Consider the following 56,833-nt stretch of genomic DNA (forward strand, 5'->3'; position numbering starts at 1 on the left):
GGCGGCGCAGACAACGGATGCGGCAGCGATCGACGTCGGGGGAAGAAGCCGGTGCAGGGGTGGTGAATGGCGGTGACGTCCACGTGGCATGGCCAGAAACTTACCGTGCGTGCGGTCTGTATGGGGACCCGCCCGCCCATCTGTTTTCGGCCGGATACCTCCCCGGCAACCCGTTCCGCTTAGTTCCCCCGAATCCCGGCGTCACTCCTGCTACTTCCCCAGCAGCCCTTTCCGTTCCAGGTACTCGGCGGCGACATCCTTCGGCTTCTGCCGCTCCGCGTCGACCTTCCGGTTGAGTTCGATCAGATCGGCGGTCGTCAGCGTCCGGGTGAGCTTTCCGAGCGCGGCCTCGATGCCCTTGCCCCCGGCCTGTTCGGCGTTGACCACAGGCAGCACGTTCTCGGCGTTCTGCAGCCGCTTGTCGTCCTTCAGCAGCATCAGGCCGAAGTCGTCCAGGGTGGCGTCGGTGGTCGTGGTCAGCATCATCTGATGCGTGCCGTCCTTGACCGCCTGCTTCGAGGCCGGGCTGCTGACGCCCTTGGGGTCCACCCCGGTGATGTCGATGCCGTAGGTCTTCTCCAGACCCGGCCGGCAGAACGGCCGCTCGTCGCACTCGTCACCGGCGGCGAGTTTGACCTCCAGCTTTGATTTCCCCAGGTCGGAGAGGGTTTTGAGGTGGTGCTTCCGGGCGAATTCCGCAGCCACCGCGAAGGCGTTCTGATCGGTGGCCGCGCCGTGCGGCAGAACCTTCAGTCCGCGCTCGGCGGCGACCTTCTTCAGCGCCGCGACGGTCCGGTCCGCGTCGCTGGACGCGATCGGCTTCGCCTTCGGGCCGTTCTCCTTGGCGTTGAGGAATTCGGCGAGCGTGGCCGCGTACTCCGGCACCACGTCGATGTCGCCCTTCTCCAGGGCCGGTTCGTACAGTTCGCGGTTCTTCAGCGTGGTGACCGACGCGTGGTAGCCGGCGTCGTCGAGCAGCCGGACGTAGAGCTCGGCCAGGATCGTGGACTCGGTGAAGCCGGCCGAGCCGACGACCACGGACCCCTTGCCGCCCTCGGAGCCGCCCTGGCTCTCCAGGCTCTTGCCGCCGCACCCGGCCAGCCCGGCCGTCAGCGCCGCGGCGGCCAGCACCGCGCCCGCCGCTCGTGCGCCGCGCACCGCTCCCGGGGCGGTGCTCTCGGAGTTCTCGGGGCTCATGCGTCCACCCTCCAACGGGTCGTCGTGTCCACGGCCTTGGCCGGGGCGGCGGCGCGCCGCCGCCGCATCGGGTCGAAGAGCCACTGCCCCAGCGCCAGCAGCGCCTCGACGAGCAGGGCCAGCGCGGCGACCAGGATCGCCCCGGCCACCACCTGGGGGGTGTCGTAGGTGTTGAAGCCGGCGGTGATGATGCGGCCGAGCCCGCCGCCGCCCGGCAGCGCCGCCAGCGTCGCCGTGGCGACCACCTGCACCGCCGCGGAGCGCACCCCGGTCATGATCAGGGCGAAGGCCAGCGGGAGTTCGACCCGGACCAGCAGCTGCACGCCGGACATCCCCATGCCGCGCGCCGCCTCCACCACGTCGCGGTCCGCCTCCCGCATGCCGACGTAGGCGTTGGTCAGCAGCGGCGGTACGGCGAACAGCACCAGCGCGATGATCGTCGGCACATCGCCGTACCGGCCGAGCGGGGTGAGCGTCAGCAGCACCAGCACGGCGAACGTCGGGACGGCACGGCCCGCGTTGGAGAGGTTGACCGCCAGCGCCCCGCCCCGTCCGATGTGGCCGAGCCAGAGCCCGAGCGGCAGCGCCACCGCGCAGGCCAGCCCCAGGCAGACCGCCGTCAGGAAGAGGTGCTCGGACAGCCGGTGCCCCGCGCCGTTCTCCCCCGCCCAGTGCGCGGCCGTCGTCAGCCAGCTCCAGGCCTCCGCCATCGCCCCCATGCGCTCAGCCTGCCTTCGCCGGGCGGGCGGTGGAGGGGCCGGTGCCGGTGGCAGTGGCGGTGCGTATCCGGCCGCGTATGCGCCCGCGGCCGGACGTCCACGGTGTGAGCAGCCGCTGCAGGCCGAGCAGCAGAACGTCCGCCAGCACCGCCAGCGCCACGCACAGGGCGGACGCGGTCAGCACCTGGGCCCGGAAGTTGCTGCCCATGCCCTCGTAGATGAGATTGCCCAGGCCGCCGTACCCGACGATCGCGCCGACCGTGGTCAGCGACACCGCGGAGACGGTGGCGATGCGCACCCCCGCCATCAGCGCGGGCAGCGCGAGCGGCAGCTCCACGCCGAACAGCAGGCGGCCCGGCCCGTAGCCCATCCCCCGGGCGGCCTCCCGCGTCTCGGCCGGTACCGCCGCCAGCCCCGCCAGGATGTTCCGCACCAGAACGGTCAGGGAGTAGAGGACCAGACCCGTCACCACGACCGAGGCCGAGACTCCGAACACCGGCATCAGCAGGGCGAACATCGCCAGCGACGGCACGGTGTACAGCACGGTCGTCAGCGCCAGCACCGGCCCGGCGAAGGCCCGGCGACGGGCGAGCAGCGCCAGCGGGAAGGCGATCAGCAGACCGAGGGCGACCGACGCGAGGGCGATTCCGACGTGCTGGAGCGTGGCGTCGACCAGCTCCTCGCTCCGCGAACGGAGGTATTCGCCGCATATCCAGTCATTGGCCGCCAGACAGCTCCGCGCACCCATGCGCGCCCCCTTTCCCTCGCTCGGCGTGACAGCGCCTGGCGACCCTATCCCCAAGGGCTGACAATCGGTGAGAACACCCACACCGCCGCAATGTGTTCTTCACAAGAACCGGGCCCTGACCGGCCACAATGGGGAGCCATGATCCGCTTCGAGCACGTCACCAAGCGCTACGACGACGGCACCACCGCCGTCGACGACCTGTCCTTCGAGGTCGCCGAGGGGGAGTTGGTCACGCTCGTCGGACCGTCCGGCTGCGGCAAGACCACCACCATGAAGATGGTGAACCGGCTGATCGAGCCCACCGCGGGCCGCATCCTGCTGGACGGCGAGGACATCGCGACCGTCGACCCGGTGCGGCTGCGCCGCCGGATCGGCTACGTCATCCAGCAGGTCGGGCTGTTCCCGCACAAGACGGTGCTGGACAACACCGCCACCGTGCCGCACCTGCTCGGCCGGCCCCGCAAGGAGGGCCGCCAGCGCGCGGCCGAACTGCTCGACCTGGTCGGCCTCGACCCGTCCGTCTACGGCGACCGCTACCCGGACCAGCTCTCCGGCGGCCAGCGCCAACGCGTCGGCGTGGCCCGCGCCCTCGCCGCGGACCCGCCCGTCCTCCTGATGGACGAACCGTTCGGCGCGGTCGACCCGGTGGTGCGCGAGCACCTGCAGAACGAGTTCCTGAAGCTCCAGGCGACCGTCCGCAAGACCGTCCTCTTCGTGACGCACGACATCGAGGAGGCCGTACGGCTGGGCGACCGCATCGCCGTCTACGGCCAGGGCCGGATCGAACAGTTCGCCCCGCCGGCGGCCGTACTGGGTGCCCCCGCCACGCCGTACGTGGCCGACTTCGTCGGCGCCGACCGGGGCCTGAAGCGGCTGTCGGTCACCACCATCGAGCCGGGGGACCTCGAACAGCCGCCGGTCGTCCACCTCGACGACCCGCTGTCCGCGGCCGCCGCCCGGCTGACGGCGGACGGCGCGCGCTGGGCCGTGGTCCTGGACGACTCCGACGGCCTGCACGGCTGGCTCTCCCGGGAGGCGGCGGCCTCGGGAGCGACGGGCACGGTCCGCGAGCACGCCCGCCGGATGGACGCCTGGCTGCCCGTCGGCGCCTCCCTGAAGCAGGCGTTCAGCACCATGCTCCAGCACGACGCGGGCTGGATCGCCGTCCTGGAGGGCGACCGCTTCCTCGGTGTCCTCACCCCGGCCCGCCTCCACGAGGCGCTCCGCCGCTCGATCGACGCGGACGCGAACGCCATCCCCCGGGCCGAGGTGGACCTGGAGACGGTGGGCGGCGCCTGACCCGGCCGCCGCGGAGCACCGGGCGGCCGCTCGGGGCGTCCTGCCCCGGAGCACCGACGGACGACAGCCCCCGCGGGACCCGGCCGGCCCCTTCCCTTCCCTGGCCGGCCACCGCTCCCGGTCGGTCCCCGGGCCTGCTCAGTCCCCGGGCCCCGGCACCCGGAGACGGCGCGTCAGCCAGTCGAGCGCCGGAGGCACCTCACGGCTCCAGGTGCTGAAGTTGTGCCCGCCGGATTCCAGGACGATCGACGACACCCGCAGCGGCCGCTTCGCCCGCGCGATGAACGCCCGGGCGTCGGCGTAGTTGTCCTCCCCGCTCCGGCTGGTGCCCAGCAGCACCGAGACCGGCGGCATCGGCCGGTGCGCCAGCCGCCACAGCAGGTCGTTCTCCCGCTCCAGCTTCCTGCTGCCGCCGAAGAGATCCCCGGTGGTCGCGTCGGAGGGCGCCCGGTACGCGTTGGAGAGCCCCGCCGCGGCCGAGAAGGCACCGGGGCGGCGCAGCGCCATCTTCAGCGCGCAGTACCCCCCGGTGGAGTTGCCGATGACGCCCCAGTTCCGGGCCCGGCCGCCGACCCGGTAGTGCTCCGCCACCGCCCGGCGCAGGTCCTCGGTGAAGAAGGTCTCGGCCTGCGGCCCGCCGGGCACGTCCATGCACTCGGTGTCCCGGGGCGGCGCGACGGTCGGACGGGCCAGGACCAGCACGGTGGGCCGCATCGTGCCCCGTTCGATCAGCCGGGCGGCCGTCTGCGGATACCGCAGCCGGGTGATGAGATTCTCCGCCGTACCGGGAAAACCGGTCAGCACGAGAGCAGCCGGGAATTTCCGGCCTGCGTGCCGGGACCGGAAATACTGCGGAGGAAGATACACATAGGCGGATGCCGTAATTCCCGTGCTCTCGCCCGTGATCGTCACCCGGTCGACCCGGCCGGCTTTCCCCGGATCGCCGCCGTCCGGCAGCCCCACGCTCCGAGTGCCCCGCACCACCAGGCGTCCCGTGCCCGTCCCGTCGTGATCGACGACGACGCCCATCTCCTGTTCGGTGCCCAGCAGATCCGCCCATGAGCTGTAAAAGCCGAAATACAGGTTGGCCGCCACACCCCCCGCCGCCAGGATCGACAGCTGCGTACCGAGCAGAATGCCGATCCGGCCCAGCACGGCAGGTACGCTGCGCCGCGCGAGCCGTGGCCATAACCAGACGGTCACGGTGAACACCGAAACCGCCACGACGACGGCCAGCATCAGAAGCCTCTTGCTGGTGAGGGCCATATGAAGCTTTCTCGAAGGCGACCCGGCATCCGTGTCGCGGCGGCAGTGCCTCCCCTGAGGTGCAATAAGGACCCCTTTCGGACGGAACGCCCGACAGGGGGAACCCGGGCCCGGATGCCGGCGTCCTACAGGGCGCACCTGGTCCGGGAGGCGCGACCAACGGCCGCAAAAGTTCTCGACGGAGCTAACGGGAAGCGATGTCTGTCAGGATAGATGGCGAAAAGTCCGAAGAGGTTCCGGCGCGGTTCGCAACGGTGCGCCGGGTGCTGCGAGGACCCCGCCCCGAGAAGGTGCCCGGCCTCATCGGCACCGCCTGCACGCTCCTGGGCCTCCTCGACATCGCCGCCGGAGTCTTCCCCCGCTTCCGGCACAGCCGGATGCACGCCGCCGCCGAAGTCCTGCCCGGCACCCTGGGCCCGTTCACCGCGGCCATGGCGATCTGCGCGGGCGTCCTGCTCCTCCTCCTCGCCCACGCCCTCAAACGGCGCAAGCGGCGCGCCTGGGTCGCGGCCGTCGTCCTGCTGCCCGTCGGCGCGGTGGCCCAGTACGTCTACCGCCACTCGCTCTGCGGCACGCTCCTCTCGCTCGCGCTGCTGGCCCTGCTGCTGCGCCACCGGCGGGAGTTCGCCGCGCTCCCGGACCCGAGGAGCCGCTGGAAGGCCCTGGCCAACTTCGCCCTGCTCGGCTCCGGCAGCGTCGGCCTCGGCATGCTGATCGTCAGCTCCCACCCCGGCCGGGTCGTCGGCGAGCCCGGCTTCACCGAACGCCTGGAGCACGTCCTGTACGGCCTGTTCGGCTTCGAGGGCCCGGTCGGCTACACCGGCGGGGTCTCCTGGACGGTCGGCTACTCGCTCGGCGCGCTCGGCCTGCTCACCGCCGTCACCACCAGCTACCTCGCCCTGCGGCCGGAGAACCCGGCCGCCCGGCTCACCGACGACGACGAGACCCGCCTGCGGGACCTGCTGGAACGGCACGGCGGCCGGGACTCCCTGGGCCACTTCGCCCTCCGCCGGGACAAGGGCGTGGTCTTCTCCCCCAGCGGCAAGGCGGCCGTCTGCTACCGGGTGGTCTCCGGCGTGATGCTGGCCAGCGGCGACCCGATCGGCGACGTCGAGGCCTGGCCCGGGGCCATCGAACGCTTCATGGAGCACGCCCGGGTGCACTCCTGGACCCCGGCCGTCATGGGGTGCAGCGAGACCGGCGGCGAGGTCTGGACCCGGGAGACCGGCCTGGACGCCCTGGAGCTCGGCGACGAAGCCGTGGTCGAGGTCGCCGACTTCACCCTGTCCGGACGGGCCATGCGCAACGTCCGGCAGATGGTCAAGCGGATCGAGCGCAACGGCTACGAGACCCGCGTGCGGCGGATAGCCGACCTCCGCCCGGAGGAACTGGAGCGCATCCAGCGGGCCGCCGCCGACTGGCGCGGCACCGACACCGAGCGCGGCTTCTCCATGGCGCTCGGCCGGATCGGCGACCCGGCCGACGGCGACTGCGTCATCGCCACCGCCCACAAGACCGGCGAGGACGGCGGGAACGGCCCGTACGGCGACCTGAAGGCCGTCCTCCACTTCGTCCCGTGGGGTGACCACGGAATGTCCCTGGACCTGATGCGCCGCGACCGCTCGGCCGACCCCGGGATGAACGAGCTGCTGATCGTGGCCGCCCTGCAGGCCGCCTCCGGCCTCGGGGTGCAGCGGGTGTCGCTGAACTTCGCCATGTTCCGCTCGGCGCTCGCCCGGGGCGAGCGGCTGGGGGCCGGGCCGGTGCTGCGCGGCTGGCGCGGACTGCTGGTGTTCCTCTCCCGCTGGTTCCAGATCGAGTCGCTGTACAAGTTCAACGCGAAGTTCCGGCCGTCCTGGGAGCCCCGCTTCCTGGTCTTCCGCAACACCCGCGACCTGCCGCGGATCGGCTTCGCCGCGATGCAGGCCGAGGGCTTCGTCACCCTGGCCCTGCCGCGGCCCTTCACCCGCCGCCCCGGCTCCCGCCGGGCGCGCCCCTGCGCCCACCTGTCCACGGCGCCGACCGCGGAGCGCGAGCCGCAGGCGGCATAGGCAAAGTCCGCGGGGCGGAAGGCCCCGCCCCCGACGGGTACCGGAGCAGGCCATGCGCTCTACGCTGGGGGCATGAGTACGTTGCGGGGCCGCGTGGCCGGTCTTCCGGAGTGGGACCGCTGTGCGGTCATGGGCGTGGTGAACGTCACGCCCGACTCGTTCTCCGACGGCGGTCGCTGGTTCGACACCGCCGCCGCGGTCAAGCGCGGCCTCGGCCTGGCGGCCGAAGGCGCCGACCTGGTCGACGTCGGCGGCGAGTCGACCCGTCCGGGGGCCAGCCGGGTCGACGAGGACGAGGAACTGCGCCGGGTGATCCCGGTGGTCCGGGACCTGTCCGCCGAGGGCGTCGTGGTCTCCGTGGACACCATGCGCGCCTCGGTCGCCGAACAGGCCGTCGCCGCCGGAGCGGTGCTGGTCAACGATGTGAGCGGCGGTCTCGCGGACCCCGCGATGGTGCCGGCCGTCGCGGCGGCCGGGGTGCCGTTCGTGGTGATGCACTGGCGCGGGTTCAGCGCCGGCATGAACAGCCGCGCCGTCTACCGGGACGTCGTCGGAGAGGTCCTGGCCGAGCTGCGCGAGCGGCTGGACGCCGTCGTCGCCGGCGGGGTCGCCGCCGAGCGCGTGGTGATCGACCCGGGACTGGGCTTCGCCAAGAACGCCGAGCACGACCTGGCCCTGGTCGCCCGGCTGCGCGAGCTGCGCGGCCTGGGCCGTCCGCTGCTGGTGGCCGCCTCGCGCAAACGGTTCCTCGGACAGGTGCTCTCCGGGGGTGAGGGCAGCCCGCCGCCCGCCCGGGAGCGGGACGCGGCCACCGCCGCCGTCTCGGCGATAGCGGCCCGCGAGGGCGCCTGGGCCGTCCGGGTGCACGAGGTACGGGCCACCGCGGACGCGGTGCGGGTGGCCCGCGCCGTCGAGGGCGCGGAGCGCACCGGGGCGACCGGGTGAGCGCGGCCCGGACGGACCGCGAACAGGTCGAGCTGGCCAACACCGCCCTCTACGAGGCCATGGAGCAGGGAGATTTCGAAGCCCTGTCCGGTCTGTGGCTGGAGGGCGACGTGAGCTGTGTGCACCCCGGCTGGCCGGTGCTGCGCGGCCACAGCGAGGTGCTCCGCTCCTATGCGGTGATCATGGCGAACACCGAGTACATCCAGTTCTTCCTCACCGACGTCGAGGTGGCGGTCGAGGACGACACCGCCCTGGTGACCTGCACCGAGAACATCCTCAGCGGCGGCCCCGCGGAGGAGGACGGCGAGCTCGGCCCGCTGGTCGGGCAGCTGGTGGTCGCCACGAATGTGTTCCGACGCACAGTGGACGGCTGGAAGATCTGGTCGCACCACGGCTCGCCGGTACTGGCCGACACCCAGGGCGACGAGGACGGCGACGGCGAGGAGCCCACGGCCGGACGCTGAACGTCAGCGTCCGGTGACACGCCACTCGTTCGAGCCACGCGGTGGACGGGTAGGGGTGGGCAAGAGGCCCTGGGCAGACGCGCGGGCCCAGCCCCTGCTACCAGCCGGACGGGCCGAAGTCCATAGCCCCCATGGGCGAGCGCACCCCTGGTTCGCAGGTAGATTCGGGGGCGAGTGGCGTGCCGGGGGCCGCCGCCGACCCGTACATCCGTTGACCGGCAGGAGTGATCCGTGTGGACCGTGTCGCACTGCGCGGCCTGAAAGGCCTCGGCCACCACGGGGTGTTCCCCGAGGAGCGCGAGAAGGGCCAGATCTTCGTCGTGGACGTGGTGCTGGGCCTGGACACCCGCCCGGCGGCCGCCGACGACGACCTGACCCGCACCGTGCACTACGGGGTGGTGGCGGAGGACGTCGTGGGCGTCGTGACGGGCGAGCCGGTCGACCTGATCGAGACACTGGCGGAACGGATCGCCCAGACGTGTCTCCAGCACGAGACGGTGCAGGAGGTCGAGGTGTGCGTCCACAAGCCGGACGCCCCGATCGCTGTCCCGTTCGACGACGTGACCATCACGATCACACGGAGCCGAGTATGAGCATGAGCACCAGCGACCCGACCGTGCAGCCCGTGCCCGCCTCGGTCGTCCAGCAGGTGGACGCCGCCGACACGACGCTCAGCAACCCGAAACGCGCGGTGATCTCGCTCGGGAGCAATCTGGGCAACCGGCTGGAGACCCTGCAGGGTGCGGTCGACGCGCTGGAGGACACCCCGGGCATCCGGGTCAAGGCCGTCTCCCCCGTCTACGAGACCGAGCCGTGGGGCGTCGAGCCGCAGTCCCAGCCCTCGTACTTCAACGCCGTGGTGCTGATCAAGACCACTCTGCCGCCGTCCTCCCTGCTGGAGCGCGGACACGCCATCGAGGAGGCCTTCGAGCGGGTCCGCGACGAGCGCTGGGGCCCGCGGACCATCGACGTCGACATCGTGGCGTACCAGGACGTCGTCTCCGACGATCCGGTGCTCACCCTGCCGCACCCGCGGGTGCACGAGCGCGCCTTCGTCCTCGTCCCCTGGCACGACGTGGACCCGGAGGCCGAGGTGCCCGGCCGCGGCGCGGTCACGGAGCTGCTGGACGGCGTCGGCCGTACCGGCGTGGACGCCCGCGCCGACCTGGAACTCCGCCTCCCCGAGTAGTCGTTGCAGTCGTTAGGCTCCTCGGGTACGGGCAGGGACGCCATCACGAGGGAAGGCCAGGCCAAGTGAAGCAGCTGCGGGTCCGGGTGCTGTTCGGACTGTTCGCCGTGGCCGGAGTGCTGTCGTGGGCCGGATCGCGGCTCTGGGACACCTTCGGCACGCTGCCGAGAGTGCCCGTCGCGGCCCCGATCGTGCTGGGGGTGATCGCCGCGGTGCTCGCGGCGACCGCCCTGGCGCTGCGGGCCCGGCTCAAGGCCCAGCGGGAGCGGCGGCCCGACGCCAAGGGCGTGGACCCGATGGTGGCCGCCCGCGCCGTGGTCTTCGGCCAGGCGAGCGCGCTGGTGGCGTCGCTGGTGGCCGGGGTCTACGCCGGGGCGTTCGTCTTTCTGCTGATCGACGGCCTGGACGCCGGTCCGCGCCGCGACCAGGCGATCTACGCGGGGCTCTCCGTCGTCACCGGGGTCGCCGTGGTCGTGGCGGCGCTCTTCCTGGAGCGGGTGTGCCGGCTGCCGGAGGACGAGGACAACGGCCCCCCGAAGGCCCCTGCCGCCTGACCCGCCCGGCTGACCCCGGCACCGGACCGGTGCACGCCGGCACGGGCACCGGCCCGCAGAAGGCCGTCTAGGCCATGATCAGGCTCATCGCCTCGGAGCGGGTGGCCGGGTCGCGGAGCTGGCCGCGGACCGCGGAGGTGGTGGTCTTCGCGCCGGGCTTGCGGATGCCGCGCATCGACATGCACATGTGCTCGCACTCGATCACCACGATCACGCCGCGCGGCTCCAGGATCTGCATCAGGGAGTCGGCGATCTGCGTGGTCAGCCGCTCCTGCACCTGCGGCCGGCGGGCGTAGACGTCCACCAGCCGGGCCAGCTTGGACAGCCCGGTGATCTTCCCGTCGGTGGACGGGATGTAGCCGACGTGCGCGACCCCGTGGAACGGCACCAGATGGTGCTCGCAGGTGCTGTACACCTCGATGTCCTTCACCAGGACCAGCTCGTCGTGGCCTATGTCGAACGTGGTCGTCAGCACGTCCTCGGCCACCTGCCAGAGGCCGCCGAAGATCTCCCGGTAGGCGCGCGCCACCCGGGCCGGGGTCTCCAGCAGGCCCTCGCGGTCCGGGTTCTCGCCGACCGCGATGAGCAGCTCCCGGACGGCGTTCTCGGCGCGCTTCTCGTCGAACTCGCCGATGGGGCCCTGGCCGTCCAGCGTCACCGGGTCGGTCATGTGTGCCTCGATCCTTCACGTATCCGCAGCGCGCAGCAGAAAGCCGCGCTCCCTCAGGTTAGAACCTGAGGGAGCGCGGCATGCATTCCGGGCCCGGAGGCCGCCCGTCAGCTCTCGGAGCCGGGCTCCTCCGGGAGGTCCACCTTGTCCGTGGAGACCTTGGACGGGGTGGCACCGGGCTGGGCGCCGTTGGCCATGGTCAGCTCCTTGGGGGAGAGGACCGGCGGCCGGGTGGACGGGGTGCGGCGGGAGGAGCCGGTCCACGCCGGACGGGCCGGGCGCTTCACGATCGTGGAGAAGACCTCCGCGAGCTCCTCCTTGCCGAGCGTCTCCTTCTCCAGCAGCCGCAGAACGAGGTTGTCCAGGACGTCGCGGTTCTCGACCAGGATCTCCCAGGCCTCGTTGTGCGCCGTCTCGATGAGCTTCTTGACCTCCTCGTCCACCAGCGCGGCGACCTCCTCGGAGTAGTCGCGCTGGTGCGACATCTCGCGGCCCAGGAAGGGCTCGGAGTTGTCGGAGCCGAACTTGATCGCACCGAGCCGCTCGGTCATGCCGTACTGCGTGACCATCGCGCGGGCCGTGGTGGTGGCCTTCTCGATGTCGTTCGCGGCGCCCGTGGTCGGGTCGTGGAAGACGAGCTCCTCCGCCGCGCGGCCGCCCAGCATGTACGCGAGCTGGTCGAGCATCTCGTTGCGCGTGGTGGAGTACTTGTCCTCGTCCGGCAGGACCATCGTGTAGCCGAGCGCACGGCCGCGGGACAAGATCGTGATCTTGTGCACCGGGTCGCTGTTCGGAGAAGCCGCCGCGACCAGGGCGTGACCGCCCTCGTGGTACGCGGTGATCTTCTTCTCCTTGTCGCTCATGATCCGGGTCCGCTTCTGCGGTCCGGCCACGACACGGTCGATCGCCTCGTCGAGGAAGTGGTTGTCGACCAGCTTCTTGTCGCTGCGCGCGGTGAGCAGCGCGGCCTCGTTGAGGACGTTCGACAGGTCCGCACCGGTGAAGCCGGGGGTGCGGCGGGCGACGGCGCCGAGGTCGACGTCCGGCGCGACCGGCTTGCCCTTCTGGTGAACCTTGAGGATCTCCAGCCGGCCCTGCATGTCCGGGCGGTCGACGGCGATCTGCCGGTCGAAGCGGCCCGGGCGCAGCAGCGCCGGGTCGAGGATGTCGGGCCGGTTCGTGGCGGCGATCAGGATGACGCCGCCCTTCACGTCGAAGCCGTCCATCTCGACGAGGAGCTGGTTCAGCGTCTGCTCACGCTCGTCGTGCCCGCCGCCGAGGCCCGCGCCGCGGTGCCGGCCGACGGCGTCGATCTCGTCGACGAAGACGATCGCCGGGGCGTTGGCCTTGGCCTGCTCGAACAGGTCGCGGACCCGGGAGGCACCGACACCGACGAACATCTCGACGAAGTCGGAACCGGAGATCGAGTAGAACGGCACGCCCGCCTCGCCCGCGACGGCGCGCGCGAGAAGCGTCTTGCCGGTACCGGGCGGGCCGTACAGCAGGACACCCTTGGGGATCTTCGCCCCGACGGCCTGGAACTTGGCCGGCTCCTGCAGGAACTCCTTGATCTCGTGGAGCTCCTCGACGGCCTCGTCGGCGCCCGCCACATCGGTGAAGGTCGTCTTCGGGGTGTCCTTGGTGATGAGCTTGGCCTTGGACTTCCCGAAGTTCATGACCCGGGAGCCGCCGCCCTGCATCTGGTTCATCAGGAACAGGAAGACGACGACGATGAGGACGAACGGCAGCAGCGAGAGCAGAACGCCGACGAACGGGTTCTGCTTCGACGGGGACACGGTGTAGCCGTCGGGCAGCGTGTTCTTGTCGCTGTCGTTGGTCTGAGCCTGCAGCGTCTGAGCGAGCTGGGAACCCTGGTCACCGATGTAGCTGGCCTGCAGCTTGGTGCTGCCCTCGACCTTGGTGCCGTCCTTGAGCTCGACCTTGATCTTGTTCTCGTCGCCGGTCGTCAGCTCGGCGGACTGGACCTTGTTGTCGGCGATCGCCTTGACGACCTGGCCGGTGTCCACCGTCTTGTAGCCGCCGGACGAGCCGACGACCTGCATCAACACGACCACGGCGAGGACGGCCAGCACGATCCACATGACCGGCCCACGGAAGTAGCGCTTCACGTCCATCCATACGGGGCGCGGGCGCCCCGTCCCTCCTGCCACAGTGAGGCACGTCAGCCTCAGCCGGGCTGCGCGTGCGTACGGTGTATTACTCGACCTTTAAAGACTGACCTTCGGACCGTACCCCAGCATTGTCCCCCGACGCTGCCCAGGACGGTTAACAAAACGGCCTTCCCCTGCTCCAACGGCGGGAAACCACGACGGGTTCCCCACGGCGCCCCGCCGCCGGAGCCGCCGGTCAGCCGCCGTAGACGTGCGGTGCGAGGGTCCCCACGAAGGGGAGGTTGCGGTACTTCTCCGCGTAGTCGAGGCCGTAGCCCACGACGAATTCGTTGGGGATGTCGAAGCCGACGTACTTGACGTCGATGGCGACCTTGGCCGCGTCCGGCTTGCGGAGCAGCGTGCAGACGTTGAGCGACGCCGGGCCGCGGGAGCTGAGGTTCGACAGCAACCAGGACAGCGTCAGCCCGGAGTCGATGATGTCCTCGACGATCAGGACGTCCCGGCCGGCGAGGTCGGTGTCCAGGTCCTTGAGGATCCGGACCACGCCGGAGGACTTGGTGCCGGCCCCGTAGGAGGACACCGCCATCCAGTCCATCGTGACCGGGGTCGACAGAGCCCGGGCCAGGTCCGCCATCACCATCACCGCGCCCTTGAGGACACCGACGATGAGCAGGTCCTTGCCCGCGTACTCCGCGTCGATCTTCGCGGCCAGCTCGGCGAGCTTCGCGTCGATCTCTTCCTTGGTGATGAGCACCGACTGGAGGTCGGTGCCCATGTCCTTGTCGTCCACCCTGGTCACTCTCGGTTCGTCTCGGTCCGTCAGGGTGCGGGGGCCTGCGGCCCGTACGCCCCGGTGTGCGGCCGAAGGTCGGCTCAGTGGTCGGCGGCGGCCTCGTCGCGTCGCCGAATCACCAGACTGCCACACCGCCGTCGGACCTCGACCCGGCCGGGGAGGTTGATGGCCCCCTGGCCGCGCCAGCCGGTGATCAGCCGGTCCACTTCCTCGATGTGCCGGGCGAAGAGAGAACCGGGCGGCGCGCCCGCGGAGATGGCCGCGCGCCGCAGCACCCGGCGGCGGACGGCGGGCGGCAGCGCGTAGAGCTTGGCGGTGTCCAGGGCGGCGAAGCCGTCCCCGCCCTCCGCGCGCACCGTCTGCTCCACCTCCGCGGCCCAGCCGTCGAGGGCGTCGGCGTCGTCCCGGGAGAGCTGCGCCGTCCGGGCCAGCGCCTCGATCACCCCTTTGCCCAGGGACTTCTCCAGCGCGGGCAGCCCCTCGTGGCGGAGCCGCGAGCGGGTGTAGGCGGGGTCGGTGTTGTGCGGGTCGTCCCAGACCGGCAGCGACTGCACGAGGCAGGCCTTGCGGGCGGTCTGCCGGTCGAGCTGGAGGAAGGGGCGGCGGTAGCGGCCGCCGGTGCCGGAGACGGCCGCCATGCCGGACAGCGACCGGGTGCCGGAGCCCCGGGCCAGGCCCAGGAGGACGGTTTCGGCCTGGTCGTCACGGGTGTGGCCGAGCAGGATCGCGACGGCCCCGTGCCGCACGGCGGCGGCGTCGAGGGCGGCGTAGCGGGCGTCCCGGGCCGCGGCCTCGGGGCCGCCGCCCCGCCCGACGTGCACCGCGACCGACTCGACGGGGTCGAGACGGAGCGCCCGCATCCGGGTGGCGACTTCGGCCGCTCGCAGACCGGAGCCGGGCTGCAGACCGTGGTCGACGGTGACGCCACCGGCCCGGATGCCCAGCTTGGGGGCCTCGAAGGCGAGGGCGGAGGCGAGCGCCATGGAGTCCGCGCCACCGCTGCAGGCGGCGAGGACGAGCGGACCGGGCCGCTGCTCGCCCGGCGGGTGGTCGGTGAGGACGTCGTGGAGTACGCGGCGGACCGCCAGGCGTATCGCTGCGACCGCTGGATGGGGACCCATGTCCGGTTCACTTCCTCGGGGCCGGGGCCGTACGGGGGGTCGTACGGGGTTCAGTCACGGCTTTTCATCACGCTGAGTATGTAGATGGTGACAGAGACGAGCCGATACCCGAGCATCGCACGCCCACCCATCGCTCACGGTCCCTCGGACGGGTGATTACCGGGCGGGGCTCACCCGGCGGGCCGCCCCGCTCTCACGACTCGGCCTTCCGGTGCACCCGCGCGACCCAGTCCGCCGGTTTGGCGATCTCCGACTTGGTCGGGAGGGTGTTCGGCGAGGTCCAGACCCGGTTGAAGCCGTCCATCCCGACCTGGCTCACCACGGCCCGGACGAAGCGCTCCCCGTCACGGTACTGCCGGAGCTTGGCGTCGAGACCGAGCAGCTTGCGCAGCGCCAGGTCGAGCCGGCCGGCCCCGCTCGCCCGCCGCTTCTGGAACTTCTCCCGGATCTCCGCCACCGACGGCACGACCTGCGGCCCCACCCCGTCCATCACGAAGTCCGCGTGCCCCTCCAGCAGGGACATCACGGCGGTGAGACGGGAGAGGATCTCGCGCTGGGCGGGCGTCTGGACCAGTTCGACCAGGCTGTGGGCACCGTCGTCGTCCGCGCCCTCCGGCCGGTTGCCGGTGAGCGACTGCACCGCCTCCCGGAGCCGCTCCAGCAGCGTGTTCGGGTCGATCTCGGTCTCGCCGAGGAACGACTGGATCTCACCCTCTATGTGGTCGCGCAGCCAGGGGACGGCGGTGAACTGGGTGCGGTGGGTCTCCTCGTGGAGGCAGACCCAGAGCCGGAAGTCGTGCGGCGCCACGTCGAGCTCCCGCTCCACATGGACGATGTTGGGCGCGACCAGCAGCAGCCGGCCGGCGCCGTTCTCCGCGCCCGGCAGGTCCCGGCCGACCGGGGCGAACGTCTCGTACTGGCCGAGGACGCGGGAGGCGAGGAACGACAGCAGCATCCCCAGCTCGACGCCGGTCACCTTGCCGCCGACCGCGCCGAGGACCGAACCGCCGGCCGAACCGCCGCGCCGCTCCTGCATCTTCTCCAGCAGCGGCTTGAGGACCTCGCGGAACCCGGCGACGTTGGCCTTCACCCAGCCGGCCCGGTCCACCACGAGGACCGGGGTGTCGTGCGGCGCCGTGTCCGGCTGCGCCAGCCCGGTGAACGCCCGCACGTGTTCCTCGGAGGACTTGGCGTGCCGCCGCAGTTCGGCGACGACGGCCCGCGCCTCGTCCCGGCTCACCTCGGGTCCCGGCCGCACGAGCCGGGTCGCCGTCGCCACCGCGAGGTTCCAGTCGACCATCTCCGCACCACCGATGCTCGTCATGACTTCACGGTACGTGCTGCACAGCGGTTGCGGTGAGGGTTGTGGACGCCCCGGCCCGCCCACGGGGGACAGGGGGCGGGCGGCCCGGTCAGCGGCAGCCGCAGTTGGCGACCGCCGAGGCCAGGCGGTCCAGGGCCGCCTGGGCGCCATGGGGGTCGGCCGCGTCCGTCGTCATGAACGCGAACGCCAGCAGTCGGCCGTCGGCGTCCACCACCGTCCCCGCGAGGGTGTTCACGCCCGTCAGGGTCCCCGTCTTGGCCCGGACCACCCCCGTGCCCGCGGGCGCGTCGGCGTAGCGGCCGCGCAGCGTCCCGGTGAACCCGGCCACCGGGAGCCCGGTGAGGACCGGCCGCAGCTCGGGGCGGGCCGGGTCCGCGGCCCGGACCAGCAGCTGGGCGAGGAGGTCCGCGGTGACCTCGTTCTTGCGGCTCAGCCCGCTGCCGTCGGTGAACTTCGCGTCCTTCGTGGGCAGGCCGAGCTTCTCCAGCCGCCGCGTGACGGCGCGGCCGCCGCCCTCGAAGCTCACCGGCTCCTCGCCCGCGATCGCGGTCTGCCGGGCCAGGGCCTCGGCGATGTCGTTGTCGCTGGTGGTGAGCATCCGCTCGACCAGCGTCGAGAGGGGGAAGGACCGCACGACGGCCAGCCGCTCGGCCTTGTGGCCCGCGGTGACGGAGTGCGGATCGTCCTTGGTGTCGATGCCCCGGTCCCGGAGCAGCCGGGCGAAGGTCCGGGCCGCGTCGTCCGCCGGGTCGGCGCTGCGCGGGGCCGGGCCACTGGCGCTGTCGTCGAGCCGGCCCTCGTCGGCCATCAGCGGGGTGACGGCCGCGATGTTCTCGTTGCCGGGGCCGATCGGGTGCACGTCCGGGCCGGTGTAGCGGGAGGTGTCGTAGCCGACGGCGACCTCGGTGCGGCCGCGGTCCTTCAGCGCGCGGGCGGTGTCCCGGGCCAGGGTGCGCAGGGCCGCGGGCTTGTCCACGCCCAGGGGCTTGCGGGCCGTGAGGGTCGGGTCGCCGCCGCCGACCAGCACGATCTCGTCGTCCGCGGCCCCGGTGACGACGGTCGTCTCGATGCGGTGGTCGGGTCCGAGCGCGTCCAGCGCCGCCACCGCGGTCGCGATCTTGATGGTGGAGGCCGGGAGGGCCGCGGTGCCGGCGTCGGAGCCGTAGAGCTGCTTGCCGGTCGTGGCGTCCACCACGGACGCGCTGCGCAGCGGACCGAGCGCGGGGTCCTTGAGCAACGGGCCGAGGGAGTCCGTGAGGCCGTCACGGGTGGGCGGGGGCACCGGGTCCGGGGACCGGGTGGGGCCGGCGACGGCACCCAGCGGGGCGAGGACGCCCGCGGCCCGCGGGACCGTGCCCGCGGCGCGGCCGGACCGCCCGCCGGACCGCTCGCCGTGATGCTCGCCACGCGTCGGGCTCCGGGCCTCCGCGCGCTGCCGCTCGGCCGTACGCTGACCGGAGTCCCAGGGACCGGCCGCGGTCACGGCAGCGGCCGCCACGGCCACTCCCACCAGCGCGGATACGGCCGGAAGATGCCAGGCCGGATGCGCCCGCCATCGTTCGACCACCCATCTGAACTGCCACGATCCGGCCTCGGGCACCTCGGACCAGCCCCTTTCGCCATCACACACCTGCGTGAGGGACACTTAATCACCCGAAGTATGTGCTGATCATGGAGGAGCCACCCGTGGAGTTCGACGTCACCATCGAGATCCCGAAGGGTTCGCGGAACAAGTACGAGGTGGACCACGAGACCGGTCGCATCCGCCTGGACCGTCGACTCTTCACATCGACCAGCTACCCGGCCGACTACGGCTTCGTGGAGAACACTCTCGGCGAGGACGGCGACCCGCTGGACGCGCTGGTCATTCTCGACGAGCCGACTTTCCCGGGCTGCCTCATCAAGTGCCGTGCCATCGGCATGTTCCGGATGACCGACGAGGCCGGCGGCGACGACAAGCTGCTGTGCGTTCCGGCGTCCGACCCCCGGGTGGAGCACCTCCGCGACATCCACCACGTGTCGGAGTTCGACCGCCTGGAGATCCAGCACTTCTTCGAGGTGTACAAGGACCTGGAGCCCGGCAAGTCCGTCGAGGGCGCCAACTGGGTCGGCCGCGGCGAGGCCGAGGCCGAGGTCGAGGCCTCCATCAAGCGGCTCGAGGCCCAGGGCGGCCAGCACTGAGTCACTGAGCCGGAAGGCTCATCCAGGGGTCCTTGCGGGCGCGGTGCAAGGACCCCTTACCGTACGGCGGCGGGCGGTGCACCCCGAGGGGCGCACCGCCCGCCGCTGCACCGGGACATGGCGGGCAGCACGGCCGGGCATGCGGCATCGTGGCCGGTGAGGCACCGGAAAGAGAGGCGAGGAGGAGCGGAACGACGTGGTCGGGGACCCGAAGCGGAGCGGTGGCACACCTGAGGCGGATGCCCAGGAGGACCGCAAGCCGCACTCGGACGAGGCGCACAGCGCCTTCACACCGCCGGAGGGCGTGCCGCTGCCGCCGCCTCCGGAGGAGGAGCATCCGACTTCCGAGTTCGCGGTGCCCAGCGGGCTGGCGCAGGAGCACCACGCGGAGCCCGAGGGCTCGGCGTTCGCCCCGCCCAGGTCGCAGACGGGCACGCACGCCCGCCCGCCGTCCGCGTACCCGGCGTTCACCCCGCCGCACGGCATCCCGATGGTCCGGCTGACCAAGGAGACGCCCTGGCAGGACCGGATGCGCACGATGCTGCGCATGCCGATCGCCGACCGGCCGGTGCCGGAGCGGGCGGAGAAGGTCGAGGACGAGACCGGCCCGGCCGTTCCGCGCGTCCTCGACCTGACGCTCCGTATCGGCGAGCTGCTGCTCGCGGGCGGTGAGGGCGCGGAGGACGTCGAGGCCGCGATGTTCGGCGTCGCGCACGCCTACGGCCTCGACCGCTGCGAGCCGACCGTCACCTTCACCCTGTTGTCCGTCACCTACCAGCCGTCGCTGGTCGACGACCCGGTGACGGCCAGCCGCACCGTACGGCGGCGGGGCACCGACTACACCCGACTGGCCGCGGTCTTCCGGCTGGTCGACGACATCTGCGCGGACGACGTCGAGATAAGCCTGGAGGAGGCGTACCGGCGGCTGGCCGAGATACGGCGTAACCGGCACCCCTACCCGGGGTGGGCGCTGACCCTGGCCGGCGGGGCGCTGGCCGGTGCGGCGAGCACCCTGGTCGGCGGCACCTGGCTGGTCTTCCTCGCGGCGGCCGCCGGCGCCATGCTCGGCGACCGGCTGGCGTGGCTGGCCTCGGGGCGCGGGCTGCCGGAGTTCTACCAGTTCGTCGCGGCGGCGATGCCGCCCGCCGCGATGGGGATCGCGCTGAGCCTCGCCCACGCCGAAGTACAGGCCTCGGCCGTCATCACCGGTGGGCTCTTCGCGCTGATCCCGGGACGGGCGCTGGTCGCCGGTGTCCAGGACGGGCTGACGGGCTATTACATCACCGCCTCCGCCCGTCTGCTGGAGGTCGCCTACCTGGTGGTCGGCATCGTCTGCGGCGTGCTGACCGTGCTCTACGGCGGTGTCCGGCTGGGGGCGAGGCTCAATCCCGAAGAGGCCCTGGACGTGCCCAACCGGCCCGTGACCCAGATCCTCGCGGCGATGCTGCTGGCCCTCGCCTTCGCGATCCTGCTCCAGCAGGAACGTCACACCGTCCTGATGGCCACGCTCAACGGCGGCGTCGCCTGGCTCATCTACGGGGCGCTGGCCGTCGAGGTCGGGGTGAACCAGGTCGCCTCGACGACGGTGGCGGCGGGGCTGGTCGGCCTCTTCGGCCAGTTGCTGTCGCGGTACCGGTACGCCTCGGCGCTGCCGTACGTGACGGCGGCGATCGGACCGCTGCTCCCCGGTAGCGCCATCTACTTCGGGCTGCTGAACCTCGCCCAGGGCGGCCTCGACGCGGGCCTGGCCTCGCTGACCAAGGCGGCGGCGCTGGCCCTGGCCATCGCGATCGGGGTGAACCTGGGTGGTGAGATCGCCCGGCTCGCCATCAAGATCCCGGGTGCGGCGGACGCCTCGGCGCGCCGGGCCGCGAAGCGGACGCGCGGGTTCTGACGTACGGGGTCCGGCGTGCGGGGTCGACGTACGGGGCCCGGCGCTCGGGGTCCGGCGCGCGGGGTCTGACGTACGGGTTCCGGCGCACGGGGTCCGGGGTGCAGGTTCCGAGGTGCAGGTTCCGGCGTACTACGGGGTCCGGCGCGCGGGTGCGCCGGTCCCGTGGCGCCGCCGGAGCGGCGCCACCGGGTGGGTCAGCGCTTGGCGTGACGGCCGCGCGGGGCCGGGGACTGGCCGGTGTCCGGCTCCTGCGGGGCGGCCGCCGCGGCCTTCTTGGACTGGCCGCGGGCCCGGAGGTACTCGATCACGATCGGGACCACCGAGAGCAGCACGATCCCGACCAGGATCATCTCGATGTGCTGGTGCACGAAGTCGATCTGGCCGAGCGCCGCACCCAGCAGGGTGACGCCGGCGCCCCAGAGGGCGCCGCCGATGATGTTGAAGATGATGAACGAGCGGTAGTTCATCCGGCTCACACCGGCGATGATCGGCGTGAAGGTACGGATGATCGGGACGAAGCGGGCCAGGATCAGCGACTTCGGACCGTGCTTCTCGAAGAACTCATGGGCCTTCTCGACGTTCTCCTGCTTGAAGAGCTTCGAGTCGGGCCGCCGGAAGAGCGCGGGGCCGACCTTCCGCCCGAAGAGATAGCCGACCTGGTCGCCGAGGACCGCGGCGGCGACGATGAGCACGCACACCAGCCAGAGCGGCTTGTCCAGCTTGTCGGTGACCACCAGCAGACCGGTGGTGAAGAGCAGCGAGTCCCCCGGCAGGAAGAAGCCGATGAGCAGGCCGGACTCGGCGAAGACGATCGTCAGCACACCGAGCAGGCCGAACGTCTGGATCAGGAAGTCCGGGTCCAGCCAGCTGGGGCCGAGCGCGAGGGTGGTCACGGTTGACAGGCTCCTGGGTCGAGGGCGCAGGCTCAAGCGGGGCCCGGGCACAGGGATGAGGCGGTGGCCGCCGATGCGGCGGTGTGGCAGCCCCAAGCTATCAACGCGAGCGGCGGCGCTCCGGTTCCAGGACCGGCCACCGCACCCGGCAGCCCCTCGCCCCGGGCCGGACCGGCGCCCCGAGGCGGCCCGGCCGGTACCGCCGGACAGCGCAACGGACCGCCCTCCGGGTGCGCCCTCCGCCTCCGCGTCCGATCCTTTCCGCAGGAGGTGGCTGTGATGGGCATCGAGGAGTTCGGGGGCGGTCAGGGCGCCCAGTCCGACGTTCTGGTGGTGACGACCAACGACGTGCCGGGGTACCACGTATCGCAGGTCATCGGCGAGGTCTTCGGCCTGACGGTGCGCTCGCGCCACCTGGGCAGCCAGATCGGAGCCGGTCTGAAGTCGATGATCGGCGGCGAGCTGCGGGGGCTCACCAAGACCCTGGTCGAGACCCGGAACCAGGCCATGGAACGGCTCGTCGAACAGGCCCGGGCCCGTGGCGGGAACGCGGTGCTGATGATGCGGTTCGATGTGACGGAAGCCGCAGACGTGGGCACCGAGGTCTGCGCCTACGGCACCGCGGTGGTGCTGGCCCCGCAGTCCTGACGCCGCAGATGTTCCTGCGGGTCCACCCCCGGGTCGTCGAGCAGGGCCGCGACCTCGTCGAGCGGGAAGCCGAGCTCCCGTAGAACAGGATCTGCTGCAGTCGGCCGAGGTCGGCGTCGTCGTACCGCCGGTGCCCGGCGTGGCTGCGGGCGCTCGGGGAGAGCAGCCCGATCTCGTCGTCGTGGTGCAGGGTGCGCACCGTGACCCCGGCGAAGCCGGCGACCTGTCCCACGGAATAGCTCATGCCGCCCGCTCCCTTCGCTGTGCGCTCCACAGCCTGCTGCCTCACGTCGGGTGAGGTGCAAGCCCGAGTTTCGTTCCGATCTGTGACGATATGCACGGCTATGGTGTGCCCGTGGTACCGGAAGCCGCCGCCCAGCGCAGTCCCGTCGGCCCACGAGCCCTGCTGCCGCTGACCCTTCCGGCACTCGTGGTCGGGGTGGCCGCCGCCCTGCTGCTGCTGGGCATCAGCGAACTCGCCGAGGCCCTGGAGGACGTGCTCTGGACGACCCTGCCCCGGGCGCTGGGCGTCGGGCGCTGGTCGACGGGGTGGATGGTCGCGGTCCTCACCGCCACGGGGCTGGCCGTGGGCCTGGTGGTCTGGAAGGTGCCGGGGCACGCGGGGCGCGACCCGGCCACCACCGGACTCGTCGACCCCCCGATCCCGCCGCGGGTGGTCCCCGGGCTGCTGCTCGCCGCCGTTCTGGCGCTGGCGGGCGGCGTCAGCCTCGGGCCGGAGAACCCGATCACCGCGGCCAATATCGCGCTGGCGTACTGGCTCGGGACCAAGGCCTTTCCGCACTCGCCCGCCGACCTGTGGGTGGCGCTGGCCGCCGCCGGCACGGTCGGCGCGCTCTTCGGCACGCCGGTCGCGGCGGCGCTGATCGTCACCGAGAGCCTCGTCGGCCGCCCGGCCCCCGGACCGCCGGGGCAGGCACCGGGAGACGGTCCCGGAGTCTCGCTCTGGGACCAGCTGTTCGCGCCGCTGGTCGCCGGCGGGGCGGGCGCCATCACGACCGCGCTGGTGGCCGACCCGACCTTCCGGATGAATCTCCCGGACTACACGGCGACCAGGTACAGCGAGCTGCTGGGCGCCATGGTGATCGCCTCCGCGGGTGCGGTCCTCGCCATGGCGGCCGTGTATGCGTTCCCCTGGGTGCACCGTGCCTTCCGGCGGCTGCGGCACCCGGTGGCGATCACGGCGTCCTGCGGGGTGGTGCTGGGGCTGCTCGGTGCCCTGGGCGGGCAGCTCACGCTGTTCAAGGGACTGGAGCAGGTCAAGGAGCTGACGGCCGATCCGGACGGCTGGTCGGCGGGGAGCTTCGCCCTGATGGCGGTGGTCAAGGTCGTCGCGCTCACCGTCGCCGCCGCCGGCGGCTTCCGCGGCGGACGGATCTTCCCCTCGGTGTTCGCCGGGGTCTCGCTGGGGCTGTGCGCCCACGCCGTCGTCCCGCAGGTGCACGTCGCCCTCGCGGTGGTCTGCGGCGTCCTCGGGATCCTCATGGCGATCACCCGGCAGGGCTGGCTGAGCCTCTTCACGGCTGCCGTCCTGGCGTCGGACGTCGCCGTTCTGCCGGTGCTCTGCCTGGCCTCGCTGCCCGTATGGCTGATCGTCTCCGGCCGCCCGCTGATGCAGCTGCACGACGACGGGACCTCGGTGCGCTGATGGGACCCCGGCGCGTCGGCGGGCCCGGTGCGCCGGCGGGCTCCGGTGCGCGGCCTTGGTGCGCGGCCTTGGTGCGGGGCCTTGGTGCGGGGCCCTTGGTGCGGGACCCCGGTGCGGGGACCTCGGTGCGCCGGCGGGCCCTGGTGCGGGGCCCCGGTGCGCTCATGGCACCCCGGTGCGCCCGCGGGACCGGTGCGCCCGCGGCCCCGGTGCGCCGGCGGGACCGGCCGTGCGGCATCCGGACGGACCGGGCGGGCCGCGCGGCCCGGTCGGCCATGAGGTCGCGACGGCCGGCCATAAGGTCGCGACAGATGGAGGCAACGCCATGCGCACCTCTGCCGACGCGGCGGTCGTCCGATCCCCCGCCGGCAGCGCCCCGCCCGGCCGCTGGAGCCCGGTCGCCCCTCGGACCGGCGTCCGGCCGGCGGCGGGGCACCGTGCGGTCCGCCGGGGACGGCGGCCCGGGCGGGGTGCGTCCGGATGCGGCCCGCCCCGGCCCGTGCGGCCGGGACCGGCGCCGAGAGCTGAAGCCGAGAGCTGAAAGGGCACCCTCGCCATGTCGCTGCACAACGGTCCGGACTCCGCGGAGAGCGAGCGGGGCGCACTGTCGGTCAACCCCTTCTTCGGGCCCGCCGATCCGGCCGGCGGGATGGCCGCCGCGCCACCGCGCCACCGGCTGCCGGACGGTCCGATGTCCGCCGACATCGCCTACCAGCTCGTCCACGACGAGCTGATGCTCGACGGCAACGCACGGCTCAATCTGGCCACCTTCGTGACCACGTGGATGGACCACCAGGCCGGGCTGCTGATGTCCAAGTGCCGCGACAAGAACATGATCGACAAGGACGAGTACCCGCGCACCGCCGAGCTGGAACGGCGCTGTGTCGCCATGCTCGCCGACCTCTGGCACGCCCCCGACCCGAGCACCACCATCGGCTGCTCCACCACCGGGTCGAGCGAGGCATGCATGCTCGCCGGGATGGCCCTCAAACGCCGCTGGGCACGGCGCAACGCCGACCGCTATCCGGGCAGTGCCCGGCCCAACCTGGTGATGGGCATCAACGTCCAGGTGTGCTGGGACAAGTTCTGCAACTTCTGGGAGGTCGAGCCGCGGCAGGTCCCCATGGAGGGCGACCGCTTCCACCTCGATCCGCAGGCAGCGGCGGACCTCTGCGACGAGAACACCATCGGGGTCGTGGCCGTCCTCGGCTCGACCTTCGACGGGTCCTACGAGCCGGTGGCCCAGTTGTGCGCGGCGCTCGACGCACTCCAGGAACGCACCGGTCTGGACGTGCCCGTCCATGTGGACGGGGCCTCGGGCGGGATGATCGCTCCCTTCCTCGACCCGGAGCTGGTCTGGGACTTCCGGCAGCCCCGGGTCTGCTCGATCAACACCTCGGGGCACAAGTACGGGCTGGTCTACCCGGGGGTCGGCTGGGCCCTCTGGCGGACGGCCGACGCCCTGCCGGAGGAGCTGATCTTCCGGGTGAACTACCTGGGCGGCGACATGCCCACCTTCGCGCTCAACTTCTCCCGGCCGGGGGCGCAGGTCGCCGCGCAGTACTACACCTTCATGCGGCTGGGCCGGGAGGGCTTCCGGGTGGTGCAGCAGACGGCGCGGGACGTCGCCCGGTCACTGTCCGAACGGATCGAGGCCATCGGCGACTTCCAGCTGCTGACCCGCGGCGACGAACTGCCGGTCTTCGCCTTCACCACGGCCGCGGACAACCGGAACTTCGACGTCTTCGACGTGTCCCGGCGGATGCGGGAGGCCGGCTGGCTGGTGCCCGCCTACACCTTCCCGCCCCACCGGGAGGACCTGTCCGTGCTCCGGGTCGTGTGCCGCAACGGCTTCACCGCGGACCTCGCCGACCTCTTCCTGGAGGACCTGCTCCAGATCCTCCCCGACCTGCGGAAACAGTCGGGGCCGAGCAAGCGGCCCCAGTCCGTCGCCACGGCGTTCCATCATTAGCGGCTTCCGGGGGTGCCGGGTGCCGGGCTCCCCCGGATCCGCACCCCCGGCATCCCCTCACCCCGCCGCCCTTTCACATGAGGTACACCGCAACGCGCCGCGAGGTTCCCGGCCGGCGGGGACGAGCGGGGCACCGGGGAGTTCCGGATCAGGAAGCCGCGGAAGCCCCCGGACGCTCCCGGAAGCCCCCGGACGCTCCCGGGAGGCCCGGAAAGCACCCGGTACCCCCCCGGCAGCCCGGCAGCCCCCCGGCCTCAGAACGGGAACCCGCTCCGGCCGTGCTGGATGGAGATCCACTTCTGGGTGGTGAACGCCTCCACCATCGACTCGCCGTTCAGCCGCCCGAGGCCGGACCGCTTCTCGCCGCCGAACGCCACGATCGGCTCGTCGTGGACCGTGCTGTCATTGATGTGGATCATGCCGGTCTCGATCCGCTGGGCGAGCCGCACCCCCCGCTCCACATCGCCGGTGTGCACGGCCCCGCTCAGCCCGTACGGGGTGTCGTTGGCGATGCGCACCGCCTCGTCCTCCCCGTCGAACGGCACCACGAGGGCCACCGGGCCGAAGATCTCCTGGCTGAGCACGGGCGCGTCGGCCGCCAGCCCCGTCAGCACGGTCGGCGCCACCAGGTTGCCCTCCGTGGTGCCGCGCACCAGGGCGGTGGCCCCGGCCTCCACCGTCTGCTCGACCAGCGTCGATATCGCCTCCGCCTGCGAGGAATTGATCAGCGGGCCGATGTGGGTCTCCGGGTCGGCCGGGTCGCCGACCTTCAGGGTCCGCACCTTGGCGACGAACTTCTCGGTGAACTCCCGCTCCACGCGGCGGTCCACCAGCACCCGGTTGGCCGCCATGCACACCTGCCCCTGGTGCACGAACCGGCTGAACACCGCGGCGTCCACCGCGTAGTCCAGGTCGGCGTCGTCCAGCACGATCAGCGCGCTGTTCCCGCCCAGCTCCAGCACGGCGTGCTTGAAGTTGGCGGCGCAGACCGACGCGACGTGCCGGCCCACCTTGTCCGAGCCGGTGAAGGAGATGACCTTCGGCACGGGGTGCTCGATCAGCGCGTCGCCGATCTCCGCTATGTCGGTGATCACGACGTTCAGCACGCCGGCCGGCAGGCCCGCCTCCTCGAACACCTTGGCCACCAGCCCGCCGCCGACGACCGGGGTGTTCTGGTGCGGCTTGAGGACCACCGCGTTGCCGAGCGCCAGCGCGGGCGCCACCGACTTGATGGACAGCAGGAAGGGGAAGTTGAACGGGCTGATGACCCCGACCACGCCGACCGGGAGCCGGTAGACCCGGTTCTCCTTGCCGTCGACCGGGGACGGCAGGATCCGGCCCTCGGGGCGCAGGGCCAGCTGGATCGCCTCCCGCAGGAACTCCTGGGCGAGGTGCAGCTCGAAGGCCGCCTTCAGCCGGGTGCCGCCCAGCTCCGCGATGATCGCCTCGGTGATCTCCTGCTCGCGGTCCTGGATGATCCGCAGCGCGCGCTCGAAGACGAGCCGGCGCGCGTAGGGGTTGGTGGCGGCCCAGTCGCGCTGTGCGCGCTCCGCCGCCCGGTAGGCCTGGTCGACCTCGTCCACCGTGGCCACGGTGACGGAGGCCAGTTTCTCCCCGTCGTACGGATTGAAGTCGATGATGTCCCAGGAGCCGCTGCCGGACTTCCACTCGCCGTCTATGTACTGGTGGGCCAACTCTGTGAAGTAGGACATGCCATCCCTGTCTGGAGGCGGAGCGCTGGTCAGGCGCCCCGGGCGTACGCACTCTCCTGATGGCTTGTCATCGTACTGACGAGTCACACCCGATGGACCATGGCCGCCAGCACCTCACGGCTCTCCGCCGGGCTCAGGGCGTCCTTGTGCAGCCGCTCCATCGCCCGCTCGTACTGGGCGACTTCGTCCCGCTTGTCGAGGTAGAGCGCGCTGGTGAGCTGCTCCAGGTAGACGACGTCGGGGAGGTCGGACTCGGGGAAGCGGAGCAGGGTGAAGGCCCCGCTCTCGGCCGCGTGCCCGCCGAAGGCGAACGGCATGACCTGGAGCGTCACGTTCGGCCGCTCGGAGATCTCCGCGAGGTGCCGCAGCTGGCCGCGCATGACCGCGCTGCCGCCGTAGGGGCGGTGCAGGGCGGCCTCGTCGAGCACCACGTGGAACTCCGGACCGCGCTCGGAGACCAGCAGCTTCTGCCGCTCCAGGCGCAGCGCCACGCGCCGTTCGACCTCGCTGCGGGTGGCCTCCGGCTGGCCGCGGGTCACGACCGCGTGGACGTACTCCTCGGTCTGCAGCAGCCCGTGCACGAACTGCACCTCGTAGCTGCGGATGCTCGACGCCGCGCCCTCCAGGCCGACGTAGGTCTGGAACCAGCCGGGCAGCACGTCGCCGTAACTGTGCCACCAGCCCGCCACGTTGGCCTCGCGGGCCAGCCCGAGGAGTGCCTCGCGCTCCGCGCCGTCGACGACCCCGTAGAGGGTGAGCAGGTCCTCGACGTCCCGTGCCTTGAAGCTCACCCGGCCCAACTCCATGCGGCTGATCTTCGATTCGGAAGCGCGGATCGAGTACCCGGCGGCCTCCCGCGTGACGCCGCGGGATTCCCGGAGCCTCCTGAGCTGGGAGCCGAGCAGGATGCGGCGCACCATGGAGCCGCTCGATCCGCCCGCCCCGCCCGCTCCTCCGCCGGCCACTGCCGGGAGGTGCCCTCCATCCGGCTGCACTGTGCCCATGTCCCGACTGCCTGTCTCCGTTGGTGATGCACTGCGACCGTCAACGGGCGCAGTCTGCCACCTCCGGGCTCCGTTGCGTATGCATCCGGTTACACAGACGGGAAGTTGCCCGCAGAGGCTCTGGATCCAGCCGTGGGGAGGAATGCGGAAAAAACCGCCCCTGTCCCCCCGACTTCCCTACGTGCACGTGCATTTGCCCTTGCATCTGCCGTGTGCTTTGGGAACCATGGTGCAGGAGCACCAGCACGCCGCCTTGACCGATTCCTCTAGGGCCAGGAGTGCCTCGCATGGGGACCCAAGGATCGACCATGTTCGCGCCGTTACGGCAGGGCCTCCCTCCCGTCGACCCCGTGTCCGTGTCGAGTTCGGTGTCCTGCGCACTGACCGGCGCCTACGAATCGGTCAGAGGGGCCCGGCAGTTCACCGAGGCCGCGCTCGGCCGGTGGGAGCTGGGCGAATGCTTCGACGATGTGGCGCTCGTGGTGTCGGAACTGGTCACCAACGCCCTCCGGCACGCCCTCCCGGACAGTGGCCCGGCCGCACCCGAACCCGCGGTCCGGCTGCACCTGATGCACTGGACGTCCCGCCTGGTCTGCGCCGTGCGGGACCCGAGCGGGACGAGCCCGGTCGCCGGCGGGACCTCCGCCGACGATCCGGACTGCTCCGCGGAGTCGGGGCGCGGGCTGTATCTGGTCGAGGCGTTCAGTGACAGCTGGGGCTGGCATCCGCTCGCGGGCACCCTGCGCGGCAAGGTGGTCTGGGCGATGTTCCACCTGCCGGCGACGGCCCGGCGGAACGCCTTAGCCGTCTGAAGGCCGCATTCCGTGCGAGGTCTACGCGGGTCACTCCGCGGCGAGGTGGTCGAACTCCCCGTCCTTGACCCCGCGCAGCAGCGCGTCCACCTCGGCGGGGGTGTAGATGAGCGCGGGCCCGTCAGGGAAACGCGAATTGCGCACCGCCACCCCGCCGTCCGGCAGTTTGGCCATCTCCACGCAGGCGCCCTGGGAGTTGCTGTGCCGGCTCTTCAGCCAGACGACTCCGTGCAGGTCCTTGGCCGCCATACCGTTGTACGGGTGGTGCACAGGACGCTCCCGGGACGCAGAGGCAATTTCCCCGGATCATAACCCGGTTCATGTGCCTCTGCATGAGCATATGCACGTGCACAAGGGGTGTCGGAGAGGCTGCACAGGGTGCGTCCGGCGGCTACTTCCCGGTGGAGTACGGCAGCAGTGCCATCTCGCGGGCGTTCTTCACGGCACGGGCCACCTGTCGCTGCTGCTGCGCGGTGATACGGGTCACCCGGCGGCTGCGGATCTTCCCCCGGTCGGAGATGAACTTCCGCAGCAGATCGGTGTCCTTGTAGTCGACATAGGTGATGCCGGCCGCGTCCAGGGGGTTCGGACGGGGCTTCGCATTCCTGCGGGACTCGGGACGGCGGGATTCGGGACGGCGGGACATCGGTTACGGGCCTTTCCTCGGGTGTGGGAGCGGGCGCTTCCGGGGTGCGGACTTCCGCGCGGGACGGGGGTGTTCCGCAGCGGAGGGCGTCCCCCGGAAAGGGCGCGGCGGGTCAGGAAACGGGGTCGAGCAACGCGTCGAAAGCCGGCGGGAGCCGCTTCCACGCCTCCTGCCCCGCCGCGTATTCGGCGTCGGTGAGCAGGCAGGACTCCAGGAGTTCGAGCAGTCCGTCGCGGTCGAGGCCGGGCGAGGTGAAGACGAGGTGCTGGGCGCGGTCCCCGTGGTCGGGGTCCCAGTCCAGCGCGGCGGCCGCCCGCCGCACCGGCGGCACCATCTCCCAGGCGGCGTCGGGGAGCGAGGCCAGCCAGGGGCCGGTGTCCTCGACGCAGAGCGCGCCGCCCGCGGCGTCCCAGGCGAGCAGGGTGTCGGGCCGGTCGGCGAGCCAGAACCGGCCCCGGCTGCGGGCCGCCGCGCAGGTCAGGTCCTCCAGCGCGGCGTAGAGCCGCTCCGGGTGGAAGGGCCGGGTGCGGTGCCACACCGCGGTGGTGACGCCGTGCTCGTCGGCCTCCTGCGGCAGCAGCGCACAGGCCGGGTGCTGGCGGGCGGCCGCCGCCTCCACGTCGAAGCCCGCGAACGCGACGTCCGCCAGCTCCGCGGAGCCCACCGGCACCTGACGGGCGGTGGGGTGGAGCTGGGCCAGCAGTGCGAGGTCCGCCGGATCCGTCCCCTCCGCGGCTCCGTCCGGACCGTCGCCGGCGGGTGCGACGGCGAGCACCGGCGGGTATTCCAGCTGCCGGGCCCAGGTGTCGGCCACGGTGCGCCGGTCGCTGGCCGCCGCGGCGAGCCCGACCTCGGCGAGGTCGTCGCCGCAGCTCAGATACGGCACGAGCAGCGCCGGGTCCACCACCGTGATCACCTGGGTGAGCCGCAGCGCCTCGCCGCTGTGCGCGGCGACCACTTCGGCCATGGCCTTGGGCTCGACGGAGTCCCACAGCTCGACGACCGCCAGCCGGCACAGTCCGCTGTCGGAGAGCCGCTCCAGCTCGGGGACCAGGTCCTCCCGCAGGGCGCAGCAGGCGCAGTCGTTGACCAGCGGTGCCTCGCCGGTGCCGAGCACCCCGCCGCTGTCCCGGACCGTGCGCCGGACGGTGCCGGCCCCGGCGGTCGCGAGGTCGTGGTGGAGCGCCACGCTGCCGGGCACCGTGTGCAGCAGCCGGTCGACGGCGGCCTTGCGGGCCTCCGCGTGGAGCCCGCCGACCAGCACCACCGGCAGCCGCCCGTCGCGGGCCGCCATCAGCGGTCCCCGCGCGTGCCGTAGCGGCGCTCGAACCGCTCGACGCGGCCGGCGGTGTCCAGGACGCGCACCTTGCCCGTGTAGAAGGGGTGGCTCGCCGATGAGATCTCGACGTCGATCACCGGGTAGGTGTTGCCGTCCTCCCACTCGACGGTCTTGTCGCTGGTCGCCGTCGACCGGGTGAGGAAGGCGAAGTCCGCCGCGCTGTCACGGAAGACGACGGGGTGGTACGGGGGGTGTATGCCGGGCTTCATCTCGCTCCTCCTCAGCGCTCTTCGCGGTAGGTGACGTGCCGGCCGGCGACCGGGTCGTACTTGCGCAGCTGGAGCCGGTCGGGGTTGTTGCGGCGGTTCTTGCGGGTCACATAGGTGTGCCCGGTGCCGGCGGTGGACCGGAGTTTGATCACCGGGCGTAGTTCGTTGCGGGCCATGGGGTCTACTATACAGAAATGGTTTCCATTTTCATTAGGAGGTTCTGAGCTGTGTCCGCCCACTGCCAGCTGACCGGCCGCAAGCCGGGCTTCGGCAACCACGTCTCCCACTCCCACCGCCGCACCCGGCGGCGGTTCGACCCGAACATCCAGCGCAAGCGCTACTGGCTGCCCAGCGAGGGCCGGCACGTCCGGCTCACCCTGAGCGCCAAGGGCATCAAGGCGGTGGACACCCTCGGCATCGAGAAGGCCGTGGCCCGCATCCGGGCCCGTGGGGAGCGGATCTGAATGGCGAAGCAGAGCAAGATCGCGAAGAACGAGAAGCGCCGGGCGGTCGTCGCCCGGTACGCCGCCCGGCGGGCGCTGCTGAAGGCGGTCATCCGCAACCCGGAGACCCCGGAGCAGGAACGCTTCGCCGCCCAGCGCGAGCTGCGCCGCCAGCCGCGCGACGCCAGCGCCACCCGGGTCCGCAACCGCGACTCCGTCGACGGACGGCCCCGCGGCCACCTGCGGGCCTTCGGCCTCTCCCGGGTGCGGATGCGGGAACAGGCGCACGCCGGTTTCCTGCCGGGAGTCCGCAAGGCCAGTTGGTAGCCGGAGGGCGCTGGTAGCCGGAGGGCGCTGATAGCCGGACGGAGAACCGGCCGGAGGGCCGTGGCGTACCGGGGGCCGGTGCGCCACGGCCCGTCCGTGCGGGTGGGGTTCGTGCGGGTGCGGGTTCGTGCCGGTGGGCTTCGCGCGGGTGGGGCGGCGGCGCGGGGTGGCCGGCGTTCGCGGTTCTCCGGACGGGACGCCCCTGACGGTCCGGGGCGGTCCGGGCCGTTCCGGCGGTTCACCGATCATGGCCGGAGTGTGCGGACGCCCCCGGTGGCCGGAGAGGACCGGGCCGTACGATCGGTGCCTGTGACGCGCTCCGGAGTTCCCGTTCGGGCCTACGCCGCCCGCCCCTGCACCGTCGTCGTCTGCCGGGGGTGCTGCTGCGGCAACGAGCGCAAGCACCCCACGACCGACCACCGGTGGCAGCTGGCGCGCCTGGAGGCGGCGGCCGCCGAGTCCGGTGGCCGGCTGTCGGTACGCACCACGGACTGCCTGGGGCCCTGCGCCCAGGCGAACATCGTGGTCGTGCAGCCGTCCGCCGAGGGGCGGCGCAAGGGCGGCCGGGCCACCTGGATCGGTTTCGCCATGGACGACGACTGCACCGACGACATCCTCTCCTGGGTCGCCGCGGGCGGCCCCGGGGAAGCGGAGCCACCGGCCACGCTCACGCTGCAGTTCGTCCCGCCGCCGAAGCCGGTACGGAGGTGAGGGCGGGGCGGAGTTGAGGGCGGGGCTGAGGACGGGTCGGAGTTGAGGGCGGTACGGGGTTGAGGGCGGTACAGGGTGAGGACACCCTGGGCTCAGGCGCGGACGTGAGCTGACGCGGGCCTGAGGTGAGGGGACCCCCTGGGGGCGGCGCCCGTTGCTCCCGTCGGCATGCGGCCCGCCGCCACGGCGCACTGCCCCCGCGGGCCCGGGGACCGACGAGCCGTCAGCGTCCGCCGAGGGAGGCCCGGTCCGCCGCAGCGGTGCCCTCGTGCCAGCCCTGGGCGTCCCGGGCTCCCCGGACGGAGTGGCGGGTGGTGACCGGGAACATCTCCTCCGCCGCCCCCGCGACCGCGACGTCCCGGGCGGCGAGCACCGGGAGCAGCCGCTCGCCGAGTTCGGTGGCGGACTCGGCCACCGTGCGTTCGGTCGCCGCGCTGAGCCGCTGGCGTATCCGGTTCGCGTAGCCGAGCAGGAACGACTGCCGGAAGGTTTTGGTCCGCTTGCGTCCGGCGGTGCGCTGGCCCGCCTCCGCCCGGGTCATGGCCGCCGTGGCCTGCACGAGCAGCGAGGTGTACAGCAGCTCGACGGACTCCAGGTCGGTCGCGAAGCCGACGACCGTCGAGAAGCCCAGGTCGTCGTTCCACACCGCACGGCAGCGGTTGGCCTCCGCGACGGCGTCCAGCAGCATCGCCCCGGTCGACTCGTAGGGCCGGTCGACACCGATCCGGACGGCCTCGGGGGCGCCCTCCGGGCCGGCTCCGGCCCCGGCCGCGAGCAGCGCCTCGTCGATGCTGTGCCGCGCCATCAGCTGCTGGGCCTTGCCGGTGAGCGCCTCCGCCTCCTCCGGGTAGTCGGTGGCCTCCGCCTTGGCCAGCAGCGCCCGGATCCGGCCCAGCATCTTCGGCTCGCCGACGGTGCGCGGCGGTGCGGCGGGCGGGGTCGTGCGGTGGCCGGAGGAGCCGGGCACCGGGCCGACCGGTTCGATCGCCGGCAGCCCGAAGACCAGCCGCATCACCTCCAGCAGCGCCTCGGCCAGCGGGAACCGGTCCATGGCCTCCCGGCGGCCGAGCTCCGTCAGGAAGCGGTCGTCGGCGGTCCACCACGCCTCGGCGCCGAGCTCTCGCAGCTGCGCTTCCCAGCGGGGGGCCGGTGTACCGGGGGCGTAGCGGCGTGCCTCGGCCGCGATCAGGTCGACGGCGAGCCGCGTCGGCCGGGCGTCGTCGGGGGCCGTGCGCCGGGCCATGCGCACCAGGTCCGCCGGCTGCCAGCCCCGCTCCCAGGCCTGCCGCACGAGCTGCTCCGCGCGGCGCAGCAGGACCCGGCCGACCGCCGGCCACTGTCCGGCGTCCGCGGCGAGCAGCGAGGCCCCGGCCTCCACGGCGTCGTCGGCGTCCGGTGCGGACGCGTAGAGCACCCGCCCGAGGACGTCCTCGACGATCCGGTCCGGTCCCTGCGTGTCCTGCCGCTCGCTGCCCACCGGCACAGGCTAAGGGGTTCTTGCGCTAGGCCCGCCCGGGTCGCCCGCTCGTAGTGCAAGGACCTCTGAAGGCTGTCCCGTCATCCCTGGCGAGGGGCCGCTCGAACCCGCCTCCCCCGGGCCGGTGCGGACGGCCGTCGTCCCGTCGGCCGAGGCCGGGGTCCCGTCGGCCGAGGCCCGGATTTCGTCAGCCGGGGCCGGGCTCCGTCAGCCGCCGCTCCGGCCGCCGTCAGCCGCCGCTCCGGCCGCCGTCAGCCGCCCGCGGCCGTCCGCGTCCCGGAGTCCTCCAGCACCCGGGCCGTCGGGCCGCTCTCGATCACCCGGCCGTCGTGCAGCACCAGCACCGTGCCGGTCCGCTCCGCCACCAGGCGCAGGTCGTGGCTGACCAGCACCAGGGCCAGGCCCTGGGCGCGCAGCCCGACCAGGAGGTCCATCACCGCGTCCGCGGTCTCCCGGTCGAGCGCCGAGGTCACCTCGTCGCAGACCAGGACGTCCGGCTCGGCGGCCAGCGCGCGGGCGATCGACACCCGCTGGCGCTGCCCGCCGGAGAGCTCGTGCGGCAGCCGGCCGGCGTGCTCGGGGCCGAGGCCGACCCGTTCCAGCAGCTCGGCGACCCTGCCCGGGACGGCCCGGCGCTCGCAAAGCCGGTGCAGCCGCAGCGGACGGGCCAGGGCGGACGACACCGTGACCGCCGGGTTGAGCGCCCCCATCGGGTCCTGGGGCACGAGCTGGATGCGGCGGCGCTGTTCCCGGCTGCGGGCGCGGACGCCCGCGGGCAGCTCGTCGCCGTCCAGCAGGACGGAGCCGCCGGACGCCCGCTGGAGCCCGACGAGCGTGCGCAGCAGGGTCGTCTTGCCCGCGCCGGAGGCGCCGACCACGCCCACGGAGGCACCGGGCGGCACCTCCAGGTCCACGCAGTGCAGCACCGGAGTCCGGCGGGAGCCCAGATGCGCCGTCAGGCCGCGGGCGGACAGGCCGCGACGCGTCGGTCCCGGGCCTGCGGACGGCGCGGACGACGGGGGCGACGTGGACGGCGTGGGCGACGTAGGCGATGTAGGCGACGGGGTCTCGGAGGATGAGGCTTCAGAGGGCGGGACTTGAGTGGACGAGGCCTCGGAGGACGGGGTGTCGGAGGACGAGGCGTCGGAGGACCGGGCTTCGGGGCCCGCTGCGGAGGCCGGGGCCCCCGAGGAGGCCGGGACCGCCGAGGAGGCCAGGACCGCCGAGGAGGCCAGGACCGCCGAGGGCACCACACCGCCCGGCCCCCCAGCCGAGGCCGTCGCGGTGCGCGGCGCCACGGTTCGGGCGGGCGCCGGCGCCACGGTCCGGGCGGGTGCCGGGGCCACGGTCCGGGCTGGTGCCGGCGCCACGGTCCGGGCTGGTGCCGGCGCCAGTTCCACCACCTCGTCCGCCAACTGACCGACCAGCTCCGGGTCGTGGCAGGAGAGCACCACCGCGAGGCGGTGGTCGGCGGCCAGCCGGCGCAGGGTCACGGCGATCTCGTCGCGGAGGGCGGCGTCCAGGCCCGCGGTCGGCTCGTCGAGCAGCAGGACCCGCGGGCGGCGGGCGATCGCCCGGGCCAGCGCGACCCGGCGCTGCTGGCCGCCGGACAGCTCGCGCGGGCGGCGCCGGAGGAGTTGCGGCACGGCCGGCAGCCGTACCTCGTCGAGCAGGGCGAGCAGCGCGGGGCGGGTGGTGTCGCGGGCGGTCTCGGCGAGCAGCCCGCCCACCCGCATCCGGGGGTTGAGCCCCGAGGCCGGGTCCTGTCCCAGGTAGGCGATGTGGTGCCGACGCAGGTCGCGCAGCAGGGCCGGGGAGCAGTCCAGGACGTCCCGGCCGAGCACCCGCACGCTGCCCGCCGTCCGGGCCGTCCCCGCGGGCAGGGATCCGGCGACGGCGCGCAGCAGGGTGGTCTTCCCGCAGCCCGAGGGGCCGGTGAGTGCCACCACCCGGCCGGGCGGGGCCTGCAGGGTGCCGTCGGTGAGCAGGACGCCGCCGCTGTCGGCGGTCACGGTCAGCCCGCTGACGTCGACGGCGGGGTCCGCGGCGCCGTCCGTCGTCACCGGTTCCGCGGTCAGGTCCACGGCCTCGCCTCGGGTCACAGCACCGTCACCGCCTTTCGTCCGGTCCGCGGCGCCAGGGCGTCGGCGGCGAGGTTGACGCTCATCGCGAGGAGTCCGATGGCGATGCTGGGGGCCACGACGGCCCAGGGGTTGAGCAGGATCCCGGGGGCGTTCTCCCGGATCATCAGGGCCCAGTCGGCGGCCGGCGGCTGCGGGCCGACCTGGAGGAATCCGGCGGTGGCGACGAGGTAGACGGCGGCGACGAAGCGGAGCCCGAAGAGCACCAGCAGGGTGGCGCGGAGGTTGGGCAGCACATCGCGGATCACCAGGTGCCACAGCCGTTCGCCGCCGGCCACGGCCGCCTCGACGTAGCCGGTGGCGGCGACGGGCGCGGCCGCACCGGCCACCAGCCGCACCGCGTACGGGACGCCGAGCGCCACCGCCGCGGTGATCACCGCGCTGCGTCCGCCGTCCGGCCAGGACAGGGTGATGAGCAGGATGCCGAGGACGGCCGGCAGCAGCATCAGCACGTCGGCGGTCCGCTCGACGGCGCGGCCGAGGGCGGGGCGCAGGGCGCCGGCCGTGCCGAGCAGCGCCGCGAGCCCGGTCACCAGCAGGGCGACGACGAGGGAGGTGCCGATCAGTTCCCGGCCGCCGGCGAGCAGCCGGCTGAGGATGTCCCGGCCGAGCTGGTCACCGCCGAGCAGCGCCCCGTTGGTGCCGGGCGGCGCGTACGGGGCGGTGACCGGTCGGTCGGTGGCGTGCGGTGCGAGCCACGGGCCCGCGACGGCGACGGCCGTGAGCAGGACGGCGGGGACGGTGCGCAGCACGGTGCGGCGGACGGTCCGGCGGCCGGCGCGCGGCACCGGCCCGCCCTGGAACGGCCCGTCCTTGAACGGCCCTTCCGCGACCGGCTCTTGCGCGGTCGGCCCTTCCGTGACCGGCTCGTCCACAACCAACCCGCCCGTGGCAGACCCGTCCGCAACCGCCCCTTCCACAACCGCCCCGTCCGGCCCTACTGGATCCACGGCCGCCGCCCGGCCCCCGTCCCGGGACTCCCCCGTCATATGCGTCCTCCGGCCGCTCGGGCCCGCACCAGATCGGCGAGCAGCAGTACACAGGTGATCACCGCGCCGGTGACCATGACCACCCCGGCGATGACCGGGGTGTCCCGGTCGCCGACGGCGCCGGCCAGGACGGCGCCGATCCCCGGGTAGTTGAAGACCGTCTCCACCACCACGGCGCCGCCGAGCAGCATGCCCGTCGAGGTGGCGAAGCCGGTGGCGATGGCGGGCAGGGCGCCCGGCAGCAGGTGGTGGACGAGGACCCGGCGCGGGGCCAGACCGTCCAGGACGGCCGTCTCCACGTGCGGGGCCTTAGCCTCGTCGGCGAGGGCGGCGCGGACGATCCGGGTGTTCCAGCCGATCTGCGGCACGGCGAGCGCGAGGACCGGCAGCACCAGCATCGAAGCCGTGGCGGGCGACCCGTCGGCGTCCGCGGTGGTCACCGCCGGCAGCAGCCCCGTCCACAGGGCGAAGACCAGCACCAGCGCGACCGCGACCACGAACTCCGGCAGCGCGAGGATGCCGGTGGCGGTGGCGGAGACCGTGCGGTCCACCGCGCCGCCCGGCCGCAGCGCGGCCCAGCAGCCGAGCCCCACCGACACGGCGACGGTGAGCAGCAGCGCCAGGCCGCCCAGCAGCAGGGTGTTGGGGAACGGCCCGGCGAGCAGGTCGGCGACCCGCTCGCCGCGCGCGGAGGTGCCGAGGTCGCCGGTGGGCAGCGCGGTCATCCAGTCGAGGAAGCGCTCGGCGACCGGCCGGTCCAGGCCGAGGAGCGCGCGCCGCCGGGTGGTGTCGGCGGCGGTCTCCCCGCGTTCGGAGGTCGCGTCGGCGGCGTCGCCGGGCAGCAGTTCCACGGCGGCGAAGACCGCGGCGAGCAGCCCGGCGAGCAGCAGGGCCCGCCGCGCCAGCAGTCCGCCGAGGCGCAGCGCGGCGCCCGCGAGGACCCGGCCGGCCGGGCGGGACGGCAGGGCCGTGCCGCCGGCCGGTGCGTCGGCGCTCAGCGGTCCAGCCATGTCCGCTCGAGCTGGACCCGGCCGTAGCCGGGCAGCTTCGGCAGGTCGCGGACGGCGGGTGCCGCGAGGTCGATGCCGTCGGCCACGCCCCACAGCAGATAGCCGGACCGCTCGTGCTGGATCTCCTGGAGCTCGTGCAGGACCTTCGCCCGGTCGCGTGCGTCGGCGGTGCGTACGGCCTTCTTGTAGGCGGCGTCGAACTCCTTGTCGTCCCAGGCGGCTTCGTTGGTGCCGGCCTCGGAGTACATGGTCTTGCTGGCGAAGAAGACCACCGAGTCGTTGGTGCCCCAGTAGGTGGTGTAGAGGTCGTCCTTGAGCCAGGTCTTGTCCCAGAACGCGGCCGACTCCTGCTTCACGACCTTCACCTTCACTCCGGCCTCGCGCACCTGGGAGGCGAAGAGCGTCGCGGTCTCGGCGAGGCCGGGCACGTCCTCGGTGGTGTGCAGGACGTAGGTCTTCCCGAGGTCGAAGTCGGCCTCCTTCAGCAGCTTCTTCGCCTTCGCGAGGTCGCGGGTGCGCTGCGGGAGGTCCTTGGCGTAGGCCGGGTCGCCGGTGCCCATGACGTCGTTGGCGACCCGGCCGTAGCCGCTGAGGACCTGCTCGACCATGGCCTTGCGGTCGACGGCGAGCCGCAGCGCCTCCCGCACCTTCGGGTCGGCGAACGGGCCGTCGGCGGTGCGCATGACGATGGGCATCGCCATGTCGTCGGGGCGGCGCAGGACGGTGATGTCCTTGCGGGACTCGGCGGTGCGGGCGGCGACGGCCCCGGCGTTGGAGGCCAGGTCGATCTGGCCGGCGAGCAGGGCGCTCGCCATCGCCTGCGGGCTCTCGAAGATCTTCACCTCGATCGCGTCGAGGTGGACCCGGCCGCCGTACCAGTCGTCGTTGCGGACCAGCCGGGCGTTGCCGCCGCGGAACCAGTCGAGTTTGAACGGTCCGGTGCCGGGAGCCCCGGCCAGCTCCTTCTCCTTCGTCCCCTTCTTGAGGACGAAGGTGGTGAGCCGGGTGAGCTGCGGCAGTTCGGCGTTGGCGTAGTCGGAGACCAGGACGACGGTGTGCTTGCCCTCGGCCCTGATGTTCTCGGCCTTGATGCCGGGGAGCCGGGAGGCGCCGGACGGGGTGCCGCGCAGCCGGCGCAGCGACCAGACGACGTCCTCGGCGGTGACCGGGGTGCCGTCGTGGAACGTGGCGGCCTCGGCGAGGGTGAACCGCCAGGTCCTGAGGTCCTTGTCGGCCTTCCAGCTCTTGGCGAGCCGGGCGACGGTGTTGGTCGTCGCGCCGGGCACGGTGAGGGTGTCGTAGAGGAGGCTGATGATGAGGTAGTCGCTCTCGTTCGCCTGAGAGCCGTGCGGGTCACGGGTGATGGCGTTGGCCCGGCCGAGCGCGCCGACCCGGAGGGTGCCGCCGGACTTGGGGGTGCCGGAGCCCTTGCCGGCCGCGCCGGGGGCCGGGTCGCTGCCTTCGCAGGCGCTCAGCAGAGCCGCCGCCCCGATGCCGCCGCCGGCCAGAAGCATCTGCCGTCTCGTCAGATCCACGCTGTCCTCGCTCACTGGTCGCGCTGTACATCAGTGCACTGAGGGTTGCCTATCCTAATTTCAGGCAATCATGCAAGAGATCGTCCAATTTCCTTGTACGACAAGGTAGTTGATGCGAAACTGATCGGCTGCGCCCGTCTAGAATTAGGCAAGCCTTGCCTAACTGGTTATCACATTGGTACGTTCTGGCGAGCCGCCAACCGGGGTGATCCCCTCCACAACCACGCCGCCTGCACCCCCGCAGGTGGGCTTTGCCATGTCCGCAGCCGCCCAAACTCCTCAACGAACGGACGGATTCGCCATGGACACGGGAGCCGCACCCGTACGACAGCTGGATGCCGACTCCGCCGCGGAACTCACCCGTACCGCGGAAGCACTGCTCGCGGAGTCCGGCTCCGCGACCTCCCCCCGACTCCTCGAACGCCTGCCGGAACGCGCCGCCGGTCTCAGCGAGCGCATCCGCCGGCTCTGCCGCCCCTGCGACACCCCCGACGGGGTCTACGTCCTGCGCGGCCTGACCGTGCAGGACGACACCGTCGGCCCCACCCCCGCCCACTGGTCCACCGCCGGCGACGCCGGAGCGGTCTGGGACGTCACCCTGCTGCTGCTGGCCACCGTGATGGGCCGCCCGATCGCCTGGGAAGGGCAGCAGGACGGCCGGTTCGTCCACAACATCGTCCCCTCGCCCGGGCACGAGGCCGAGCAGACCGGCGCCAGCAGCACCGTGCTGCTCAGCCCGCACACCGAGGACGCCTTCCACCCCGGCCGCGCCCATCTGCTGATGCTCGGCTGCATGCGCAACCACGACGCCATCGCCACCACCGCCGCGAGCGTGCGCCGCACCGAACTCCCCGACGGGGACGTCGATCTGCTGGCCCGCCCGGTGCTGCCGATCCTCCCCGACGACTCCTACACCGAGGCGCGGGCCAACACCGAAGAGCCGCCGGAGGTGCCCACCCTCCACCGCTCCGAGGACGGCCTGACGCTGCGCTTCGACCCCGCCTACACGCCCGTCGACCGCGCCCCGGCGGAGCACCGCGCCGCCTACGCCCGGCTGGCGGAGGAACTGGCCCGGGTCTCCGTGCCGGTGAGCCTGTCGCCCGGCGAGATCCTCGTCGTGGACAACGACGTGGTGGTGCACGGACGGGTGCCGTTCCGCGCCCGCTACGACGGCACCGACCGCTGGCTCAAGCGGGCCTCGGTCCGCGTGCCCGGCCGCCGTACCCGCCCGGGCGCCGAAGAGCGCGAACACGGCTACGGCCAGGCCGCCGTCGTCGCCCCCGTCTGACCGCCGTCCTCCCGTCAGGAGTTCACCGTGCCGCAGTCCGACCGGACCCTGCGCATCCTCAGCACCAGTGACATCGCGGGCCTGAAGATAGGCCTGACCGACGTCGTCTCCGTGGTCGAGGAGGCCTACCGGGCCCTCGCCGACGGCTCGTCGGTCACCCCGCCCAAGCTCACCGTCAAGCCCGACGACGGCCGCTCGGTGGCGTACGCCATGCTCGGCCGCGACGGCGCCCGCGAGGTCGTCGCCGTCAAGACCTCCTACAAGCACGGGCTGAAGCTCGACCGCGACCGGCAGCACTACTACACGTCCCTCACCCTCTACGACGACACCACCGGGCTGCCCGTCGCGATGATGGACTGCGGCCGGATCGGCTCGCTGCGCACCCCCGCGGTGTCGGCGCTGCTGGCCCGCGAGTGCGCCCCGCCGGACGCGCGGACCGCGCTGGTCGTGGGCACCGGCACGCAGGGGCGGCTCGCGCTGCCGTTCCTGCTGACCACGCTGCCCGGCCTCGACCGGCTGCTGCTCTCCGGCACCCACCCCGACGGCATCCGCGCGGTCCGCGAGCAGCTCGAAACCCACGCCCCCGGCCGGGAGCTGGAGGTCGTCACCGATCTGCGGGGCGCGGCGGCCGAGGCCGACATCGTCCTCGCCACCGCCGGCCCCGCCACCCCCGCCGCCATCGAGGCGGACTGGCTGGGGCCCGGGACGCTGACCGTCCTGGTCGGGCACGGCATCCAGCCGTCCACCCTGCACCGGGCCGACCGGGTCGTGGCCACCAGCGCAGCGCAGATGAAGGTCACCGGCACCGACATGGCGGACGCGGACGGTGCCTTCCCCGAGGTCCACGCCGAACTGCCCGCCGTGCTCGCCGGACGCGCCCGGGGCCGCACCGACCCCGCCGAGCGGATCTTCGCCTACAACAGCGGACTCGTCGTCACCGACATCGCCCTCGGCCACCGCTTCGCCGAACTGGCCATCGCCCAGGGCCTGGGCACGGAGGTGTCCCTGTGGCAGTGACCACCGCCACCGCGGGGCTCTCCCTCCCCGCGCACGACGACCCGCGGCTGACCGCGCTGCTCGGCGGCGACCTGCTGCACGAGCTGTCGTACGCCTTCGGCGGGCCGTTCCACGTCCTGCTGCCGGACCGCTTCGACGCCAACACCGCCGCGTTCCGGGCCGTGCTCGACGAGACCGGGACCGACGGGCACCTCCACTACGCGAAGAAGGCCAACAAGGCCGCCGCCTGGATCGAGCGCTGCGCGGTCTCCGGCACCGGGGTGGACGTGGCCAGCGCCGGTGAGCTGCGGGAGGCCCTCGGGCACGGCGTGCGCGGGGAGAACATCGTCGTCACCGGCCCCGCCAAGGCCGACGAACTGCTGCGCACCGCCGTCCTCCAGGGCGCCCTGATCGCCGTCGACGCACCCGACGAGCTGGAGCGCGTCATCGGGCTCGGGGCCGCGCTGCGCCCGGCCCGGCTGCTGCTGCGCCGCCGTCCCCCGGCGCAGCAGCACAGCCGGTTCGGCTTCGACGACCGCGAACTGGCCGCCGCCCTGCTCCGCTGCCGGGACGCGGCCGGCGCGGTGCGGATGGAGGGCTTCAGCTTCCATCTGTCCGGATACGCCGTGCAGCCGCGGGCCGACCTCGCCGGGGAGCTGCTCGGCCACTGCCGCCGGGCGCGCGAACTCGGGCTCCCCGCAGACCGCATCAGCATCGGCGGCGGCTTCGCCGTCGACTACGTGGCGGCCGACGCCTGGGACCGCTTCACCCGCGAGCAGCGCCCCGAGCACTTCCACGCCGACAAGACCTTCGCCGACTTCTACCCGTACCACTCGCCCACCGCCGGGGCCGACGCGCTGCGGGCGGTGCTGGCCGCCCGGCCCGCCGGGGCGTCGGAGCCGCTCGCCGCGCTGCTGCGCGCGGCGGGCGTGAGGCTGCTGCTGGAGCCGGGCCGGGCGCTGCTGGACGGGGCCGGCTGCACGGTCTTCCGCGTCCAGGGCGTCAAGGAGCGGGAGTACGGCATCGTCACCGTGGACGGCACCAGCCTCAGCCTCAGCGAGCAGTGGTTCAACAGCGAGTTCCTGCCCGATCCGGTGCTCGTGCCCGGTGCGGGCAGCGGGGAACGCGCCGGTGGCCAGGGCCCGTTCCCGGCCTGTGTGGGCGGCGCGAGCTGTCTGGAGTCCGACATGCTCACCTGGCGCAAAGTGGGCTTCCCCGCGCGGCCCGCGATCGGCGACCTTCTCGTCTATCCCAACACCGCCGGCTACCAGATGGACTCCAACGAATCCCCCTTCCACGACCTGCCCCTGCCGCCGAAGGTCGTGATCGACCGCGGCGGGGACCGCCCGCGCTGGCGTCTCGACCGGCACCCGTCCTCCTGACCCCCGGGAGTTCCCCATGTCAGCCACCCCCGAACGCCGTGCGCTCGCCCGGCCCGCCGTCGTCAGCCGCGTCTCCGACCTCATCGGCTGCACCCCGCTGTTCGAGCTCTGCCGCACCGAGACCGGCAGCCGGCTGCTGCTGAAGCTGGAGATGTACAACCCGACCGGCACCGCCAAGATCCGGATGGCCCGGCAGATGGTGCTCGACGCCGAGGAGCGCGGCGAACTCCGGCCGGGCGGCCGGATCATCGAGTCGACCTCCGGCAACACCGGCCTCGGGCTGGCCGTGATCGCCGCCGAGCGCGGCTACGGCTTCACCGCCGTCGTCGACCACCACGCCTGCCCGGACAAGCTGCGCGGCATGAAGGCCCTCGGCACGGAGCTGGTCTACGTCGTGGACGACGGCACCGAGGAGCTCGCCACCGCCGCCCGCGAGGAGCTGGCGGAGCGCATGGCGGCGGAGAGCGGCAACGCCGTCTTCACCGAACAGCACAACAACCCGGCCAACGCCGTCGGTTACCACCCCGTCGCCCACGAGCTCGACGAGGCGCTGGACGGCCGGATCGACGTCCTGGTCGGCGCGGTCGGCACCGGCGGCGGGCTCTGCGGCACCGCGCGCGAGCTGCGCAAAAGGGTCCCCGGGGTGACCACGGTCGGCGTGGAGCCCAAGGGATCCATCGCCTTCGGCGGGCCCGCGCACGACTACTACCAGTCGGGGACCGGCACCCCCGAGGGCGCCACCATCGGGGCGCTGGTCGACTTCGACCTCATCGACGAGGGCGTGAAGGTCGGGGACGTCGAGGCGTTCGCCACCGCCCGGGTGGTCGCCGCCCGGACCGGGCTGCTGATCGGCGGCTCCGCGGGCGGCGTCGTCCACGAGGCGCTCACCCGGCTGCCCGCGCTGCCGCCCGGCACCACGATGGTCGCCCTGATCAACGACGGCGGGGAGAAGTACCTGGACACCGTCTTCGACGACGCCTGGATGAACCAGCGCAGCCTGATCGATCCCGCCGTCGAGCGCGAGGTCGACGAAATGCTCACCAAACTCCGCGGGAACTGAACGCCATGCCGATCTCCACTCCCCTCGCCGCCCTGCGCCGGGACAGCCGGGAACTCGCCGTCCTGGCCGTGCCGCTCGCCCTCACCCAGCTCGCCCAGGTCGCCCTGACCACCACCGACACCGTGATGATGGGCCTGCTCGGGGTGGAGGCGCTGGCGGCCGGCGGCCTCGCCGTCGTCATCTTCAACCAGCTGCGCACCATGGGCGTCGGCCTGGTCACCGCCGTCGGCAACCGGATCGCGGCGGCCTCCGCCCGCCGGGACACCGACCCCGACGCCTCCCGCGCGGAGGTCCGGGACCTGGTCCGGGCCGCCATGGCCCTGGCCACCCTCGCCGGGGTCGCGGGCGCCGTGCTGATGGTGCTGATCGGCGAGGCGGTGACGCTGCTCGGCCAGGACCCGGTCGTCATCGACCGGATGCGGCCGGTGCTGCTGGCGCTGGCGCCCGGCCTCGTCCCGTGCCTGTGGTTCCAGGCGATCCGGCAGTTCACCGTCGGCATGCGCCGCCCGCAGGCCCTGCTGCGCATCACCCTCGGCTCGGTCGCCGTCAACGCCGCCCTCAACTGGGCGCTCATCCACGGCCTGTGGATGTTCCCGGAGCTCGGCCTCCCGGGCATCGGCGTCGCCACCTCCACCGTCTACCTGCTCTCCTTCGTGGCGCTGTACGCCTCCGCGCGCCGCGACCCGGAGCTGGCCCCGATGCTCACCCTGCGCGTGTGGACCGCCCGGCCCGCCACGCTCCGCCGGCTGCTGGGCCTGGGCACCCCCATCGCCGCCACCTACGGCTCCGAGGCGGGCTTCTTCTCCGTGGTCGCGCTGCTGGTCGGCACGTTCGGCAGCGCCGCGCTGGCCGCCCACACCGCCGTCAACCAGCTCGTCTACATCGTCTTCCAGGTCTCCGTGGGCCTCTCCCACGCCGCCTCCCTCGGGGTGAGCCGGGAGCTGGCCCAGGGGCGCGCCGACTCCGCCCGCCGGATCGCCCGCACGGCGCTGATCTGCGGCGCCGGGGTGATGGCCGTGGTCGCGGCGGTCTACTTCGCCGTGCCGGAGCTCGTCCTGCGCCCCTTCCTCGACGGCGGCGGCAAGGCCCTGGAGATCGCCACCGGGCTGCTGTTCGTCGCCGCCGTGATGCAGTTCGCGGACTGCGCGCAGAACATCGGCGTCGGGCTCCTGCGGGGCCTCGACGACACCAAGAGCGGCTTCCGGATCACCCTCGTCGGCTACTGGCTGGTCGGCCTTCCGGCGGGCTGGCTGCTCGGCACCCTCGCCGGGCTGGACACGCTCGGCACCTGGTTCGGCTTGTTCACCGGCCTCACCGCCACCGCGGTCCTGCTGCTGCGCCGCTTCTCCCGGGCGCTGCCGGAACCCGCCCCGGTTCCGGAGGCCCGTGAGGCCGTCCGCGAGGCAGACTGAGAGACAGATCGAGAGGCGGATCGGGAAGCGGATCGAGGGGCGGACCGGGAGGCGGGCCGGGAGTGGTCCGCCGGTCGCGGCCGGCGGCGGTCCCGGGCGGCGGACGGCGCGGCCGACGGGCGTCTCGGGCGACGGACGTCCCGGGCGACGGGACGTCCCGGGCGACGGCGGACGACGGCGTCCCGCGGCCCGTGACCTCCCGGTCCGTGCCGTCGAGGACGAACCGGGAGCGTGCACGGTGAAGGTCACCCAGGAGCAGGTGCTCGCCTGGCGGCTGCGGCAGCAGAGCCTGGAGCCCCGTACGACGGCGACGGTGGAGCAGCTCGTGGGGCGGCTGGCCGGGGTGCAGGCCCAGGTGGCCTCGGCGGCCGAGCTGGCGATCGGCACCCGGCGGCGCACGCCCCGGCCCGGCGCCGTGGAGCGGGCGCTCGCGGACCGCACGGTGGTCCGCACCTGGTCCATGCGGGGCACGCTCCATCTGCTGCTGCCCGAGCAGATGGCGGCCTTCCAGTCGCTGCTGGCGGCGGCCCGCACCTGGGAGAAGCCCTCCTGGCAGCGGAGCTTCGGGGTGACGCCGACGCAGATGACGGCGCTGGGCGACGCCGTCGAGGAGATCCTGGGGGACGACGCCCTCACCCGGCAGGAACTGACCGAGGCGGTCGTCGCCCGGCCCGGCTTCGGGGAGCTGCGCGAACAGCTCACCTCCGGCTGGGGCACCGTCCTGAAGCCCCTGGCCTGGACCGGGCGGCTGTGCCACGGCCCGAACCGGGGGAACCGGACCACCTTCGTCACGCCCCGCTCGCACGTGCCGGGCTGGAGCGGCATCCCCGAGCCCGAGGAGGCGGCCCGCACCGCGATCCCGGCCTATCTGCGGGCCCACGGCCCGGCGACGGCCGAGGCGTTCGACGCCTGGCTGATCCGGGGGCTGTCGAGGAAGGCGGTGCTGCGGAGCCTGTTCGCCGCGGCCGGCGACCTGCTGACCTCCGTCGAGGTCGACGGCGAACCGGCGTGGATCCGCACCGAGGACGCGGACGCCCTGGCCCGCACCAAACCGTCGAAGGCGGTCCGGCTGCTCTCCGGCTTCGACCAGTACGTGCTGGGACCGGGCACCGCCGACCCCCGCGTCATCCCCGCCTCCCGCCGCAAGGCCGTGAGCCGGACGGGGGGCTGGATCGCCCCCGTGGTCGTCCACCGGGGGCGGGTGGCCGGGGTGTGGGACGTCGTGGACGACACGGTGGACGTGCAGCTCTTTCCGGAGAGCGGCGCGGTCCCGGCCGACGGCCTGGAGGCGGAGGCGGCCCACCTGGCGCGCTGCACGGGGGAGGTCAGGGAGCTGCGGGTGCGGACGGTCTGAGGTGCGGAGGGGGTGAGGTGCTGACGGGCTGACGGGCCGGGGACGGCTTGAGGCGGGACGGGCTGAGGCGGGGACGGGCTGAGGCGCGGAGAGTCTGACGGGCAGTTGCGGACGGGCCGAGGTGCCGACGGGCTGAGCGCCCGTCGGCCCGCCGGTGTCGGACCCCCCTGGGACACTCGCCGCATGACCAGCGACCGTCACCGCAGGGCCGCGGACCGCCCGGTTCGGCGCCCCGGCCCGGTGCCGCACCCCGGCCCGGTGCCGCACCGCCGCCCGGTGCGGGCTGCCCTGCCGACGGCGGGGAGACGCCGGTGACCGGCGCGGAAGCGGCGGCGGCCGACGGCATCGGGCGCGTCGCTGACCGCGAGCACCGCCGAGAAGCCGACGCCGGCGGCCCGCCGGGCGCACGCTGGGCGATGGCCGAGGGCGCCGACGGGGGCGCCCGGATGGTGCCGCTCGACGCCGCGGGCCGCCCCGCGGGCGCCGTCGTCACCGCCCCCGACCCGGCGGCGGCCGTACGAGCCCGGCCCGCCGACACCCGCTGGGTCTGGCGCTCGACGGCCACGCTCCACCCCCGCCTGCTGGACGCCGGGGTCCGGGTGGAGCGCTGCTACGACGTCGAGGCCGCCGAGGCGCTCCTCACCGGGTACGAGGGCCACTGGGGCGAGCCGCGTTCCCTGGCCGCCGCCTGGGCCCGGCTGCACCGGCTGCCCGTGCCCGCGGACCCGCCCGTCCGGACCGCGGAGCAGCAGCCCTCGCTCTTCGATCCGGGCCCGGTCCCGCTGCCGCCCGGCACCGACCCCTTGACCGCTCTCCTGGAGGTCTACGCCGACCAGCAGCGACGGCACGGGGAGGCGGCGCACCCGGGGAGGCTGCGGCTGCTCACCGCGGCCGAGTCGGCGGGCACCCTCGTCGCGGCCGAGCTGACCCGCGCCGGCATCCCCTGGCGCGCGGACGTGCACCGGGAGCTGCTGGCCGGGCTGCTGGGCGAGCGCTACCCGGGAGTTCAGGAGCCGCGGCGGCTGGCCGAGCTGGCGGACGAGGTGTCACGGGCGTTCGGCGGCGTCCGGGTCCGCCCCGACCTGCCCGGCGACATCATCCGCGCCTTCGCCCGCGAGGGCATCGCCCTGTCCTCCACCCGCGCTTGGGAGCTCGAGCGCATCGACCACCCGGCGGTGCCGCATCTGCTGACGTACAAGAAGCTCTACCGGCTGCACACCGCGCACGGCTGGGCCTGGCTCCAGTCCTGGGTCCGGGACGGCCGGTTCCGGCCGGAGTACCTGCCCGGCGGCACCGTCTCGGGCCGGTGGACCGCCAACGGCGGCGGGGCGCTGCAGATTCCCAAGGTGATCCGGCGGGCCGTCGTCGCCGATCCGGGCCGGCGGCTCGTGGTCGCGGACGCCGACCAGATGGAGCCCCGGGTGCTCGCCGCGGTCTCCCGCGACCGCGGCCTGATGGAGATCGCCGGCCACCGCGGAGACCTCTACACCGCGCTCTCCCACCGGGCCTTCTCCGGCGACCGCGAGCAGGCCAAACTCGCCCTGCTCGGCGCGGTGTACGGGCAGACGTCCGGCAACGCCCTGACCTACCTCGCCGATCTGCGCCGCCGCTTCCCGGACGCCGTCGGGTACGTCGACGACGCGGCGCGGGCCGGTGAGGAGGGGCGGCTCGTCCGCACCTGGCTGGGCCGCACCTGCCCGCCGGCCGCCGCCGGCGACGACGGCGAGGCCGGGCTGCCCCAGGAGGATCCGGTGCGGGACGGCGACGGGCCGTCGTACGGGTACGCCTCCCGGGACGCCCGCGCCCGGGGCCGGTTCACGCGCAACTTCGTCGTCCAGGGCAGCGCCGCCGACTGGGCGCTCGTCGTGCTCGCCACCCTGCGGCAGGACCTGGCACGGTCCGGCCTCCGCGCCGAACTGGTGTTCTTCCAGCACGACGAGGTGATCGTGCACTGCCCGGCGGAGGAGGCGGAGGCGGTGACCGAGGCCATCCGCGCCGCGGGCGACCGGGCCGGCCGGATCGTGTTCGGCGACACCCCGGTGCGGTTTCCGTTCACCACGGCCGTGGTGGAGTGCTACGCCGACGCCAAGTGACCGGGCCTCGGCGTCCGGGCGCACGGGCGTCCGGTCACACGGGCGCATGGTGCCGGAGCCGGCCCTGCTGCGGCGCCGGCCCGCCCGGGAGAGGATGAGCGCATGCTGCTGGCCGATGTCGCCGCGACCTCGCGCGAGGTCGCGGCCACCGCCTCCCGGACGGAGAAGGTCGCCCTGCTGGCCGGGCTGTTCCGCCGGGCGGAGCCCGCCGAGGTGCCGGTCGTGATCACGTATCTGGCGGGCCGGCTGCCGCAGCGCAGGATCGGGGTCGGCTGGAGCACGCTCCGCGAACCGGTGCCGCCCGCGGCGACGGCGGGCCTCCCGGTGGCGGACGTCGACCGGGCGTTCGGCCGCATCGCCGCCGTGTCCGGCCAGGGCGCCCAGGCGGAGCGGCGCCGGCTGGTGCGTGAACTGCTGGCCGCCGCCACCGAGGAGGAACAGCGCTTCCTCACCGGGCTGATCAGCGGCGAGCTGCGGCAGGGCGCCCTCGACGCCCTCGCCGTCGAGGGCCTGGCGGCGGCGTCCGGGGCCGCGCCGGACGCCGTGCGGCGCGCGGTGATGCTCGGCGGATCGCTCGGCGCCGTCGCCGAAGCCCTGCTCGACCGCGGGCCGGAGGCGCTGCAGGCCTTCCGGCTCGAAGTGGGCCGCCCCGTCCAGCCGATGCTGGCCCGCACGGCAAAGGACGTCGGCGAGGCGCTGGACCGGCTCGGTCCGTCCGCTGTGGAGGAGAAGCTCGACGGCATCCGGATCCAGGTGCACCGGGACGGCGAGAGCGTCCGCGTCTGGACCCGCACCCTGGACGAGATCACCGGCCGGCTGCCCGAAGTCGTCGCCGCGGCACGACGGCTGGCGGCGGACCGCGTGGTGCTCGACGGCGAGGTCATCGCGCTGGACACGGAGCGGCGGCCGCGCCCCTTCCAGGAGACCGCGGGCCGCGTCGGCTCCCGGCTGGACGTCCCCGGCGCGCAGTCCTCGCTGCCGCTCTCGCCGGTCTTCTTCGACCTGCTCTCCGTGGACGGGCGGGACCTGCTGGCACGCTCCGCGGCCGAACGGCACGCCGAGCTCGCCCGGGTGGTGCCCGAACCACTGCGGGTGCGCCGCCTGGTGGCCGAGGACCCGGCGGACGCGGCCACCCGCGCCCGGGCGGAGGACTTCACGGCCGAGACCCTGGCCCGGGGCCACGAGGGGGTCGTCGTCAAGGCCCTGGACTCCGCGTACAGCGCGGGCCGGCGCGGCGCCTCGTGGCTGAAGGTCAAGCCGGTCCACACCCTGGACCTGGTGGTGCTCGCCGCCGAGTGGGGCCACGGCCGCCGCACCGGCAAGCTGTCCAATCTGCACCTCGGCGCGCGGCGGCCGGACGGCACGTTCGCCATGCTCGGGAAGACCTTCAAGGGGCTGACGGACGCCCTGCTCGACTGGCAGACCGGCCGGCTCCGGGAGCTGGCGGTGAGCGACCACGGCTGGGGGGTGACCGTCCGGCCGGAGCTCGTCGTGGAGATCGCCTTCGACGGGGTCCAGCGGTCCACCCGCTACCCGGAGGGCGTGACCCTGCGCTTCGCGCGCGTGCTGCGCTACCGCGAGGACAAGACGGCCGCGGAGGCCGACACGGTGGAGACGGTGCTCGCCCACCGGGTGTGAGGGCGGGGGCCCCGAGGGCCGCGGGGTCCGAGGGCCGCCGGGTCCGAGGCGACGACATCCGAGGCCCTGCGTCCGAGGCCCCGCGTCCGAAGCCCTGCGTCCGAAGCCCTGCGTGCGGGGCCGCGGCGTCCGAAGCCCGCCGGAATCGCCGGGTCCGCGCACCGCCCCTCCCGGCACCGGGACGCGCTGCGCAGCAGACGGCGTCCGGCGGAACCCGCCGACAGGGACGTGTCCGACAGAGGCATCCTGCGGGTGCCGTCAACGGCACCCGCAGGCCCACCAAACCACCGACCCCGGAACCACCGGCCCCGGAACCACCGCCCGAGGGCACGGTCACCGGATCCCCCGCCCGGGATGCGATCCTGATGACCCGCGCCCACCGCACTCCCGGCGACGGCCCCCGGCACCCGCCTGCGCCCCCGCGTACGCATCCGCACCGCACCCGGCCACCCCGTGGGCACCCACCGAGCCACCGCCCGCCCCGCACGCCGGAACCGGGCCAGACACCCGGGAGCCGTCCTGAGCACCGCCGCCGCCGAGGCCGTATCCGTCGTGCTGCTGCTGGCGGTCCTGACGTTCGCCGTGCTGCGGCCCGGCAGCAGGCCCGAGGCGCTGGCCGCGGTGCCCGCGGCGGTGCTGGTCGTGGCGCTCGGCGCGGTGTCGCCGTCCCGGGCGTGGGAGGAGGTCCACAGCCTGCTGCCGGTGGTCGGATTCCTCGCCGCGGTGCTGGTCCTCGCCCACCTCTGCGCCGACGAGGGCCTGTTCACCGCGGCCGGGGACGCGGTGGCGCGCGCCTGCCGGGGCCGCCCGCAGCGGCTGCTGGGCGGGGTGTTCGTGGTCGCCTCGCTGGTCACGGCGGTGCTCAGCCTGGACGCGACGGTGGTGCTGCTCACCCCGGTGGTGTTCGCGACCGCCGTCCGGGCGGGGGCGCCCGCGCGCCCCCACCTGTACGCCACCGTCCATCTCTCGAACAGCGCGTCCCTGCTGCTGCCGGTCTCCAATCTGACCAATCTGCTGGCGTTCACGGTCAGCGGGCTGTCGTTCACCCGGTTCGCCGCGCTGATGGCGCTGCCGTGGCTGGCGGCGATCGCCGTCGAGTACGCCGTCTTCCGGCCGTTCTTCCGTACCGACCTGGCGGTGCCCGCCGCGGCGCCGCGGGAGGCGGACCGGCCGCCGGTGCCGGTGTTCGCGCTGACGGGCTGGGGCTCACGCTGGCGGGCTTCGTCGTGACGTCGTTCGCCGGGGTGAACCCGGCGTGGGCGGCGCTGGCCGGTGCCCTGGTGCTGGCGGTGCCCGCGCTGCTGCGGAAGCGGACCACCGTGCGCCGGCTGCTCGGCGAGGCCGACCCGCTGTTCTGCCTGTTCGTCCTCGCCCTCGGGGTGGTGGTCCGGGCGGTCGTCGAGAACGGCCTGGGCGACGCCGTCGAAGCGGTGCTCCCGGACGGCGCGTCCCTCCCCGAGCTGCTGACCGTGGCCGCGGTCGCGGCCCTCCTGGCCAACCTGATCAACAACCTGCCCGCGGTGCTCGCCCTGCTCCCGGTCGCCGCGGCGGGCGGGCCGGGGCCGGTGCTCGCCGTGCTGATCGGGGTCAACATCGGCCCCAATCTCACCTATGCGGGCTCCCTCGCGACCCTGCTGTGGCGGCGCATCCTGCGCGACCACGGCCCCGAGTCCGACCTGCGCCGCTTCACCCTGCTCGGACTGCTGACCGTCCCGGCGGGGCTGGCGCTCGCCACCGTCGCGCTGTGGGCGGGGCTGCGGGCCTTCGGCACGGGGTGAGCGCGGGGCGCGTTCCCCACGCGCCGCGCCCCGGGCGCACTCGGCAGCGAGCCCGGGCCCGACGCGCTCGGTATGGCGCCCCGGGGATGACGTATGAGGGTCGGCGCCCCGGCCCGGCCCGTGCGATACGGCGTCGGCAGGACGGGGCAGGAGCTTTCGGCACGCACCCGGGATCGGCCACATCACGCAGGGAACGGGCCCCGCGCCCGATGAGCGCTCCGGACGCCCGGGCGCGCAGCCGCGACGGGCCCCGCCCGAGCTCCGGACGCCGGTCCACGCACCGGCGGAGGCCCAGCGCCCGCCCCCGGAAAAGCCGTTCGGGCGGCCTCCGCCCCAACGGAGTCCGCCCGAAAGCTGTTGCATCAATGCCGGTTGCCCGGCGCGGGGCCCGCCGGCCCCCACCCGTACGCCCGCCGTACGCCGCCGCCGCGACGTCGCGCGAGCGCGGGATTCACCGCCGGCGGGCCCTCGCCCCAACGAGGGCCGGCCGTGCGGTGCTCACCCTGCGGGAGTTCAGCCGGCCAGGCCGGCGACGGCGGGCGCGGCCGGAACGGCCGGGACGGCGCCGAAGGTCGGCAGGGCCGGGATGTTGGCGGCGTTCGTCAGGTCGGCCGGGACGGCGGCCTTCGGGGCCAGGCCCTGGACACCGGTGGCGGCACGGCCCGCGACGCCCCGGGCGTCGGTGGTGGCGGTGCCGGCGAGGTTCCGCGCGAACGGCTGCGCGTCGGCGGCCACACCCTGGGCGAACGGGGTCACGTCACCGGCGACACCCTGCGCGAAGGGGGTCACGTCGGCCGCGACACCCTGCGCGAACGGGGTCACGTCGGCCGCGACACCGGTGGCGAGGCCGGACGCGTCGCCGGCCACACCCTGCGCCAGCGGCGTCACGTCACCGGCGACACCCTGCACGAACGGAACGGCCTGACCGGTGGCGTCACCGGCGAGCACGCCCACGCCGCCCACGGCCTCCTGGGCCACCGGCAGCACCTTGACGACCAGCCGACGGCCGACGGGCGGCAGCACATCGGCAGCGGCCTGGTCCACGGTCGGACGAACGGTGGCGACGGCGCCCTGGGCCAGGTCGCTCGCCTGCTCGGGACGGACACCGGCGGCGGCCGGAACGGCGCTCAGGTCGTCGGCGCCGGGCACAGCCGGGACACCGGGCACGGCCGGAGCGGCGGGCAGCTCGGCCGGGACGGTCGGCAGCTCGGCCGGGACGGCGGGCAGCTCGGCCGGCAGGTGCGCCGGGATGCCACCGGGCAGGCCGCTCGGCAGACCGGCCGGGAGGCCCGGGGCGGCCGGAACCGCGGGCACGGCGAGGTTCGGCAGCCGGCCGGCCACGTCACCGGTGGGCAGCTTGCCCTGGGCGGACTTCGCGGCCTTCTTCGCCTTCTTGGCGGCCTTCTTCACGGCCTTCTTGGCGTCGGCCTTGCCGAGCTGCCGCTCGGCGGTCTCCTTGGCGCCGGAGACGGTGCCGGTCACGTCGTCGAGGCCGTCGGTGGACGGCAGACCGCCGCCGAGGGTGCCGGTGGCCTTGCCGGCCACGCCGTCGACCGTGTCCTTCGCGGTGCCCGCCACGTCACCGGCCGACAGCTTGTCCTGCACCGAGCCGGTCGCGCCGGTCGCGGTCTCCTTGACGGTGCCGGTCACGGAGCCGGTGTTCGGCACCTCGGGCAGCTCGGCCGCGGAGGCGGCGGCGCTGCCCAGCGCCCAGATGCCGGTGGCGGCAGCGGCGACGACGATGGAACGACGGAAGTTCTTAACCATGAGGAGGAGTTCCTTCGAATTCAAGGGCTTCGGAGAAAGGGGTTGGGCAGACCTGATCCGCCCCCGCCGCGGCAGGTCCAATAGAGGCGGTGGAACGGCCTGCCCTAGCCCGGGAATTCGAGGATGTCGTGGGAGCGCTCACGCGTCGGCGCACCGTGCGCCGCCTGCACCGCGCCGGCCACCAGGCCGAAGCGGGGAGCGTCCGTCGCCGGGGCGGCGTGTGCGTCCCCGCCACGGGGACCGCTGCCGCTGCCGGCGTTCTGCGTCGCGGAGCCGCTGGACAGCGGCGTCTGCGGAAGGTCGACCGGGAGCCGGTCGTGGTGCTGCGCGGCACCGGCGGACTCCGCCCGCTCCGTGGCGTCCGCGGCGTACTGCTGCGGAACCCCGGCGGTACGGACGGCCGGACCGGCGGTCCGCACCGGAGCGTGGTGCGCCTGCTCGGAGGCGTCCTGCGCGGGACGGTGCGGCTCACGGGTGTCCGGCTGCGCGCCGGACCCGTCCTGCTCGTCACCACCGGGCAGGTCCGCCGGCAGGCGGGCGGCGTCGGCGGTGTGCTCGACCAGGCCCGTCACCGGCTCGGCGACGGGGCGGGCGACCCGCTCCGTACGCTGCGCGACCGGCTCGACGGTGTCGGCGACGGCGTCCTCGACGGCCTGCCGGCGCTCGGCGGACTTCTCCGCCCCCTCGGCCATGCGGTCCTGCATCCGGTCCCGGCGGTCCTGCATCCGGCTCTTCGCCTGACCGCCGGCCTGCTCGGCCGGGGCGAGCACGGTGGCCCGCCCGGAGGAACCGTCGAGGTCCGCGGCCTGAGCGCTGCCACCGAACAGGAAGGCCAGCCCCAGAAGTCCCCCGAGGAAGAGGACCACCAGCAGCGCACGCCGCGCGGCAACCGTGCGCGGCAGGCGCACAGCAGCAGGCATGGCGAACGATGCAGACACGGTGGAGGAGACCTTCCGGGACATGAGAGCGCCGCGTCCTCTCGGGGCAGAGAGCCCGAGTCCCGCGGCGATTCCGGGTGACTGGGGAAGACCTTGCACGCTCCACGACGGCCGCGCAAGCCCCCTGTTACCGATGAGTCGCCATGTCCGAAATGGGAACCGGACATTCCGGTTCAACGCCGCCAGCCCCTCGGCGGCCCTTGTCCCGGGGGGACTCGACGCCTCTTCATCGGGGTCCCCTGAGCCTCCGGATCGCCACCCGCCCGAAGAGCGGGACCCACACTGCCCAGCAGGGCCCGCGGAGGCGCGCCTCCCGGCGATGCACCGGCCACCGGCGGATGCACGGCGCGGGTCAGCACTCGGGCGAGACCCCGCGCTCCTCCCGCCCGGCGCGTTCCACGGGGGCGGGGCGAGCAAGACGTTCACCCCGGCTCTGCGCGATGCGGTGCACATCGCGCAGCGCCTCGCTCATACGAGCCGCGACGAAGCGCAGTTGCTCCGGGGTGACATAGCCGTCGGACAGCATGTCGGTGACGTGGTCGAGCAGATCGGCAGCCATGCCGAGCTGCACACGCTCGACATTGTCGGCGGCACGGGAGACGCATCCGGCCCCGTCACCGAAGAGGTAACAGGGCTTGCCCTCGGGACTGACCCACGGAAGCAGCCGGGCACCGCCACCCGTCGCCTGACTGATCACGCGGTCACCCCCGCACCGTGCAGCGCTCCGCGCCGGAACGCATGCACCGAATCGGCGGGCCGGGGCATCGCGTGCAACCCGCGCCGGCCGGCCGCGGGCCGCAACACCCCCGACAGCGGCTCGAAGATAAGGGCAGTACAGCGCAGCACGTCGTCAACTCCATGTCGGTTGATGGATTCGCCCCCGGGCCATTCGCAGCGGTCGCCGGGGCTTCGCTTACGGGCATCCAGCCGGCGAGCCGGATCCTCCCCGTAGTAATCCACTCACAGAGTGAGACGAAGGGACTACGCTCACCAGGGGTTTTGATGTGACAGGTACTCCGTCACGCGGGAGTTGACGATGAGTAACA

52 protein-coding genes and 2 pseudogenes (2 of these 54 only partly in view) are annotated in these 56,833 nt (G+C 73.5%); 26 read left to right on the forward strand and 28 right to left on the reverse strand.

All coding sequences use genetic code 11. The features are described from left to right. The 4 genes from ABT112_RS13150 to ABT112_RS13165 form a co-directional block, all read right to left on the reverse strand. Positions 1-90, reverse strand: partial view of a hypothetical protein gene (locus ABT112_RS13150; protein ID WP_351508783.1) — the start only. Its footprint begins 1,161 nt before the window's first position; the window shows 90 of its 1,251 coding nt (coding positions 1-90); its start codon is at positions 88-90; its stop codon lies beyond the left edge, outside the window. Positions 91-210: 120 nt separating this feature from the next. Continuing rightward, positions 211-1,197, reverse strand: coding sequence for an ABC transporter substrate-binding protein (locus ABT112_RS13155; RefSeq protein WP_351508784.1), 987 nt, complete (start codon positions 1,195-1,197; stop codon positions 211-213). Continuing rightward, positions 1,194-1,916: an ABC transporter permease gene (locus ABT112_RS13160; protein ID WP_351508786.1), complete on the reverse strand. Its 723-nt coding sequence runs from the start codon at positions 1,914-1,916 to the stop codon at positions 1,194-1,196. The genes ABT112_RS13155 and ABT112_RS13160 overlap by 4 nt, the downstream gene beginning before the upstream one ends. Positions 1,917-1,920: 4 nt before the next feature. Next, positions 1,921-2,664, reverse strand: coding sequence for an ABC transporter permease (locus ABT112_RS13165; RefSeq protein WP_351508788.1), 744 nt, complete (start codon positions 2,662-2,664; stop codon positions 1,921-1,923). A gap of 138 nt (positions 2,665-2,802) precedes the next feature. Between ABT112_RS13165 and ABT112_RS13170 the strand changes: the two genes are divergently transcribed. Then, complete coding sequence (locus ABT112_RS13170; RefSeq protein WP_351508790.1) at positions 2,803-3,963, forward strand: ABC transporter ATP-binding protein; 1,161 nt, start codon at positions 2,803-2,805, stop codon at positions 3,961-3,963. A gap of 138 nt (positions 3,964-4,101) precedes the next feature. Here the strand turns inward: ABT112_RS13170 and ABT112_RS13175 are convergent, their stop codons facing one another. Next, entirely contained in the window at positions 4,102-5,229 is a 1,128-nt protein-coding gene (locus ABT112_RS13175) for an alpha/beta hydrolase (protein ID WP_351508792.1), read from the reverse strand. Between the two features lie 197 nt (positions 5,230-5,426). Between ABT112_RS13175 and ABT112_RS13180 the strand changes: the two genes are divergently transcribed. From ABT112_RS13180 to ABT112_RS13205, 6 genes are all read left to right on the forward strand, one after another. After that, the gene (locus ABT112_RS13180; protein WP_351508795.1) at positions 5,427-7,280 is read left to right on the forward strand and encodes a phosphatidylglycerol lysyltransferase domain-containing protein; all 1,854 of its coding nucleotides are present in this window, start codon (positions 5,427-5,429) and stop codon (positions 7,278-7,280) included. A gap of 72 nt (positions 7,281-7,352) precedes the next feature. Continuing rightward, positions 7,353-8,225 (forward strand): dihydropteroate synthase, encoded by an 873-nt coding sequence (gene folP / locus ABT112_RS13185; RefSeq protein ID WP_351508797.1) that lies wholly within the window; start codon positions 7,353-7,355, stop codon positions 8,223-8,225. Beyond that, positions 8,222-8,689 (forward strand): nuclear transport factor 2 family protein, encoded by a 468-nt coding sequence (locus ABT112_RS13190; RefSeq protein WP_351508798.1) that lies wholly within the window; start codon positions 8,222-8,224, stop codon positions 8,687-8,689. The genes folP and ABT112_RS13190 overlap by 4 nt, the downstream gene beginning before the upstream one ends. Positions 8,690-8,922: 233 nt before the next feature. Then, positions 8,923-9,282, forward strand: coding sequence for a dihydroneopterin aldolase (folB, locus tag ABT112_RS13195; protein ID WP_351508800.1), 360 nt, complete (start codon positions 8,923-8,925; stop codon positions 9,280-9,282). Positions 9,283-9,284: 2 nt separating this feature from the next. Next, positions 9,285-9,878 (forward strand): 2-amino-4-hydroxy-6-hydroxymethyldihydropteridine diphosphokinase, encoded by a 594-nt coding sequence (gene folK, locus ABT112_RS13200; RefSeq protein ID WP_351508918.1) that lies wholly within the window; start codon positions 9,285-9,287, stop codon positions 9,876-9,878. A 65-nt stretch (positions 9,879-9,943) separates the two neighbouring features. Next, entirely contained in the window at positions 9,944-10,432 is a 489-nt protein-coding gene (locus ABT112_RS13205; protein WP_351508802.1) for a DUF3180 domain-containing protein, read from the forward strand. A gap of 67 nt (positions 10,433-10,499) precedes the next feature. Here ABT112_RS13205 and folE read toward each other — a convergent pair whose 3' ends face one another. The 6 genes from folE to dacB form a co-directional block, all read right to left on the reverse strand. After that, positions 10,500-11,102 carry a GTP cyclohydrolase I FolE gene (folE, locus tag ABT112_RS13210; protein WP_351508804.1) on the reverse strand — a complete coding sequence of 201 codons (603 nt, stop codon included), beginning with the start codon at positions 11,100-11,102 and terminating at the stop codon, positions 10,500-10,502. Between the two features lie 107 nt (positions 11,103-11,209). Beyond that, on the reverse strand, positions 11,210-13,237 hold the full coding sequence (gene ftsH, locus ABT112_RS13215; protein WP_351508806.1) for an ATP-dependent zinc metalloprotease FtsH: 2,028 nt from the start codon (positions 13,235-13,237) through the stop codon (positions 11,210-11,212). Between the two features lie 232 nt (positions 13,238-13,469). Further along, positions 13,470-14,009, reverse strand: a complete 540-nt coding sequence (hpt, locus tag ABT112_RS13220) for a hypoxanthine phosphoribosyltransferase (RefSeq protein ID WP_351508920.1) — start codon at positions 14,007-14,009, stop codon at positions 13,470-13,472. Between the two features lie 98 nt (positions 14,010-14,107). Then, positions 14,108-15,148 (reverse strand): tRNA lysidine(34) synthetase TilS, encoded by a 1,041-nt coding sequence (gene tilS, locus ABT112_RS13225; protein WP_351508808.1) that lies wholly within the window; start codon positions 15,146-15,148, stop codon positions 14,108-14,110. A 193-nt stretch (positions 15,149-15,341) separates the two neighbouring features. After that, positions 15,342-16,472, reverse strand: a complete 1,131-nt coding sequence (locus ABT112_RS13230) for an Rv3626c family coenzyme F420 biosynthesis-associated protein (RefSeq protein ID WP_351508810.1) — start codon at positions 16,470-16,472, stop codon at positions 15,342-15,344. An 88-nt stretch (positions 16,473-16,560) separates the two neighbouring features. Continuing rightward, positions 16,561-18,117, reverse strand: a complete 1,557-nt coding sequence (gene dacB / locus ABT112_RS13235; RefSeq protein ID WP_502975327.1) for a D-alanyl-D-alanine carboxypeptidase/D-alanyl-D-alanine endopeptidase — start codon at positions 18,115-18,117, stop codon at positions 16,561-16,563. A gap of 41 nt (positions 18,118-18,158) precedes the next feature. On the opposite strand from dacB, the gene ABT112_RS13240 reads away from it, so the two are divergent. Beyond that, positions 18,159-18,653, forward strand: coding sequence for an inorganic diphosphatase (locus ABT112_RS13240; RefSeq protein WP_351508924.1), 495 nt, complete (start codon positions 18,159-18,161; stop codon positions 18,651-18,653). 196 nt (positions 18,654-18,849) lie between these two features. Further along, entirely contained in the window at positions 18,850-20,547 is a 1,698-nt protein-coding gene (locus tag ABT112_RS13245) for a threonine/serine exporter family protein (RefSeq protein WP_351508811.1), read from the forward strand. A gap of 194 nt (positions 20,548-20,741) precedes the next feature. On the opposite strand, the gene ABT112_RS13250 is transcribed toward ABT112_RS13245, so the two are convergent. Next, entirely contained in the window at positions 20,742-21,440 is a 699-nt protein-coding gene (locus tag ABT112_RS13250; protein ID WP_351508812.1) for a DedA family protein, read from the reverse strand. Between the two features lie 279 nt (positions 21,441-21,719). Here ABT112_RS13250 and ABT112_RS13255 point away from each other — a divergent pair, with 279 nt between their 5' ends. Next, on the forward strand, positions 21,720-22,088 hold the full coding sequence (locus tag ABT112_RS13255) for a YbjQ family protein (protein ID WP_351508814.1): 369 nt from the start codon (positions 21,720-21,722) through the stop codon (positions 22,086-22,088). Here the strand turns inward: ABT112_RS13255 and ABT112_RS13260 are convergent. Then, a pseudogene (locus tag ABT112_RS13260) lies at positions 22,085-22,332 on the reverse strand (MerR family transcriptional regulator); the annotation flags it as partial. The gene ABT112_RS13255 and the pseudogene ABT112_RS13260 overlap by 4 nt on opposite strands. A gap of 111 nt (positions 22,333-22,443) precedes the next feature. On the opposite strand from ABT112_RS13260, the gene ABT112_RS13265 reads away from it, so the two are divergent. Both ABT112_RS13265 and gad read left to right on the forward strand, forming a co-directional pair. Then, positions 22,444-23,754 (forward strand): ion channel protein, encoded by a 1,311-nt coding sequence (locus tag ABT112_RS13265; RefSeq protein ID WP_502975328.1) that lies wholly within the window; start codon positions 22,444-22,446, stop codon positions 23,752-23,754. Positions 23,755-24,310: 556 nt separating this feature from the next. Next, entirely contained in the window at positions 24,311-25,726 is a 1,416-nt protein-coding gene (gad, locus tag ABT112_RS13270) for a glutamate decarboxylase (protein WP_351508817.1), read from the forward strand. 254 nt (positions 25,727-25,980) lie between these two features. On the opposite strand, the gene ABT112_RS13275 is transcribed toward gad, so the two are convergent. Together ABT112_RS13275 and ABT112_RS13280 are read right to left on the reverse strand one after the other, a co-directional pair. Then, a complete protein-coding gene (locus tag ABT112_RS13275) occupies positions 25,981-27,438 on the reverse strand; it encodes an aldehyde dehydrogenase family protein (RefSeq protein WP_351508819.1) in 1,458 nt (485 codons plus the stop codon). 83 nt (positions 27,439-27,521) lie between these two features. Continuing rightward, positions 27,522-28,358, reverse strand: coding sequence for a Sco1979 family transcriptional regulator (locus tag ABT112_RS13280; RefSeq protein ID WP_351508926.1), 837 nt, complete (start codon positions 28,356-28,358; stop codon positions 27,522-27,524). A 371-nt stretch (positions 28,359-28,729) separates the two neighbouring features. Here ABT112_RS13280 and ABT112_RS13285 point away from each other — a divergent pair, with 371 nt between their 5' ends. Beyond that, the gene (locus tag ABT112_RS13285) at positions 28,730-29,254 is read left to right on the forward strand and encodes an ATP-binding protein (protein WP_351508821.1); all 525 of its coding nucleotides are present in this window, start codon (positions 28,730-28,732) and stop codon (positions 29,252-29,254) included. Positions 29,255-29,284: 30 nt separating this feature from the next. On the opposite strand, the gene ABT112_RS13290 is transcribed toward ABT112_RS13285, so the two are convergent. The 5 genes from ABT112_RS13290 to rpmG form a co-directional block, all read right to left on the reverse strand. Next, the gene (locus ABT112_RS13290) at positions 29,285-29,524 is read right to left on the reverse strand and encodes a DUF397 domain-containing protein (protein ID WP_351508823.1); all 240 of its coding nucleotides are present in this window, start codon (positions 29,522-29,524) and stop codon (positions 29,285-29,287) included. A gap of 121 nt (positions 29,525-29,645) precedes the next feature. Then, positions 29,646-29,900, reverse strand: coding sequence for a 30S ribosomal protein S18 (gene rpsR, locus ABT112_RS13295; protein ID WP_351508825.1), 255 nt, complete (start codon positions 29,898-29,900; stop codon positions 29,646-29,648). Positions 29,901-30,012: 112 nt separating this feature from the next. Continuing rightward, positions 30,013-31,194 carry a GTP-binding protein gene (locus ABT112_RS13300; RefSeq protein WP_351508826.1) on the reverse strand — a complete coding sequence of 394 codons (1,182 nt, stop codon included), beginning with the start codon at positions 31,192-31,194 and terminating at the stop codon, positions 30,013-30,015. Continuing rightward, on the reverse strand, positions 31,194-31,448 hold the full coding sequence (locus ABT112_RS13305) for a type B 50S ribosomal protein L31 (protein WP_351508828.1): 255 nt from the start codon (positions 31,446-31,448) through the stop codon (positions 31,194-31,196). The genes ABT112_RS13300 and ABT112_RS13305 overlap by 1 nt, the downstream gene beginning before the upstream one ends. 11 nt (positions 31,449-31,459) lie before the next feature. After that, entirely contained in the window at positions 31,460-31,624 is a 165-nt protein-coding gene (rpmG, locus tag ABT112_RS13310; protein WP_351508830.1) for a 50S ribosomal protein L33, read from the reverse strand. Positions 31,625-31,675: 51 nt separating this feature from the next. Here rpmG and rpmB point away from each other — a divergent pair, with 51 nt between their 5' ends. The 3 genes from rpmB (at position 31,676) to ABT112_RS13325 (ending at position 32,929) form a co-directional block, all read left to right on the forward strand. Continuing rightward, positions 31,676-31,912: a 50S ribosomal protein L28 gene (rpmB, locus tag ABT112_RS13315; protein WP_351508832.1), complete on the forward strand. Its 237-nt coding sequence runs from the start codon at positions 31,676-31,678 to the stop codon at positions 31,910-31,912. Next, on the forward strand, positions 31,913-32,218 hold the full coding sequence (gene rpsN / locus ABT112_RS13320) for a 30S ribosomal protein S14 (protein ID WP_351508834.1): 306 nt from the start codon (positions 31,913-31,915) through the stop codon (positions 32,216-32,218). A 309-nt stretch (positions 32,219-32,527) separates the two neighbouring features. Further along, the gene (locus tag ABT112_RS13325) at positions 32,528-32,929 is read left to right on the forward strand and encodes a (2Fe-2S) ferredoxin domain-containing protein (RefSeq protein ID WP_351508836.1); all 402 of its coding nucleotides are present in this window, start codon (positions 32,528-32,530) and stop codon (positions 32,927-32,929) included. A gap of 223 nt (positions 32,930-33,152) precedes the next feature. Here the strand turns inward: ABT112_RS13325 and ABT112_RS13330 are convergent, their stop codons facing one another. From ABT112_RS13330 to ABT112_RS13350, 5 genes are all read right to left on the reverse strand, one after another. Next, complete coding sequence (locus tag ABT112_RS13330) at positions 33,153-34,406, reverse strand: DUF2786 domain-containing protein (protein ID WP_502975329.1); 1,254 nt, start codon at positions 34,404-34,406, stop codon at positions 33,153-33,155. A gap of 251 nt (positions 34,407-34,657) precedes the next feature. Next, positions 34,658-36,508, reverse strand: coding sequence for an ABC transporter ATP-binding protein (locus tag ABT112_RS13335; RefSeq protein WP_351508838.1), 1,851 nt, complete (start codon positions 36,506-36,508; stop codon positions 34,658-34,660). Then, positions 36,505-37,335 (reverse strand): ABC transporter permease, encoded by an 831-nt coding sequence (locus ABT112_RS13340; protein ID WP_351508930.1) that lies wholly within the window; start codon positions 37,333-37,335, stop codon positions 36,505-36,507. The genes ABT112_RS13335 and ABT112_RS13340 overlap by 4 nt, the downstream gene beginning before the upstream one ends. Before the next feature lie 197 nt (positions 37,336-37,532). After that, positions 37,533-38,546 carry an ABC transporter permease gene (locus tag ABT112_RS13345; protein ID WP_351508840.1) on the reverse strand — a complete coding sequence of 338 codons (1,014 nt, stop codon included), beginning with the start codon at positions 38,544-38,546 and terminating at the stop codon, positions 37,533-37,535. Beyond that, positions 38,531-40,060: an ABC transporter substrate-binding protein gene (locus ABT112_RS13350; RefSeq protein WP_351508932.1), complete on the reverse strand. Its 1,530-nt coding sequence runs from the start codon at positions 40,058-40,060 to the stop codon at positions 38,531-38,533. Before ABT112_RS13350 ends, ABT112_RS13345 begins: the two co-directional genes overlap by 16 nt. A gap of 322 nt (positions 40,061-40,382) precedes the next feature. Here ABT112_RS13350 and ABT112_RS13355 point away from each other — a divergent pair, with 322 nt between their 5' ends. The 9 genes and pseudogenes from ABT112_RS13355 (at position 40,383) to ABT112_RS13395 (ending at position 53,082) form a co-directional block, all read left to right on the forward strand. Further along, positions 40,383-41,369: a TauD/TfdA family dioxygenase gene (locus ABT112_RS13355; RefSeq protein ID WP_351508843.1), complete on the forward strand. Its 987-nt coding sequence runs from the start codon at positions 40,383-40,385 to the stop codon at positions 41,367-41,369. Between the two features lie 27 nt (positions 41,370-41,396). Beyond that, positions 41,397-42,386 carry an ornithine cyclodeaminase family protein gene (locus ABT112_RS13360; RefSeq protein WP_351508845.1) on the forward strand — a complete coding sequence of 330 codons (990 nt, stop codon included), beginning with the start codon at positions 41,397-41,399 and terminating at the stop codon, positions 42,384-42,386. Beyond that, the gene (locus tag ABT112_RS13365) at positions 42,377-43,747 is read left to right on the forward strand and encodes a type III PLP-dependent enzyme domain-containing protein (protein ID WP_351508847.1); all 1,371 of its coding nucleotides are present in this window, start codon (positions 42,377-42,379) and stop codon (positions 43,745-43,747) included. The genes ABT112_RS13360 and ABT112_RS13365 overlap by 10 nt, the downstream gene beginning before the upstream one ends. Positions 43,748-43,763: 16 nt before the next feature. Next, the gene (locus ABT112_RS13370; protein ID WP_351508849.1) at positions 43,764-44,807 is read left to right on the forward strand and encodes a cysteine synthase family protein; all 1,044 of its coding nucleotides are present in this window, start codon (positions 43,764-43,766) and stop codon (positions 44,805-44,807) included. Between the two features lie 5 nt (positions 44,808-44,812). Further along, positions 44,813-46,219 (forward strand): MATE family efflux transporter, encoded by a 1,407-nt coding sequence (locus ABT112_RS13375; RefSeq protein WP_351508851.1) that lies wholly within the window; start codon positions 44,813-44,815, stop codon positions 46,217-46,219. A gap of 238 nt (positions 46,220-46,457) precedes the next feature. Then, positions 46,458-47,573, forward strand: a complete 1,116-nt coding sequence (locus tag ABT112_RS13380) for a winged helix DNA-binding domain-containing protein (RefSeq protein WP_351508854.1) — start codon at positions 46,458-46,460, stop codon at positions 47,571-47,573. A gap of 416 nt (positions 47,574-47,989) precedes the next feature. Then, entirely contained in the window at positions 47,990-49,666 is a 1,677-nt protein-coding gene (locus tag ABT112_RS13385; protein WP_351508933.1) for a bifunctional 3'-5' exonuclease/DNA polymerase, read from the forward strand. Positions 49,667-49,768: 102 nt separating this feature from the next. Beyond that, positions 49,769-51,304, forward strand: a complete 1,536-nt coding sequence (locus tag ABT112_RS13390; protein ID WP_351508856.1) for an ATP-dependent DNA ligase — start codon at positions 49,769-49,771, stop codon at positions 51,302-51,304. A gap of 519 nt (positions 51,305-51,823) precedes the next feature. After that, positions 51,824-53,082 (forward strand): annotated as a pseudogene (locus tag ABT112_RS13395) (SLC13 family permease). Between the two features lie 513 nt (positions 53,083-53,595). Here the strand turns inward: ABT112_RS13395 and ABT112_RS13400 are convergent. The 3 genes from ABT112_RS13400 to ABT112_RS13410 form a co-directional block, all read right to left on the reverse strand. Then, positions 53,596-54,849 (reverse strand): hypothetical protein, encoded by a 1,254-nt coding sequence (locus ABT112_RS13400; protein ID WP_351508858.1) that lies wholly within the window; start codon positions 54,847-54,849, stop codon positions 53,596-53,598. Positions 54,850-54,953: 104 nt separating this feature from the next. After that, on the reverse strand, positions 54,954-55,787 hold the full coding sequence (locus ABT112_RS13405) for a hypothetical protein (protein ID WP_351508860.1): 834 nt from the start codon (positions 55,785-55,787) through the stop codon (positions 54,954-54,956). 352 nt (positions 55,788-56,139) lie between these two features. Then, the gene (locus tag ABT112_RS13410) at positions 56,140-56,481 is read right to left on the reverse strand and encodes a hypothetical protein (protein ID WP_351508934.1); all 342 of its coding nucleotides are present in this window, start codon (positions 56,479-56,481) and stop codon (positions 56,140-56,142) included. Between the two features lie 342 nt (positions 56,482-56,823). Between ABT112_RS13410 and ABT112_RS13415 the strand changes: the two genes are divergently transcribed. Next, on the forward strand, positions 56,824-56,833 hold the 5' portion of the coding sequence (locus ABT112_RS13415) for a helix-turn-helix domain-containing protein (RefSeq protein ID WP_351508863.1). Its footprint extends 785 nt past the window's final position; 10 of the gene's 795 nt are visible here — the first part of the coding sequence; the start codon lies at positions 56,824-56,826; its stop codon lies beyond the right edge, outside the window.

Origin of the sequence: Streptomyces sp. NPDC002055, assembly GCF_040296705.1 — a bacterium.
GTDB lineage: Bacteria > Actinomycetota > Actinomycetes > Streptomycetales > Streptomycetaceae > Streptomyces.

Coding starts and splice junctions, on each gene's coding strand:
- rpsR (WP_351508825.1), bottom strand. CDS start 29,900: ATGTCCCGCCGTCCCGAATCCCGCCGTCCCGAGTCCCGCAGGAATGCG.
- hpt (WP_351508920.1), bottom strand. CDS start 14,009: ATGGGCACCGACCTCCAGTCGGTGCTCATCACCAAGGAAGAGATCGAC.
- ABT112_RS13305 (WP_351508828.1), bottom strand. CDS start 31,448: ATGAAGCCCGGCATACACCCCCCGTACCACCCCGTCGTCTTCCGTGAC.
- folK (WP_351508918.1), top strand. CDS start 9,285: ATGAGCACCAGCGACCCGACCGTGCAGCCCGTGCCCGCCTCGGTCGTC.
- tilS (WP_351508808.1), bottom strand. CDS start 15,148: ATGGGTCCCCATCCAGCGGTCGCAGCGATACGCCTGGCGGTCCGCCGC.
- ABT112_RS13390 (WP_351508856.1), top strand. CDS start 49,769: ATGCTGCTGGCCGATGTCGCCGCGACCTCGCGCGAGGTCGCGGCCACC.
- ABT112_RS13180 (WP_351508795.1), top strand. CDS start 5,427: ATGTCTGTCAGGATAGATGGCGAAAAGTCCGAAGAGGTTCCGGCGCGG.
- ABT112_RS13300 (WP_351508826.1), bottom strand. CDS start 31,194: ATGGCGGCCCGCGACGGGCGGCTGCCGGTGGTGCTGGTCGGCGGGCTC.
- ABT112_RS13170 (WP_351508790.1), top strand. CDS start 2,803: ATGATCCGCTTCGAGCACGTCACCAAGCGCTACGACGACGGCACCACC.
- ABT112_RS13155 (WP_351508784.1), bottom strand. CDS start 1,197: ATGAGCCCCGAGAACTCCGAGAGCACCGCCCCGGGAGCGGTGCGCGGC.
- ABT112_RS13370 (WP_351508849.1), top strand. CDS start 43,764: ATGTCAGCCACCCCCGAACGCCGTGCGCTCGCCCGGCCCGCCGTCGTC.
- ABT112_RS13385 (WP_351508933.1), top strand. CDS start 47,990: ATGGCCGAGGGCGCCGACGGGGGCGCCCGGATGGTGCCGCTCGACGCC.
- ABT112_RS13350 (WP_351508932.1), bottom strand. CDS start 40,060: ATGCTTCTGGCCGGCGGCGGCATCGGGGCGGCGGCTCTGCTGAGCGCC.
- ftsH (WP_351508806.1), bottom strand. CDS start 13,237: ATGGACGTGAAGCGCTACTTCCGTGGGCCGGTCATGTGGATCGTGCTG.
- ABT112_RS13230 (WP_351508810.1), bottom strand. CDS start 16,472: ATGACGAGCATCGGTGGTGCGGAGATGGTCGACTGGAACCTCGCGGTG.
- ABT112_RS13255 (WP_351508814.1), top strand. CDS start 21,720: ATGGGCATCGAGGAGTTCGGGGGCGGTCAGGGCGCCCAGTCCGACGTT.
- folP (WP_351508797.1), top strand. CDS start 7,353: ATGAGTACGTTGCGGGGCCGCGTGGCCGGTCTTCCGGAGTGGGACCGC.
- ABT112_RS13280 (WP_351508926.1), bottom strand. CDS start 28,358: ATGGTGCGCCGCATCCTGCTCGGCTCCCAGCTCAGGAGGCTCCGGGAA.
- ABT112_RS13165 (WP_351508788.1), bottom strand. CDS start 2,664: ATGGGTGCGCGGAGCTGTCTGGCGGCCAATGACTGGATATGCGGCGAA.
- ABT112_RS13285 (WP_351508821.1), top strand. CDS start 28,730: ATGGGGACCCAAGGATCGACCATGTTCGCGCCGTTACGGCAGGGCCTC.
- ABT112_RS13355 (WP_351508843.1), top strand. CDS start 40,383: ATGGACACGGGAGCCGCACCCGTACGACAGCTGGATGCCGACTCCGCC.
- gad (WP_351508817.1), top strand. CDS start 24,311: ATGTCGCTGCACAACGGTCCGGACTCCGCGGAGAGCGAGCGGGGCGCA.
- rpsN (WP_351508834.1), top strand. CDS start 31,913: ATGGCGAAGCAGAGCAAGATCGCGAAGAACGAGAAGCGCCGGGCGGTC.
- rpmG (WP_351508830.1), bottom strand. CDS start 31,624: ATGGCCCGCAACGAACTACGCCCGGTGATCAAACTCCGGTCCACCGCC.
- folE (WP_351508804.1), bottom strand. CDS start 11,102: ATGACCGACCCGGTGACGCTGGACGGCCAGGGCCCCATCGGCGAGTTC.
- ABT112_RS13375 (WP_351508851.1), top strand. CDS start 44,813: ATGCCGATCTCCACTCCCCTCGCCGCCCTGCGCCGGGACAGCCGGGAA.
- ABT112_RS13345 (WP_351508840.1), bottom strand. CDS start 38,546: ATGGCTGGACCGCTGAGCGCCGACGCACCGGCCGGCGGCACGGCCCTG.
- ABT112_RS13275 (WP_351508819.1), bottom strand. CDS start 27,438: ATGTCCTACTTCACAGAGTTGGCCCACCAGTACATAGACGGCGAGTGG.
- ABT112_RS13400 (WP_351508858.1), bottom strand. CDS start 54,849: ATGGTTAAGAACTTCCGTCGTTCCATCGTCGTCGCCGCTGCCGCCACC.
- ABT112_RS13175 (WP_351508792.1), bottom strand. CDS start 5,229: ATGGCCCTCACCAGCAAGAGGCTTCTGATGCTGGCCGTCGTCGTGGCG.
- ABT112_RS13160 (WP_351508786.1), bottom strand. CDS start 1,916: ATGGGGGCGATGGCGGAGGCCTGGAGCTGGCTGACGACGGCCGCGCAC.